Source organism: Paenibacillus sp. FSL R10-2736 (assembly GCF_038000245.1).
GTDB lineage: Bacteria > Bacillota > Bacilli > Paenibacillales > Paenibacillaceae > Paenibacillus_AQ > Paenibacillus_AQ phytohabitans.
In genome coordinates this window covers 57672-115342 of record NZ_JBBOBN010000002.1, presented here as the reverse complement: position 1 = coordinate 115342, position 57671 = coordinate 57672, and the positions used below count along the sequence as shown (strand labels likewise).

Annotated in this window: 51 protein-coding genes (2 of these 51 cut by a window edge); 33 read left to right on the top strand and 18 right to left on the bottom strand. The window is 54.9% G+C overall.

The window, feature by feature from the left end; genetic code table 11:
- Positions 1–793, bottom strand: the 5' portion of a protein-coding gene (locus NSQ73_RS28520) for an FUSC family protein (protein ID WP_171720784.1). The gene continues 308 nt to the left of window position 1, outside the view; only the first 793 of its 1101 coding nucleotides appear in the window; its start codon is at positions 791–793; the stop codon falls past the left edge of the window.
- Positions 794–1087: 294 nt separating this feature from the next.
- Between NSQ73_RS28520 and NSQ73_RS28515 the strand changes: the two genes are divergently transcribed.
- From NSQ73_RS28515 to NSQ73_RS28495, 5 genes are all read left to right on the top strand, one after another.
- Positions 1088–2212 (top strand): ABC transporter ATP-binding protein, encoded by a 1125-nt coding sequence (locus tag NSQ73_RS28515; protein WP_171720783.1) that lies wholly within the window; start codon positions 1088–1090, stop codon positions 2210–2212.
- The gene (locus NSQ73_RS28510) at positions 2202–3008 is read left to right on the top strand and encodes an ABC transporter permease (RefSeq protein WP_042140354.1); all 807 of its coding nucleotides are present in this window, start codon (positions 2202–2204) and stop codon (positions 3006–3008) included. Before NSQ73_RS28515 ends, NSQ73_RS28510 begins: the two co-directional genes overlap by 11 nt.
- Before the next feature lie 20 nt (positions 3009–3028).
- Positions 3029–3856: an ABC transporter permease gene (locus NSQ73_RS28505; RefSeq protein WP_039304962.1), complete on the top strand. Its 828-nt coding sequence runs from the start codon at positions 3029–3031 to the stop codon at positions 3854–3856.
- A complete protein-coding gene (locus tag NSQ73_RS28500) occupies positions 3853–4926 on the top strand; it encodes an ABC transporter substrate-binding protein (protein WP_171720782.1) in 1074 nt (357 codons plus the stop codon). Before NSQ73_RS28505 ends, NSQ73_RS28500 begins: the two co-directional genes overlap by 4 nt.
- Positions 4927–5129: 203 nt before the next feature.
- The gene (locus NSQ73_RS28495; RefSeq protein WP_340989546.1) at positions 5130–5372 is read left to right on the top strand and encodes a hypothetical protein; all 243 of its coding nucleotides are present in this window, start codon (positions 5130–5132) and stop codon (positions 5370–5372) included.
- A gap of 483 nt (positions 5373–5855) precedes the next feature.
- Here NSQ73_RS28495 and NSQ73_RS28490 read toward each other — a convergent pair whose 3' ends face one another.
- The 4 genes from NSQ73_RS28490 to NSQ73_RS28475 all read right to left on the bottom strand — a co-directional run bounded on the left by NSQ73_RS28490 (position 5856) and on the right by NSQ73_RS28475 (position 9079).
- The gene (locus NSQ73_RS28490; RefSeq protein ID WP_340989545.1) at positions 5856–6530 is read right to left on the bottom strand and encodes a hypothetical protein; all 675 of its coding nucleotides are present in this window, start codon (positions 6528–6530) and stop codon (positions 5856–5858) included.
- Between the two features lie 136 nt (positions 6531–6666).
- Entirely contained in the window at positions 6667–7491 is an 825-nt protein-coding gene (locus NSQ73_RS28485) for a class I SAM-dependent methyltransferase (RefSeq protein ID WP_340989544.1), read from the bottom strand.
- 53 nt (positions 7492–7544) lie between these two features.
- Positions 7545–8396 carry a 1,4-dihydroxy-6-naphthoate synthase gene (locus NSQ73_RS28480; protein WP_042140350.1) on the bottom strand — a complete coding sequence of 284 codons (852 nt, stop codon included), beginning with the start codon at positions 8394–8396 and terminating at the stop codon, positions 7545–7547.
- Positions 8396–9079 carry a futalosine hydrolase gene (locus tag NSQ73_RS28475; RefSeq protein ID WP_340949037.1) on the bottom strand — a complete coding sequence of 228 codons (684 nt, stop codon included), beginning with the start codon at positions 9077–9079 and terminating at the stop codon, positions 8396–8398. The genes NSQ73_RS28480 and NSQ73_RS28475 overlap by 1 nt, the downstream gene beginning before the upstream one ends.
- A gap of 1383 nt (positions 9080–10462) precedes the next feature.
- Between NSQ73_RS28475 and NSQ73_RS28470 the strand changes: the two genes are divergently transcribed.
- The 9 genes from NSQ73_RS28470 to NSQ73_RS28430 all read left to right on the top strand — a co-directional run bounded on the left by NSQ73_RS28470 (position 10463) and on the right by NSQ73_RS28430 (position 20229).
- A complete protein-coding gene (locus NSQ73_RS28470; protein ID WP_042140349.1) occupies positions 10463–10936 on the top strand; it encodes a MarR family winged helix-turn-helix transcriptional regulator in 474 nt (157 codons plus the stop codon).
- Positions 10937–11196: 260 nt separating this feature from the next.
- The gene (locus tag NSQ73_RS28465) at positions 11197–11598 is read left to right on the top strand and encodes a DoxX family protein (protein ID WP_340989543.1); all 402 of its coding nucleotides are present in this window, start codon (positions 11197–11199) and stop codon (positions 11596–11598) included.
- A 127-nt stretch (positions 11599–11725) separates the two neighbouring features.
- Positions 11726–12676 carry a ring-cleaving dioxygenase gene (locus NSQ73_RS28460; protein ID WP_340989541.1) on the top strand — a complete coding sequence of 317 codons (951 nt, stop codon included), beginning with the start codon at positions 11726–11728 and terminating at the stop codon, positions 12674–12676.
- 2 nt (positions 12677–12678) lie between these two features.
- Positions 12679–13296 (top strand): alpha/beta hydrolase, encoded by a 618-nt coding sequence (locus NSQ73_RS28455; RefSeq protein ID WP_340990703.1) that lies wholly within the window; start codon positions 12679–12681, stop codon positions 13294–13296.
- Between the two features lie 262 nt (positions 13297–13558).
- On the top strand, positions 13559–14788 hold the full coding sequence (locus NSQ73_RS28450) for a multidrug effflux MFS transporter (protein ID WP_042140346.1): 1230 nt from the start codon (positions 13559–13561) through the stop codon (positions 14786–14788).
- On the top strand, positions 14785–15651 hold the full coding sequence (locus tag NSQ73_RS28445; protein ID WP_340989539.1) for a DMT family transporter: 867 nt from the start codon (positions 14785–14787) through the stop codon (positions 15649–15651). The genes NSQ73_RS28450 and NSQ73_RS28445 overlap by 4 nt, the downstream gene beginning before the upstream one ends.
- 89 nt (positions 15652–15740) lie before the next feature.
- A complete protein-coding gene (locus NSQ73_RS28440) occupies positions 15741–16100 on the top strand; it encodes a FlxA-like family protein (RefSeq protein WP_340989537.1) in 360 nt (119 codons plus the stop codon).
- Between the two features lie 371 nt (positions 16101–16471).
- Positions 16472–19129: a bifunctional lysylphosphatidylglycerol flippase/synthetase MprF gene (gene mprF, locus NSQ73_RS28435; protein WP_340989536.1), complete on the top strand. Its 2658-nt coding sequence runs from the start codon at positions 16472–16474 to the stop codon at positions 19127–19129.
- Positions 19130–19365: 236 nt separating this feature from the next.
- Positions 19366–20229, top strand: coding sequence for a nitroreductase family protein (locus NSQ73_RS28430; protein WP_340989534.1), 864 nt, complete (start codon positions 19366–19368; stop codon positions 20227–20229).
- Here the strand turns inward: NSQ73_RS28430 and NSQ73_RS28425 are convergent.
- Both NSQ73_RS28425 and NSQ73_RS28420 read right to left on the bottom strand, forming a co-directional pair.
- The gene (locus NSQ73_RS28425; protein WP_340989532.1) at positions 20222–22051 is read right to left on the bottom strand and encodes an ATP-binding cassette domain-containing protein; all 1830 of its coding nucleotides are present in this window, start codon (positions 22049–22051) and stop codon (positions 20222–20224) included. The two genes, NSQ73_RS28430 and NSQ73_RS28425, sit on opposite strands and share 8 nt — an antisense overlap.
- On the bottom strand, positions 22048–22866 hold the full coding sequence (locus NSQ73_RS28420; protein WP_340989531.1) for an energy-coupling factor ABC transporter ATP-binding protein: 819 nt from the start codon (positions 22864–22866) through the stop codon (positions 22048–22050). Before NSQ73_RS28420 ends, NSQ73_RS28425 begins: the two co-directional genes overlap by 4 nt.
- A 118-nt stretch (positions 22867–22984) precedes the next feature.
- Between NSQ73_RS28420 and NSQ73_RS28415 the strand changes: the two genes are divergently transcribed.
- Both NSQ73_RS28415 and NSQ73_RS28410 read left to right on the top strand, forming a co-directional pair.
- Positions 22985–23593, top strand: coding sequence for a biotin transporter BioY (locus NSQ73_RS28415; protein WP_340989530.1), 609 nt, complete (start codon positions 22985–22987; stop codon positions 23591–23593).
- A 335-nt stretch (positions 23594–23928) separates the two neighbouring features.
- Positions 23929–24399, top strand: coding sequence for a hypothetical protein (locus tag NSQ73_RS28410; protein ID WP_340989529.1), 471 nt, complete (start codon positions 23929–23931; stop codon positions 24397–24399).
- A gap of 210 nt (positions 24400–24609) precedes the next feature.
- On the opposite strand, the gene NSQ73_RS28405 is transcribed toward NSQ73_RS28410, so the two are convergent.
- Positions 24610–26094 carry an alpha-amylase gene (locus NSQ73_RS28405; RefSeq protein ID WP_340989527.1) on the bottom strand — a complete coding sequence of 495 codons (1485 nt, stop codon included), beginning with the start codon at positions 26092–26094 and terminating at the stop codon, positions 24610–24612.
- Between the two features lie 99 nt (positions 26095–26193).
- A complete protein-coding gene (locus NSQ73_RS28400; protein WP_340989525.1) occupies positions 26194–27039 on the bottom strand; it encodes a DUF72 domain-containing protein in 846 nt (281 codons plus the stop codon).
- Between the two features lie 271 nt (positions 27040–27310).
- Here NSQ73_RS28400 and NSQ73_RS28395 point away from each other — a divergent pair, with 271 nt between their 5' ends.
- Entirely contained in the window at positions 27311–28165 is an 855-nt protein-coding gene (locus NSQ73_RS28395) for an MBL fold metallo-hydrolase (protein ID WP_340989524.1), read from the top strand.
- A gap of 305 nt (positions 28166–28470) precedes the next feature.
- On the opposite strand, the gene NSQ73_RS28390 is transcribed toward NSQ73_RS28395, so the two are convergent.
- The gene (locus tag NSQ73_RS28390) at positions 28471–30063 is read right to left on the bottom strand and encodes a histidine kinase N-terminal 7TM domain-containing diguanylate cyclase (RefSeq protein WP_340989523.1); all 1593 of its coding nucleotides are present in this window, start codon (positions 30061–30063) and stop codon (positions 28471–28473) included.
- 369 nt (positions 30064–30432) lie between these two features.
- On the opposite strand from NSQ73_RS28390, the gene NSQ73_RS28385 reads away from it, so the two are divergent.
- The 6 genes from NSQ73_RS28385 (at position 30433) to NSQ73_RS28360 (ending at position 37233) form a co-directional block, all read left to right on the top strand.
- Positions 30433–31215, top strand: a complete 783-nt coding sequence (locus NSQ73_RS28385; RefSeq protein ID WP_340989522.1) for an ABC transporter ATP-binding protein — start codon at positions 30433–30435, stop codon at positions 31213–31215.
- A 2-nt stretch (positions 31216–31217) separates the two neighbouring features.
- Entirely contained in the window at positions 31218–32030 is an 813-nt protein-coding gene (locus NSQ73_RS28380; RefSeq protein ID WP_042240520.1) for an ABC transporter permease, read from the top strand.
- On the top strand, positions 32030–32929 hold the full coding sequence (locus NSQ73_RS28375) for an ABC transporter permease (RefSeq protein WP_340989520.1): 900 nt from the start codon (positions 32030–32032) through the stop codon (positions 32927–32929). The genes NSQ73_RS28380 and NSQ73_RS28375 overlap by 1 nt, the downstream gene beginning before the upstream one ends.
- 175 nt (positions 32930–33104) lie before the next feature.
- A complete protein-coding gene (locus NSQ73_RS28370) occupies positions 33105–34208 on the top strand; it encodes an ABC transporter substrate-binding protein (RefSeq protein WP_171720755.1) in 1104 nt (367 codons plus the stop codon).
- A 147-nt stretch (positions 34209–34355) separates the two neighbouring features.
- Positions 34356–35819, top strand: a complete 1464-nt coding sequence (locus tag NSQ73_RS28365; protein WP_340989517.1) for a CoA-acylating methylmalonate-semialdehyde dehydrogenase — start codon at positions 34356–34358, stop codon at positions 35817–35819.
- Between the two features lie 46 nt (positions 35820–35865).
- On the top strand, positions 35866–37233 hold the full coding sequence (locus tag NSQ73_RS28360) for an aspartate aminotransferase family protein (RefSeq protein WP_340989515.1): 1368 nt from the start codon (positions 35866–35868) through the stop codon (positions 37231–37233).
- On the opposite strand, the gene NSQ73_RS28355 is transcribed toward NSQ73_RS28360, so the two are convergent.
- On the bottom strand, positions 37199–38887 hold the full coding sequence (locus NSQ73_RS28355) for a PucR family transcriptional regulator (protein ID WP_340989513.1): 1689 nt from the start codon (positions 38885–38887) through the stop codon (positions 37199–37201). The two genes, NSQ73_RS28360 and NSQ73_RS28355, sit on opposite strands and share 35 nt — an antisense overlap.
- A 334-nt stretch (positions 38888–39221) precedes the next feature.
- On the opposite strand from NSQ73_RS28355, the gene NSQ73_RS28350 reads away from it, so the two are divergent.
- Genes NSQ73_RS28350 through NSQ73_RS28335 form a run of 4 tightly spaced genes read left to right on the top strand, consistent with a single transcriptional unit; the run spans position 39222 to position 43597 of the window.
- Positions 39222–40610 (top strand): NAD(P)-dependent oxidoreductase, encoded by a 1389-nt coding sequence (locus tag NSQ73_RS28350; RefSeq protein WP_340989512.1) that lies wholly within the window; start codon positions 39222–39224, stop codon positions 40608–40610.
- Between the two features lie 27 nt (positions 40611–40637).
- On the top strand, positions 40638–41927 hold the full coding sequence (gene preA / locus NSQ73_RS28345) for an NAD-dependent dihydropyrimidine dehydrogenase subunit PreA (RefSeq protein ID WP_340989510.1): 1290 nt from the start codon (positions 40638–40640) through the stop codon (positions 41925–41927).
- A gap of 1 nt (position 41928) precedes the next feature.
- Positions 41929–43356, top strand: coding sequence for a dihydropyrimidinase (gene hydA / locus NSQ73_RS28340; protein ID WP_340989509.1), 1428 nt, complete (start codon positions 41929–41931; stop codon positions 43354–43356).
- Position 43357: 1 nt separating this feature from the next.
- Positions 43358–43597 (top strand): hypothetical protein, encoded by a 240-nt coding sequence (locus NSQ73_RS28335; RefSeq protein ID WP_042140327.1) that lies wholly within the window; start codon positions 43358–43360, stop codon positions 43595–43597.
- A 141-nt stretch (positions 43598–43738) separates the two neighbouring features.
- On the opposite strand, the gene NSQ73_RS28330 is transcribed toward NSQ73_RS28335, so the two are convergent.
- The 4 genes from NSQ73_RS28330 to NSQ73_RS28315 all read right to left on the bottom strand — a co-directional run bounded on the left by NSQ73_RS28330 (position 43739) and on the right by NSQ73_RS28315 (position 49483).
- Positions 43739–44236, bottom strand: coding sequence for a GNAT family N-acetyltransferase (locus NSQ73_RS28330; protein WP_340989507.1), 498 nt, complete (start codon positions 44234–44236; stop codon positions 43739–43741).
- Positions 44237–44345: 109 nt separating this feature from the next.
- Positions 44346–45020 carry a hypothetical protein gene (locus NSQ73_RS28325; RefSeq protein WP_340989505.1) on the bottom strand — a complete coding sequence of 225 codons (675 nt, stop codon included), beginning with the start codon at positions 45018–45020 and terminating at the stop codon, positions 44346–44348.
- A gap of 231 nt (positions 45021–45251) precedes the next feature.
- Positions 45252–46346, bottom strand: a complete 1095-nt coding sequence (locus NSQ73_RS28320) for a response regulator (protein WP_340948717.1) — start codon at positions 46344–46346, stop codon at positions 45252–45254.
- A gap of 11 nt (positions 46347–46357) precedes the next feature.
- Complete coding sequence (locus tag NSQ73_RS28315) at positions 46358–49483, bottom strand: ATP-binding protein (RefSeq protein WP_340989504.1); 3126 nt, start codon at positions 49481–49483, stop codon at positions 46358–46360.
- A gap of 220 nt (positions 49484–49703) precedes the next feature.
- Here NSQ73_RS28315 and NSQ73_RS28310 point away from each other — a divergent pair, with 220 nt between their 5' ends.
- Entirely contained in the window at positions 49704–50339 is a 636-nt protein-coding gene (locus NSQ73_RS28310; RefSeq protein ID WP_042140322.1) for a TVP38/TMEM64 family protein, read from the top strand.
- Here the strand turns inward: NSQ73_RS28310 and NSQ73_RS28305 are convergent.
- Together NSQ73_RS28305 and NSQ73_RS28300 are read right to left on the bottom strand one after the other, a co-directional pair.
- Positions 50325–51836: an aminotransferase class V-fold PLP-dependent enzyme gene (locus NSQ73_RS28305; protein WP_336102017.1), complete on the bottom strand. Its 1512-nt coding sequence runs from the start codon at positions 51834–51836 to the stop codon at positions 50325–50327. The genes NSQ73_RS28310 and NSQ73_RS28305 overlap by 15 nt on opposite strands.
- Positions 51837–52006: 170 nt before the next feature.
- Positions 52007–52483 (bottom strand): DsrE/DsrF/DrsH-like family protein, encoded by a 477-nt coding sequence (locus tag NSQ73_RS28300; RefSeq protein ID WP_042140320.1) that lies wholly within the window; start codon positions 52481–52483, stop codon positions 52007–52009.
- Positions 52484–52611: 128 nt separating this feature from the next.
- Here NSQ73_RS28300 and NSQ73_RS28295 point away from each other — a divergent pair, with 128 nt between their 5' ends.
- From NSQ73_RS28295 to NSQ73_RS28275, 5 genes are all read left to right on the top strand, one after another.
- Positions 52612–53340, top strand: a complete 729-nt coding sequence (locus NSQ73_RS28295) for a response regulator transcription factor (RefSeq protein WP_042140319.1) — start codon at positions 52612–52614, stop codon at positions 53338–53340.
- Positions 53330–54418: a sensor histidine kinase gene (locus NSQ73_RS28290; RefSeq protein ID WP_340989503.1), complete on the top strand. Its 1089-nt coding sequence runs from the start codon at positions 53330–53332 to the stop codon at positions 54416–54418. Before NSQ73_RS28295 ends, NSQ73_RS28290 begins: the two co-directional genes overlap by 11 nt.
- 72 nt (positions 54419–54490) lie before the next feature.
- Positions 54491–55369: an ABC transporter ATP-binding protein gene (locus NSQ73_RS28285; RefSeq protein ID WP_336102016.1), complete on the top strand. Its 879-nt coding sequence runs from the start codon at positions 54491–54493 to the stop codon at positions 55367–55369.
- On the top strand, positions 55366–56964 hold the full coding sequence (locus tag NSQ73_RS28280; protein WP_340989501.1) for a Tat pathway signal protein: 1599 nt from the start codon (positions 55366–55368) through the stop codon (positions 56962–56964). Before NSQ73_RS28285 ends, NSQ73_RS28280 begins: the two co-directional genes overlap by 4 nt.
- Before the next feature lie 34 nt (positions 56965–56998).
- Positions 56999–57223, top strand: coding sequence for a hypothetical protein (locus tag NSQ73_RS28275; protein WP_340989500.1), 225 nt, complete (start codon positions 56999–57001; stop codon positions 57221–57223).
- Positions 57224–57235: 12 nt separating this feature from the next.
- Here NSQ73_RS28275 and NSQ73_RS28270 read toward each other — a convergent pair whose 3' ends face one another.
- Positions 57236–57671, bottom strand: partial view of an AraC family transcriptional regulator gene (locus tag NSQ73_RS28270; protein ID WP_340989498.1) — the 3' portion only. The gene runs 449 nt beyond the window's last position; 436 of the gene's 885 nt are visible here — the last part of the coding sequence; the start codon falls outside the window, past its right edge — the gene reads right to left on this strand; the stop codon is at positions 57236–57238.

Below are 57671 nucleotides of genomic sequence, written 5' to 3'. Positions count from 1 at the left end.
TTACTACCTCTGTCATCCAGTCGGCTGCGGCATAGTGGGCAGGGAGCAGCGAGAGCTCTTCGGAAATTCCTTTGACGTAGGAATGCACCCTGCTGAGATGGGAGGTTGCCTGTGACAGCGTACCGAGCTCTTTGCGGCACTGGTAATGGGAGAGCGTGAAGTGCAGCTCTTTCTGCAGCTGCTTGCTCTTGCCCAGCAGTTCACCGGAAAGCTTAAGTGCGGTCAGCGCCTGCGTAGCATCCCGTCCCCCGGAAGTTAGACCGGTTAAGGCATCGGACAGTGTCAGGCTGCCCCTCAGTGCCAAGTCTTTGACCTTGACGAACCCCTTGGGCGGAACGATAATCATATTTATGATTAAGGCAATCAGTACACCGATTAAGGTCTCGGCGACTCTCCAGACGATATATTGGTCATGATAGAAGGTGAGCGCCAGGACGGAAGTGACGCCAACCTGTGAAACGGCCTGGATATTAATCCGGCAGGCGGTGGCTACGCCTATGCCGAGCAGCAGCATCAGCAGGATCGAGAGCGCTCCAACATCGAAGAAGCGGCCCACAACCAGGCTGGCGATTCCGCCTAGCACAATACCGAGCAGCCGGTACACCCCTTTTTCGAGGGAGGCTTTGACACTGCTCTGGGTGATAAGAATCGCCGCCAGCGGCGCAAAGTACAGATAACGGTCGCCATACAGGCTGTGTACCGCGAGCCAGGATAGTGATGCAGCAAGGGTAACACGTATCATATAAAGGGATAATCCGAACTTCTCAAGGCGGTCTTGTAACCCCTCGTTCATGGTAGTCATCTTCTTTCGCAAATGTAAGAAAAATTTTATGTTTTTCAGCCGTTTTCATTATAGCACCTCAAAACAGGCCCCGCCGGGTCCATTTTTTACGAACTTGTTAAGTTTCTGCGATGCATTTAATAATGTAAGCTATCGCATATATAGGATTATTCCTATATGCTATATATATTGAAGTCTGTCGAACATAGGGAGGAATTGTCGCTTATCCGCGCTGAGCATGCTGTTTCTGGATTGTCTCCCGCAAGAAGCGGGTAAAATAGGTTGTACTACATAAGGTAAGGGAGGTTGTTAGCTATAGCTACCCCGGAAGGCACTATTATTTCATTTGATCAGGTTATTAAGCAATATGACGACGAAGAGGCTGTACTCAAAGGCGTGAGCTTCGAAATTGAACGCGGTAAATTCTATACTCTGCTGGGCCCCTCGGGCTGCGGGAAAACGACCATTCTGCGACTCATCGCCGGCTTCGCCGAGCCGACTGAAGGTTCTATTTATCTGAACGGTAAAATCATCAACCACATTCCAGCCAACGAGCGGCAGGTGAATACGGTATTCCAGGACTATGCGCTGTTTCCGCACCTGAACGTATTCGAGAATGTGGCTTTCGGACTGCGGATTAAGAAGCTTAAGAAGGATGTCATTAATCAAAAGGTGCAGGAAGCGCTGCGCTTCGTCAACCTGGTCGGCTATGACCAGCGGGCCATTAATGAAATGTCCGGAGGACAAAGACAGCGGGTCGCAATTGCACGCGCGATTGTCAACGAGCCGCAGGTTCTGCTGCTGGACGAGCCGTTATCGGCACTGGACCTTAAGCTGCGCACGGAGATGCAGTATATTCTGCGGGAAATGCAGCAGCGGCTGGGCATCACCTTCATTTTCGTTACCCATGACCAGGAAGAGGCGCTGGCGATGTCCGACTGGATCTTCGTCATGAACGGCGGAAAGATTGAGCAGAGTGGTACGCCTAATGATATCTATGATGAACCGATCAACCGCTTCGTGGCGGATTTCATCGGCGAGTCGAATATCGTGCCGGGCGTAATGATTGAGGACTATGTGGTTGAATTTAACGGCCACCGGTTCGAGTGTGTCGATGCCGGCCTGAAGCCGAATGAAGCCGTGGAAATTGTGATCCGCCCTGAGGATCTGGAGATTGCCACCGTAGAAGCGGGCAAACTGAAGGTGCGCGTGGATTCCCAGCTGTTCCGCGGTGTGCATTATGAGATCAGCTGCTATGACGGTTCCGGCCACGAATGGCTGGTCCATTCCACCCGCAAGGCGGAGGTAGGCAGCGAAATCGGGCTGTATTTTGATCCGGAAGCGATCCATGTTATGCGTTTCGGCGAAACGGAGGAAGAGTTCGACAAACGTCTGGAGGCTTACGGCGAGGTGGAGAGCGATGAAGAGTAAGGGCAAGTCGTACTACCTCATCCCGTATTACCTGTGGATTGCGTTGTTTGTTATTGCACCGGTGCTGCTGGTTGTCTATTATTCCCTGTTCGATCTGGACGGGAAGCTGACGCTGGATAACTACGTCAATTTCTTCACACCGGTATATATGAGAATGATGCTGAATTCCTTCTGGTATGCTTTTCTGATCACACTGTTCTCGCTCTTGGTGGCGTACCCGGCAGCCTATCTGCTGACGCGTACGAAGCATAAGCAGCTGTGGCTGCTGCTGATTATTCTGCCGACATGGATCAATCTGCTGCTGAAGACGTATGCCTTCATCGGCATCTTCGGCACCTTCGGCCCGGTCAACAATTTCTTTGATCTGGTGGGGCTCGGGGAGCAGCAGATCCTATTCACCGGCTTCAGCTTTGTGTTTGTGTCCGTCTATATTTTCATTCCATTCATGATCCTGCCGATCTTCAGTGCATTGGATGAGATGAATCTGTCGCTGGTGGATGCTGCGCGTGATTTGGGCGCCTCCGGCTGGACGACGTTCCGGAGGGTAGTGTTCCCGCTCACGATCTCCGGGGTCCGCTCCGGCTGCATGGCGGTATTCATTCCCGCGCTGTCGCTGTTTATGATCACGCGTCTGATTGCCGGCAACCGGGTGATTACACTCGGCACCGCTATTGAGCAGCATTTCCTGGTCACACAGGATTGGGGCATGGGCTCCACGGTAGCGGTATTCCTGATCGCCATTATGGCGCTGTTCATGATACTTACGGGCAGCTCGCGGAAAGGAGGGCGCGCGTGAAGAGCAAGAATAGAAACAAAATCAAAAATAAAAACGGGATCGCGAATATCTATCTGGTGCTGGTCTTTCTGGTTCTGTATGCGCCGATTTTCTATCTGATGTATTACTCGTTCAACAGCGGCGGCACCATGCATGAATTCGAGGGTTTCACGCTGGATTATTACCGCGAAGTCGTGGCCGATACCCGGCTGATGATTATTATGATTAACACACTGGTCATTGCGTTGCTGTCCTCGGCGATTGCAACGCTGATTGCAATCATCGGGGCACTGGCGATTCAGCATGTCCGCAGCCGCCGGGCCAAGAATACGCTGCTCTCGCTGAATAATGTGCTGATTGTCAGCCCGGATGTCATTATCGGAGCCTCCTTCCTGATCCTGTTCACCATTGTCGGGATCAAGCTGGGCTTCACCTCCGTTCTGCTCTCGCATGTGGCATTCAGCATTCCGATTGCCGTTATCATGATCCTGCCGCATCTGCAGGAGATGAGTCCGACACTGACCGATGCCGCCCGGGATCTTGGGGCTACCCGCCGCGATGTGCTGACGAAGGTGATTCTGCCGATCATTAAGCCGGGGATCTTCAGCGGATTCTTCATGGCCCTGACCTATTCCCTGGATGATTTCGCGGTAACCTTCTTCGTAACAGGCAACGGATATTCCACCTTGTCGGTTGAGATCTATTCGAGGGCGCGCCAAGGGGTCTCATTGTCGATTAACGCACTGTCGACACTAATCTTCCTCTTCACCATCCTGCTGGTAATAGGCTACTACTACCTTAACCAGCGGAAGAGCCGCCCGGCTATGCATATTGCAGAACCGGTAGCAGAAGCGGGGGTGCCTAGATGAAACAGCTGGTAAATACGTTTCTGGCGATTCTGATCGTAGCATTCGGGCTGATGTTCCTGGCCTCCAGGCTGAACTCGGCCGAAGGCTATTCCGGCGGCAATACGCTGACGATCTACAACTGGGGCGACTACATCGATCCCGAGCTGCTGGAGCAGTTCCAGGAGGAAACGGGCATTACAGTGATCTACCAGACCTTTGACTCCAATGAGGCGATGCTGACCAAGGTTGAGCAGGGCGGTACGGTCTTCGATGTCGTGGTCCCTTCCGACTATGCCATTGCTAAGATGCGGGAAGAGAAGCTGCTGCTGCCGCTGGATCACAGTAAGCTTCCGAATCTGGCCAATATCGGTTCCAAATTCATGGATCTGTCCTTTGATCCCGGCAACCTGTATTCGGTGCCTTATTTCTGGGGGACGGTAGGTATCATCTACAACCCCGAGATGACGGAGGGCATCGATTTCAGCAGTTGGGATTCATTGTGGGATAAGCGGCTGGACAATAATATCTTCCTGGTCGATGGAGCACGCGAGGTGATGGGCATGGCGCTGAACAGTCTGCACTATTCCGTCAATGACAGGAATGAAGAGCATCTGCAGGAAGCGCTGACCAAGCTGAACCGGCTGTCGCCGAATGTGAAGGCGATCGTCGGCGACGAGATCAAGATGCTGCTGGCGAACGAAGAGGCGGCTGTCGGAATCGTCTGGTCCGGCGATGCTTCGGAGATTATGGATGAGAACGACAAGCTGGATTACGTGGTGCCGGAGGAAGGCTCGAACATCTGGTTCGACAACATGGTCATTCCGCGCGGAGCAGCCAATATCGAAGGGGCACATAAGTTCATCAACTTCATGCTCCGCCCGGATGTGGCGGCGCAGAATACGGAATATGTCGGCTACTCTACGCCGAACGTTCCCGCCCTGGAGCTGCTGCCGGAGGACATCTCCGGCGACGAGCGCTTCTACCCGCCCGCCGAGATCACAGACCGGCTGGAGGTCTACGATAACCTCGGCAAGCGGATGCTTGCCCATTATAACGAGCTGTTCCTGAAGTTTAAGATGAATAAGAAGTAGGTTGCCGGTCATTGAGTGCCCGCATGCGGAGGTTTCGCATGCGGGTGTTTTTTTGCTGGAGGGAGGGGCTAGAAGGATGGGGCTGGAGGGGGAAGTGAGAAGGAGGGAGAGAAGGGGAAGCTGGAGGGATAAGGTTAGAGGGATTGGGCTAGAAGGGGGAGGCTGGAAGGCTAAGGCTAGAGGGTGAAGCTGGGGGCTAGGGCTTGAGGGAGAGAAGGGTGAAGTTGGAGGGAGAGAAAGGGGGGGAGGCTAAGGCTAGAGGGATTGAAGAGAAAGAGTTAGCTGGAGGGCTGAGGCTAGAGGAAGGGGAGAAGGATGAAGCTGAAAGGCGAGGGTCAGAGGGGTTGCCTAGAAGGGCGAAGCTGAAGGTTAGGGTCAGAGCACAGGTGAGGGACATGACTAGTTGGAGAATTGCATGGCTCCCTCACCTGCTACTGAGTGAATAGGCAGTATTAGTTGGATTTTCTACACTTACTGGTGAACGAATGAACCCTGCGAATGCAGCAGTTGGATAAACAGCACTTAAATTATTACATTTCACCCCAAGTAGCTGAAATCACCCAAATTAGTTGCTGTTTTTCCACTTGCTTGCCCACGATCCTACGAAATCGATAAATTAAGATACCTTTTTCCACTTACTGTTACAGCAGTTGATTCGCGGTACTATAGCCTACAGCCAGCAGCGGGTTCAACGATCCACCTGAACGTTGCTGGCGGTTCTGGTTAAAGCTCAGCGTACTTTTCGGATACATGTTACTGGGCAAACGTCGAGCGGACAAAGTATAGCGGTGATCCACTTGATGTTGCAATGTTCATCTACGTCAGTCTACGGCCTCGCAACGGATCGCATTAATGCTGGTCCGCTGCCCGCAGCCGTTACATTAAATTTGGTCTGCTGCGGAACCGCAAGTAGATTGCTCCTTATGAGACTAATTAAAATATTCAAGCACACTGCGTTTCAGCTCATACCGTGCGGTCCGTTCCTGATTACTGGTGGGGACGGGAAGGAGCCAGCCTTTGTCAGCCAGATTGTGTAACGTCCGGACTGCGGTTCTGTAATCGACAGAGAAATGTTCCTTCACATCCTGCGGGCGGATGGGCCGGGCCAGCTGGATAATCAGCCGGATTACCTCCTGCTCCATTAGCTGTACACGTGACACAGGTGCCTCGGCAGGCTGATATCTGCCCAGTACGAGCCGCAGTAGGGTCATACAAAGCTCAGGGCGCTGCTCAACATCATCGTACGCGAATGAAATCACATGATAGCCCATGGCGTACAGGAACGTTTCCCGGTTAAGTTCGCCGCAGTATTTAGTCCGGTCCATATCGCGTACATGTGAGGCATAGCCTTTGATCTCGATGAGCAGCTTCACGTATCCCGGTAACCAGGCGAAATCTGCAAAATAAGATCTTCCCCGCCAGTCCATGACTTCATACTCCGGATGAAGTCCGCCAAAGTGGCCCCGCAGAGGCCACCAGATTTTCCTCAGGAACAGAACCTCGGCATGCCGGTGCCCCCGCTCCAATCGTGCCCGCCGTTCTCCCTCAGGCCTGCTGCCCAGATGTCCGTTGATAAACTGCAGATGTGCTTCTTCGAATATCATTACGCTCCAACCTCCCCGTGAAAATAGAAAACGCCCCGGCTCCCCCAATTGGGGAAAACCGGGACGTTCTTCGTCTCGCTGTTATTAAGTATAGTTTACAAGCTTGATTCTGACTAGAATATAGCAGGAAAAGTTTCTATTTCACGCCGATCCGCATCCGGTAGCTAATCAGCACCTGCAATGTCCGGCCTCGGAAGTAGTTCTTAACCTCTGCCGAGAACTCGGCAATATCTTGCTCAAGTGAGGCCGGGCTAAGCTTCAGAACCGATTGCATTCCGCCTTGGCTGAGGGCAAGGCCGATATAGCGCTCTGCATCGCAGGCTTCTGTGTTGTGAAAAACGATTTCTCGCGCGTAAGTGAAACATCCGCTGGCTTTGATCCGGCCGAGATGTCCTTCCTTGTCCCATTTACGGGCCTGTTCGGCATCGGGCTGAAGCCCGGCGAGCAGGTCATCCGAAGTGGCGATCAGCCCATTGTAACGGGCTTCAATAGCAGGGTTCAGTACCAGAGGCCAATCGCAGTCATAGGCAGCGAACACTCCGCCGGGACTCAGGCAGCGGGAGATTTCCTGAAGTGTGCTGGCCGGGTCCATCCAGTGGAATGACTGCGAGCAGGTGATGATGTCGACGCCCTCTGAGGCGAAGGGAAGCTGATTGGAGTAGCCTTGGATAAAAGATACGGATTCAGTCCCGCTGTGCAGGCGGTCCAGCTTCTCCTGCGCTTTGCCCAGCATATCCGGGTTAGGCTCCACTCCGGTTACGGAGTCGGCGGCGTCTTTCCACAGGAAGGTGGACAGACCGGTGCCGCAGCCTATATCAGCGACCACGGCCGGACGGCGGCCCAGGTAATTACTCAGCAGATCAATAACCAGCGGCGGCGCTTCGGGCCGGTAACGGTCGTATTCGTCCTGATATCCCAAGAAGCGGTCAATATTAGGCTTGCTGTTGCCTGCAGGAATCATAGGAATCAGCCTCCATATGAGTTTTGTTTGTTCCTTAATCTAATTAGTCCAAGCTAGCGCAACAGCTCCGGATCAATGACAGGCACGAGACCCTCGGCAGCGGCACGGGTCAGCAGGGCAGAGATTGCCGCGTAGCCGTCTTCGCCCAGGTTCATCGTGAACTCGTTGACATAAAGATCGATATGCGATTTGGCTACTTCCGGGGAGAGCTCCTGGGCGTGGCTCAGGACATATTCCTGGCAGTCCAGGGGATGATCCCAGGCATACTGCAAAGAGCTGCGGATCCAGCCGGTAATGGACTCGTGGTCCAGATCCCGGCGGGCGATGATCGCGCCGAGCGGAATAGGCAGGCCGGTGTCGCTTTCCCACCAGCTGCCGAGGTCAGTCAGCAGGTTAAGATTATAGGACGGGTAGGTGAAGCGGGCTTCATGAATGACCAGCCCGGCATCAATCGTGCCATTCTGTACAGCAGGCATGATTTCATCGAAGGGCATGACGACGATCTCGGCCGGGCCGTCCGGCACCTGCTGCGCAGCCCATAGCCGGAAGAGCAGATAGGCGGTGGAGCGCTCGCTTGGCACGGCTATTCTGCGGCCGGATAGCTGACGCGGATGTTTGATGGCACCTGCACCTTTGCGCGTCAGTACGAGCGGGCCGCAGCCCCGTCCAAGCGCACCGCCGCAAGGCAGCAGCTTGTACTTATCCAGCACCCAGGGAAGCGCGGCGTAGGAGATCTTAAGCACTTCCGGACCGGCGCCGTCTGCCGCGAGTCCGTTGGTGATATCGATATCGGCAAAGGTTACCTCCAGCTTGGGTGCATCCGGTACCAGCCCGTGCGCCCAGGCATGAAATACGAAGGTATCGTTGGGACATGGGGAAAAAGCAATATGAAGTTCGGTTGTCATTACAGCACCTCCAGTAGAATAGCCGCTGCCGCTGTGAGGGCGTCCAGGGCTTCTTTGATCTTCCACGCGGCCCGGTCGCGCGGGCCGACCGGGTTCGAGATCGCGCGCAGCTCCAGCGCTGCGATCCCCAGGGCCTTGGCGGCCACGGCGACTCCGTGGCCTTCCATCGCTTCCGCCGCCGCCTGCGGATGGCGCGCGGCAAGCTCCGCGGCCGTCCCGGCGGTGCCGGTCGCGGTCGATACGGTAAGCACGGTGCCCGTGCTTACCGCAAGCCCGGCCGCTGCCAGCGCGGCCGCAAGGGCCTGGACCGTGCCGCCCGGCGCAGGCACGGACACGCTGCCGAAGCCAAGCTCGGCAGCGCTGCGGAAGCCCTCCGGCGTCTCTGCGCCGAGGGCCGCGTCAAGCATCTCGCTGGCGACGACCAGCGAGCCTACGGGTGCACGGCCGGGGAAGCCGCCGCCGATCCCGGCGCTGATGACGCAGCCGTAGGAGCCGGCTGCCAGAGCGGCGGCGGTGCCCGCCGCAGCCGCAGCGGTGCCGGCGCCCGCTGCGATGACATGGAACCTGCGGCTGCCCTGCAGGCCGCGCAGGACGGCATCCCGCTCGGCTGCGACAGCGGTCACGATCAGCACGTTAGCGCCCGGCGGAATAAGCCGGGCAGCATTGCCGGACGCGTCCCGCATTGCTCCGTTCTGCACGCCTGAATCCCGCACCGCTGAATCCCGCACCGCTGCATCCTGCACGCCTGAATCCCGCACCGCTGAATCCCGCACCGCTGCATCCTGCACGCCTGAATCCCGCACTGCTGCATCCTGCACGCCTGAATCCCGCACCGCTCCATCCCGCACTGCTGTACCCCGTTCCGCAGAATCCCGCACTGCTAAATCCTGCTCAGCTGTACCCAGTTCAGCAGAATTCCCTTCCGCTATATCGCGGCCCCGGGCATCACATTCCGGTAGTTCCGTTGAATCCATCCAGGTGTTGCCTCCTTTATATGTAATGAACTGCTTCCTTACATTCGCACCCAAAAGGATACGCCGTTTTGGGAGTGAGGTCAAACCGAGTCCTTGCTGTAATCTTTCATTATCAAGTGAACCAAGCTGTATCTAGATTGATCTGAAGGAATTTCCGAAACAGATGTTTAATCCAACTGTAATTGAATCATCCTAAGCTCAATCCTGGTTGGATTCTATTCCCCATTGCACTATGTACAGCAGAATCCTGTGGAATCGGCGGCTTTGAGCAGGAATCTGGAAATCAATTGTATGAAATACAACAGACTTGGTTTTAGCGCACATTAACGTAAAATCTATTGTAGAAAGTGCAATCACCGAAAGATGTTACCTTCTGATAATTAATTTACCGATGGGACTTTTAAGTGTACGTGGCATGTGGGACAGACCATTGCGCCAGAGGGTTATCTGGGGAAGGCAATGCGGAGCGCATAGCGGATAATTGTATTTCGTGCAGTTAAAAGACGGCGAAAAGCCACATCAGCAAGGATAACTGTATTCCGTACAATTATAATTAGGAAAACTGCTCTTATACGGCATAGTAGCGTTTTATAAGTGTACAAAGTGCAATTAAAACTGCTCCTGCGCAGAAATAGGTCGTTTTAGTTGTACAAACTACAGTTAAAATTTGAGCGAGAGCCTCATTCTAGACAACCAGCAATTCGGAGATCAACCAAGACGTCTGGTGGGAGAACGAAAGCTATTAATCGAAAATTAATCCCCTAAGCCTCCCTCAGTACCTCGCTTTATACTTACATCAGCACTCCATCAGCACTCCATCAGTACTCCAACAGCACTCCACCAGCACTCCACCAGCACTCCACCAGCACTCCCCCAGCGCTCCCCAAGTTACTCCATCAATCCCTTCCCTCAGTAATCCCCCGTTAATCCCTGAATATTTTCACACAACTTCCTATATAGTCACCATATACTCTGGTATATAAAAAATCTTCTCCTAATCAGTTGACAATGAAATCGTCATGCTGTATATTTATCTTAACTTAAAGATAATTAACTTAAAGATAAACGCAAACACGACAGGAGGTGCACATAATGAGCGGCAATAATGACACAGCAGGTACAGCAGCTGACAGTACAATCGATCAGGAGCAGGCGGCATCACTGAAATTATTCGTTGTTCTGTCCAAGGCTTACAAGAGCCTGATGGATCAGGCGGTGAAGGATATGAAGAGCCATGGGCTGGCATCGGCGGAGTTCATGGTGCTGGAAGTCCTGTATCATAGAACGCGGATTCCACTGCAGCAGATTGGCGAGAAGATTCTGGTCACCAGCGGCAGCATCACCTACAACATCGATAAGCTGGAGAAGCGCGGACTACTGAAGCGCGTTCCATGCGAGGACGACCGACGTGTGACTTATGCCGAGATTACGGAAGCGGGGCGCGAGCTGTTCGATGATATTTTCCCCCGTCATGTCAGTTCCATACACAGCCTGATGGGCGGGCTGGACAGTGAAGAGAAGGCTCAGGCCACTCAACTGCTGAAGAAGCTGGGCAAGGGTGTATAGAAAACCGGAATAGCACAGCGGGTTTCTGAACAGCCGGCTGGAACTCGATAGCTGACTGTTAGCTTAGCTTTAGCAGCAAGATGAGCATTGAAGATCAGGCAGTCCATAAATTTAACAATGTAATAATGAATTGGTATTCAATGAAAATGCCAAGTCCCCGAATGGCGGGCAAATTATATATAGATCAGCAGGACCAAAAATTTTTATCTAATATCTTAACGTTAAGATAATTAAAATCCAGAGAATGGAGAGTGTTTAAAATGGTTAGTGTAGGTTTATTGTTGATGAGATTGGTAATTGGTGTAGCGTTTATCGGGCATGGTGCACAGAAGCTGTTCGGCTGGTTCGGCGGCTACGGCCCCAAAGGTACAGGCGGCTGGATGGAGTCGATCGGCATTAAGCCCGGCGTACGTATGGCGGTGCTGGCAGGACTGATGGAGCTGGTCGGAGGACTGCTGTTCACACTCGGTCTGTTGACTCCGGTAGCTGCTGTGCTGATTGCCGCAACCATGCTTGGCGCAATAATCAAAGTCCATGCTCCTAACGGGTTCTGGTCTACGGCTAACGGGATCGAGTTTCCATTAACGGTACTGGTGGTTGCGGTCGGGGTGGCTCTGGCGGGTCCGGGTTCGATTTCACTTGATGCACTTTTCTTTAAATAATAGCCGGTACGCCAGGCAGCCTGCTCCACAGACAGCGGGCGGCTGCCCAGGGCGGACGTCAAGATAGCATCCTCATTTTACGAAAAAACAGATTGTACAACACACCCAATTTCAGGAGGTAATAATCATGACTATGCAAACTGCAGGAATTCATCATATCACCGCTTTTGTAGGAGACGCTCAGCGCAATGCTGATTTCTATACCGGAATTCTCGGACTGCGCCTTGTCAAAAAAACCATCAACTTCGACGCACCCGACGTCTACCATCTCTACTTCGGCAATGAGCAGGGTGCACCGGGCACCATTATTACCTTCTTCCCCTGGTCTACCGGACGCAAGGGCAGAATTGGCGGCGGCCAGGTGGGCGTAACCACTTATGCTGTGCCGGCAGGCTCCATCGGGTTCTGGGAGCAGCGGCTGGCCGCTTATCAGATTCCGGTTACCAAGGTAAGCCGGATCGGCGAGTCTTATCTCTCCTTCGCGGACTTCGACGGTTTGCGGATTGAACTGGTAGAACGTGAAGAGGGTTCCTTGAGCACCTGGTCCTTCGCCGGAGTACCCGCAGAACATGCGATCAAAGGCTTCGGAGGTGCTGTTCTCTACAGCGCTGCCCCGGACAAAACAGCAGACACACTCTCCCGTACGCTGGGAATGGAGCAGATTGCTGAAGGTGACGGCTACATCCGGTACAGATCTGCCGGTGATATCGGGAATATCATCGATCTGAAGTCTACTCCGGTTCCGCAGGGGGCTGGCGGCACAGGTACCGTCCACCACATCGCCTGGCGCGCCAAAGATGATGCCGAGCAGCTGGAATGGGGCCGCCGCGTACAGAGCCACGGTTACCAGCCGACTCCGGTGCAGGACCGCCAGTACTTCAATGCCATCTACTTCCGTGAAGAAGGCGGAATCCTGTTCGAGATTGCGACCGATCCTCCCGGCTTTGCCCGTGATGAAGCGCCAGACGCGCTGGGACAGAAGCTGATGCTTCCGGCATGGTTTGAACCGCAGCGTGCGGCGATAGAAGATAATTTAAGCCCATTTGAAATCCGCGAAATCGGGGTGAATCAGAAATGAATATGACGCATGTATTCCATCAAGGTACGGATGTAACTCAGCCGACGCTGGTATTATTTCACGGCACAGGCGGCAACGAGCATGACCTGCTGCCGCTGGCCGGGCTGCTGGCTCCCGGCGCTTCGGTACTGGGCGTCCGCGGGAATGTACTCGAGAATGGCATGCCGCGCTTTTTCCGGCGGCTGGCTGAAGGAATATTCGATGAGGAGGATCTCATCTTCCGCACCCATGAGGTGAAGCAGTTCCTGGATGAGGCTGCAGCCAAGTACGGATTCGATGCCGGTAACCTTGTTGCAGTCGGTTACTCGAACGGTGCGAACATCGCCGGCAGCCTGCTCTTCCATTACGGAAGCATCTTCCGCGCGGCAGTGCTGCTGCATCCGATGGTGCCGCTGCGTGGCCTTGCAATCCCGTCGCTGCAGGGGGTTCCGGTCTTTATCGGGGCAGGAACCAATGATCCGATCATCCGCTCCGAAGAGACACGTGAGCTGGAATCCCTGCTGAGCGGCGCGGGAGCCGAAGTCACCTCTCACTGGGGCAATCAGGGACACCGCCTGAGCACAGCCGAAGCTGAAGCGGCCAGGGATTGGCTGGCCGGACTCACAGCTTCCGGAGAATGATGTAAGTATACAGACAACCGCCTGCGGTAGCTGCTGATCAGTGATATGATCGGCCGGCCGGCTCCTGCAGGCGGTTCTTTGCGATATATAGGTTATAGGTCCAAGATATATTTGCTCCCCCGTTCTATTCCCCGTTAATGCACAAAAGCATTGAACATTCAGGTTGTGATCGGGTAGTATGAAGAATAAAAAAACGGACCTGAGCAAAAACGGATTTGCCGTCTTTTAAAGAGGTACCATAAGAAAGGTTGCGTCACTATTTATGATTAAGCAAAACCATATTTCAAGCCTTGCGGAGGGCGGGCCTTCGAAGAAACAGCGGCTGCAGCTGGCAGTCATTCTGGGAGCCATCGCCACGATTGGCCCTCTGTCGATTGATATGTATCTGCCGGCTCTGCCTGCGCTTAGCACCCATTTCGCCACCAGTCCGGCCATGGTGCAGCTCAGCCTGACCTTCTTCCTGCTGGGGCTGGCCTCGGGCCAGCTGGTGGCCGGACCGCTCAGCGATGTGCATGGACGCCGTGTTCCGCTCTTTATCGGTATGGTGATTTATGCGGTTTCTTCACTGCTCTGTGCGTTCAGTCCTTCGATCGGCCTGCTGGTGTTTCTGCGTTTCATCCAGGGCCTGGCCGGATCAGTAGGCGTGGTCATCTCCCGTGCGGCGGTCCGCGATATGTACAGCGGCTCAGAATTAACGAAGTTCTTCTCGCTGCTGATGATTGTCAACGGGCTGGGGCCGATCTTCGCTCCTGTCATCGGGGGACAGCTGCTGAGAGTAACCACCTGGCAGGGTGTGTTTGTAGTTTTGTTTGTGTTCGGACTGCTCTTTGCGGCCATCATTCTGCTGCGCCTGCCGGAGACATTGCCCAAAGAACGCCGGATCAAAAGCGGGCTCAAAGGAACGCTGCTCACCTTCCGTATCCTGCTCGGCAATGCCAAGTTTATGGGCTATGCCCTCTCCCAGGGCTTTGTTACAGCAGCCATGTTCGCTTATATTTCCGGTTCTTCCTTCGTATTGCAGATTATTTACGGGGTATCCCCGCAAATGTACAGCCTGATCTTCGCTGTTAACGGGCTGGGCATTATTATCTCCGGGCAGATTGCCGGCCGGTTGTCCGCAAGAGTAGGGGAGCGCAAGCTGCTGATTAGCGGACTTCTGCTCTGTACTTTCGGCGGTGTCCTGCTGCTGGTTACCCTCCTTGCCGGAGGCGGACTGCTGCCGATTCTGGTCTGCCTGTTCGCCGTGGTCTCCAGTGTGGGTCTGGTGAGTACAACCAGCTTCTCGCTAGCCATGCAGGATCAGGGGGAAACGGCAGGGAGTGCCTCTGCACTCCTGGGTCTGCTTCCCTTGCTGCTGGGCAGCTGTGCGGCTCCGTTAGTCGGACTTGGCGGCAGTGACTCTGCTGTGCCGATGGCGCTGGTCATCGCGGGAGCAGGCATCCTGTCCATTTTATCTTACCTGCTGCTCTGTAAAAGGGCGGACAAGCCATGAGCCGCAAGGATCTCACCACCCTGCTGCTGCTTGCCTTCGCCTGGGGAGCCTCCTTCCTGTTCATGCGGATCGCCTCTCCTGAATTGGGGCCGGTCTTCACGACCGAGCTGCGTGTTACGCTTGCCGGAGCAGCCCTGCTGCTCTATGCATTTGTGACCCGGCGCAAGCTGGGTATCCTGAAGCACTGGAAGCAGTTCCTGCTGCTCGGTGCCATTAATGCCGCGCTTCCGTTCACCCTGATCTGCATGGCTGAGCTGCATCTGAGTGCTTCGCTGGCGGCAATCCTTAATGCCACGACCCCGATGTTTGCGGCCCTGGCCGCCTGGGGAACCCGGCAGGAGAAGCCGGGCCTGGCCAAGTCGGCCGGCCTGGTCATTGGTCTAATTGGCGTAGCTGTTCTGGTCGGCTGGAGTCCGGTACCGCTCACAAGTACAGTTCTCTTGTCAGTAGGGTACTCGCTCTGCGCCGCATTGTGTTATGCATTTGGAGGATTATATGCTTCACGTGTAGGCTCCGGCCTCACTCCGCTGGCGCTTGCTGCCGGACAACAGCTGGGTGCAAGCGTGGTGCTGCTGCCGCTGGCGGTTATTTTTGCCCCGGATCATCTGCCCTCGGCCGCTGCGGTATACTCCGTACTTGGTTTGTCGCTGATCTGTACCTCGGTGGCTTACCTGCTGTACTTCCGCCTGATCGCCAGCATCGGCCCGGTCAAGACCGTCAGCGTCACATTTCTCGTCCCTGTATTCGGCCTGATGTGGGGAGCCATCTTCCTGCATGAGCCGGTCTATGCCAATACCCTTGCCGGACTGGTTATCATCCTGCTGAGCGTAACACTGGTTAACCGGAAGCCGCGCAAGTCTTAGGACAACAGACATTCAGCAAACTTTCAGCGCATTTTAACGTTCTTCTGGGGTGAAGGGGCTATATTGAAGAGGTGAAAGGAGAGATAGGCATGAATATTTCATCCGTATCCGCATCAACGTCCACCTCGTATACGTCCTCCAGTGCAACGGACACAGCCGCGCTTGAGAAGCAGAAGGCAAAGCTGGAAGCTGATCTTGAGAAAGTAAGTTCAAGTAAAGACGACGAGAAGACCAAAGAAACCAAGACCAAACAGCTTGAGCAGCAGATCAAGCAGATCGAAGCGCAAATTGCCCAAAAGTCACAGAGCGCCAGCAGCTCCTCTTCGGCCGGAAGCGCAGCTGCACCACCGGAGAAGCCTGCTGACAGCAGCAAGCTGACGGCGGCGTCTGCACAGGAAATCGCGAACGCAACTACAGATAGCGAAGGAAGATTTGACATTCGGGTATAACTCGGGTGAACAGCGTGCCTGAGTAGAGAACCGCCATTGCCGTGGTGACTGGTTCTCTATTGCGGGATGACAACCCTTGTGCAGCAAGAAATAGGCATCCGGACTGATTGCAGTCAGGGTGCCTATTTTTTGTATCCCAGGATCAATCAACCTTCGGTTTTCCGCCGCTGCAACTCAAGCTATTCTCCGGTGACTGCGGACTCTGCAGTGATTTACACTTTGCCGGCTGTCTAACTCTGGTGAACATACAACCGTTATACGGGTCATCTGCTGCTGATATTGCTATAATAGGTTTTATGGAAAATGCTGAATGTTGTTTAGCCAAGGGTGAGTTCAGCAGTAAGGGCAGGTGAAGTCATGCATTCAAAGTCATGCATTCAATGAAACAAAGATTGGAACGCTTCAGATTCGTGAGGCTGCTTCTGTCCATCTACCGGATTAAGGCGGTAAGGGCGCTTGTTCCGCTGCTGATCATCGGTCTTGTCTATTGGGAAGGGCAGAATGAGCTGAAGCAGATTCATTTGGGGATGATCATTCATGAATTAAAAGCAGTCCCCGCGCCGGCCATTCTGCAGATGCTGGGCATTTCCCTGCTCTCCGTTGCGGTCATGAGCACTTATGATTATTTAATCCGCGGGCATTTCCGCTTGCAGACCAGCTACTTAAGCACCTTCCGCTATGCCTGGATCGCGAATACGTTCAATAACCTGATCGGCTTTGCCGGTCTGGCTGGCGCGGGCCTCCGGACGCTGCTCTACAAAAAAAGCGGTGTGCCCTCGTCCGTGCTGGCACCGGCTATCGTATTTCTGTCACCGCTGATGATTACCGGGCTGTCGCTGCTCTCCTGGTGCACCCTTACCGGAATCCTTCCGGCGGATGCCCTTCTGCATGAACATCGCTGGCTGGTATTCGCGGTGTGGGGAATGGCGCTTTATTTGCCCTTTTTTGTAATTCTCCAGCGTTCCTCACTATTCGCCAAGTGGATTAACCGGGGGCAGGGCAGGACATCCTGGCTGACGGTAGCGGCTTCTGTCGGAGCTTCCTTCCTGGAGTGGGCCTTTGCCGGACTGACCTTCTGGATGATTGCCGGTCAGCTGCTCGGCGGTGCTCCGTTTGTTACGGTCTTCAGTATTTATGTCGTTGCCGCCATTGCCGGCATTCTAAGTATGGCTCCCGGAGGCATCGGTGCCTTCGACCTGATTGCCCTGCTTGGACTTACCCAGCTGGGAATCCGGAGCGATCAGGCCATGGCTGTGCTCGTCATCTACAGACTATTCTATTACATTGTGCCCTGGCTGATCGGACTGGTGCTGGCGGCGCTGGAGATCGGGCTGCCGGGTAAGAAGGGGACTGAACGCAGCGGAGACAGAGTCGAAACTCCCGTTACCGTATGGCAGAGAATATGGGGCTGGCCCGGCCAATACACCTTCCTCAGCGACCTGGGGGTCTGGGCACTCGGCAAGCTGGTGCTGGCCAGCGGTCTGATTCTGCTGCTGTCCGCAGCTACACCTGAGCTGCTCTACCGGCTGCGGATCACAGAGGATCTCCTGTCCCTGCCGGTGATGCAGATTTCCCATCATCTGTCCGTGCTGATCGGCTTCATGCTAATTCTGCTGTCGCGGGGAATTTCCCTGCGTGTCCGTAGAGCGTATATCTGGACGAGTCTGCTGCTCCTCGGAGGGGCGGTATTTGCTTTTACGAAGGGGTTTGATTATGAAGAGGCGCTGTTCCTGCTGCTGGTAGGCCTGATCCTCTGGATCTCACGGACCCGGTTCTACCGGATTAGTGTACCGCTCAGTACCAGGAGCACCGTATGGTGGCTGGCTCTGACTTCAGTTATAGCACTCAGTTATTATGGGCTGGGGAGTTATTCGCATCACGGTTTCCTGAAGCATCTCCCGGCCGGAATCCGGCCGGAATGGCTGCGGCAGCACAGCAATGTGGCGGTTACAGCTATAGGCGGACTGATCTTCTCCTGGCTGCTGCTGACTATGCTTGTTGCTCTCCGGCCGCAGCGCAAGGCCGATGAGCTCTTCGCGGATAAGGATATGGCGCGGCTGGAGCAGTTTCTGGCGGAAGGCTGGGGCAATGCCTTAAGCCATATGCTGTTTCTGGGCGACAAAAGCTTCTACTGGGCCCGGGAGGGCAGAGTGTTATTCGCTTTTGCCAGAGTAAGGGACAAGCTGGTGGTACTGGGTGATCCGCTGGGTCCGGTGGGCCTGGTCAATGACGCAATCAGCGAGTTCCGCCAGGCGGCGGATTTGTATGGACTCGCCGTAGTGTTCTACCAGGCTACACCAGCCTACCTCCCGGTGTATCAGAGCCAAGGCTACCGGTTCTTCAAGCTGGGCGAGGAAGCCTTGGTGCCGCTTGAGAACTTCAAGGCCAGCGGCCCTCGCAATGCCGATCTGCCCAGTGTGGTAAGCCGGTTTGAACGTGAGGGCTATGTCTTTGAGATTGCCGAGCCCGCGCATTCTGCAGACCTGCTGCAGGAGCTCAGGGCGCTGTCGGAGGAATGGCTGGACGGGCGCCTGGAAAAAGGGTTTTCGCTGGGCTGGTTCAGCAAGCCGTATCTGCAGCTCGCTCCGCTGGCGCTGCTGCGCGGAGCTGACGGGCAACTCATGGCTTTTGCCTCCATTGCCCCGGGCTATGACGGACACAAGACCGTGTCCATTGATCTCATGCGCCACCGCAAGGATACCCCAAACAGGACTATGGATTACTTGTTCCTGTGTCTGCTGGAGTGGGCGAAGTCGCGGGGGTTCAGCAGCTTTAATCTGGGTCATGCCCCGCAGCCTGGTGCCGGCCGGAATACCGGAGCGCTGCGCGAGGAGAAGGTGGCCCGCCTGGTCTTTGAACGCGGCGGCCACTGGTACGGATTCCCCGGCCTGCGGCGGTATAAGGAGAAATTCGGGCCGCAGTGGGAGCCGCGGTATCTGGCGTATCCTGCATCGCTTACCCTCTACCTTTTAACCCTCGATCTGGTGAGACTGGTTTCCCGCCATCCGGGTCCGGAGGATAAGGAATAAGAGCTGGACGATTCTCCTGAAATGGGGGATACTAATTTTACCAGCAACCGGACCGCAGAACAGGCAACTATAGAGTATAGATCATTTTGGGAGGGCTCCTGTTCTTAGCGGAGCCCTCTTTTTTTGGCTTGAAGCTGTAACAGGGAGGCTGAGCCAGCCAGTAAGGAATGGGCAGTTCAGGTCAGGGCAAGACAAGGCAGGGCAGGGTTGCGGGATAATTTGAGGAGGCGGCTGTTATGGGGAATGCAGTAATGGAAATTATGGAGAAACGCAAGTCTGTGCGGACTTATGAGACCACACCAATTGATACAGCAGCCCATGCCTCCATTATGGAGTATCTGGATAAGGAAGAGAATTTGCGCGGTCCTTTTGGCGGGATATCAGGGATTGAATGGATCTGGGCCAAAGGCGGGGCGGGGGAAGGCAAGGGCATGAAGCTGGGCGCTTACGGGATCATTGTGAATCCGCAGGCTTATCTGGTAGGCTCCGTGCGTAACGGGAAGCTGGCACTGCTGGAGTTCGGATATACCTTCCAGAAGCTGATTCTTTTTGCGACCGGACTGGGTCTTGGAACTTGCTGGATTGGCGGAACCTTTAACCGCAAATCCTTTACCCGTGGGCTGGAGCTTGCCGAAGGGGAGATTATTCCCTGCATTACGCCGCTCGGCTACGCGCGGGAGAAGCAGCGGCTGCTGGATACCACGATGCGGTATGTGGTCAGAGCCGACAATAAGAAGCCTTGGCAGGAGCTCTTCTGTGACGGTGATTTCAGCAAACGGCTGACACCGGAAGCCGCCGGGAAGCTGGCCGTCCCCATCGAGATGGTCCGGATCGGCCCGTCAGCCTCCAACAAGCAGCCATGGAGACTTGTCTTGTCTCCAGACCGGCAGCAGCTGCATTTCTACTTGGAGCACACGCCTAATTATAGCGGCAATAAGCTCGGGTTCCAGATGCAGCGGATTGATATCGGCATTGCCGCCTGCAATTTCGAGCTGGCCTGCCGCGAGCTGGATATTGCAGGCACCTGGACCATTAACGATCCGGGAATAGAAGCCGGCAGTCCGAATACGGAATACATGCTCAGCTATACACTTAGCTGATCCGGGAAAGCCACCACAACAGGCCTGCTGCCGTCAGGATACATAGCGCAACCCATGTATCGCGCTTGTTCCAGGCCAGCTGATAGACAGGAGTCCGCTGCTTGGCGGGATCATACCCGCGCGATTCAACGGCTGTAGCCAGCTCGTCGCCCATGCCCAGGACAAGGATGATCAGGGGCACGATGATCAGGGCAATCTGCCGCGGGGACCAGCCTGCCAATCCGCGGGCCCGTCTGCCGCGCGAGCTCAGTGCCAGCTGCAGCTGTGTCAGCTTGCCGAGAATCCAGGGCACGAACTGCAGCGTCACGGACACAGCCAGCGACCAGTTGCGGGTCCGGATTCCAAGATGTCTCAGCGGAGCAATTCCCCATTCCAGCCCTTCACGCAGCGGAGCGCCGGTAGTGGTCTCCGTGAACAGGAATCCGAGGACGATCAGCAGCAGAAACCGCAGCACGCTGATCCCTCCGCGCTGAAGTCCCGCAGAACTGAAGCCGAGCGGACCCATACTGAAGCCGGGCGAGTTCCAGCTGAGCCCGGACAGCAGCCAGAGAAACAGGAACATGAGGAGGAACGGTCGGAAGAAGCGGAAGACCCTCCGCCAGGAAATTCCGGCCGAAACCGTGAGTCCGGCCAGCAGGCTTGCAGCCAGCAGCAGCGGGAGGAAGGTGTCCATCCCCAGCACGGTCAGTGATCCGATAATCATCCCCAGCCATTTGACCCGGGGATCCAGTCCCTGCCAGCGTAACCGGCCAGGGGCTTGTTTGATTGATGAGTGGTCAGATGTTGCGGGCTCCCCGTAAAGTCCCTGAGGAATCATTGAAGCCAGGGCCTCGCTTACCGGGCCTGGCGTAGCGGCAGATAGATCCGGTGCGTCTCCGCTTGCCGGGCCTGGTGTGGCGGCAGATAGACCTGGTGCGTCTCCGCTTGCCGGTGGAGATTCCGTCACGCTTCTTCTCCATTCGCTGGGCTCTTTGTGGGCGGCTGCAGGAACGCTGACAGACTGCGGAACGGGCAGAAGCTGCTTATCCAGTCCGGCGAGCAGCTCCTCCAGATTGTCCGGCAATGCTTCAAGCCAGCCGCGTTCTACAAGCCTGCGGCCTATCGAGGCATAAGCCGGAGGCGTAAGTCCGGCGGCTCGCAGCAGTCCGGGATCCGCTGTCAGTGCCGCAGCAGGGCCATCATAATGGACCGCGCCCTGCTTCATCACGATCACCCCGTCGGCAACCGGCAGAAAGCTGTCCAGATCATGCGTGCCGATGATCAGAGTCAGGCCGCTCTGCCGCAGCTCCTGCACCATTTCCAGCAGCGACTGTGCCGCCTGCGGGTCCAGTCCTGCGGTCGGCTCATCGAGAATGAGAAGCCCGGGCCGGGAGGCTATGGCTCCGGCAATACAGACCCGGCGCTTCTCGCCTCCGCTAAGCAGGAAAGGGGAACGTCCGGCGAACTCATCATAAGGCAGCCCGGTCCACGCGAGGGCGCTGCGGATGATGCCCGTCCGCTTCACCTTAGGCACACCGCGCTGCGTCAGGCCGTATTCGATATCCTTGTGTACGCTGTCCGCGAACAGCTGGGTCTCCGGCTGCTGAAATACCATAGACACGGTTTCCCCGGCCTTGCGGTCAGCAGGCTTCGTATCCTCATGAATGATATTGCCGGATGCCGGATGCTCCAGCCCGGCGAGCAGGCGCAGCAGAGTGGACTTGCCGCTTCCGTTAACTCCGCAGAGCACGGTCAGTGTGCCTGAGGGGATATTCAGGGAGATATCCTGCACGGCGTACTTGCCGTCGTAATGGAAGGAGAGATGCTCTGCCTGAATCCTCATAGCATTGCCTCCAGCTGCGGCTCGGTCAGCGGGAGCAGATGAAGCGGCCAGTTCTGTCTCTGCAGCAGTCTCCCGATGCGGACCACGGGCGATGGAACCCATCCGAGCGCATCCGGCAGGCCGGAGGCGTAGAACAGGGTGCGCGGATCACCGTCATAGAGCAGCCGGCCATCGCCCATAACGGCAATGCGCTGGCTCTCGGCCAGCTCCTCCATCCGCTGCGTGACCCAGAGCACGGTTGTGCCGCTCCTCCATAACTGCCGGGCCAGCTCTAGAATATCCTGCCTTCCCGCCGGGTCCAGCATGGAAGTGGCCTCATCGAAGATGATCATGCCTGCTTCCAGGGCAAGGCAGCAGCCGACAGCCAGGCGCTGGCGTTCTCCGCCGGATAGACTGGCGACATCTGCTTCCGCTTTGTGGGCCAGTCCTACCTGCTGCAGAATATCATGGATTCGCGTAACCATCAGAATCCGGTCCAGCCCGCGGTTCTCCAGCCCGAAAGCGATGTCCTCGAAGGGCGTAGAGCCCACCGTCTGTGCCTCGGGATTCTGAAATACAAGCTGGACCTGCTGCTTCACGTCCGCGCGGTTCTGAGGCGAGCGCAGATCCAGCCCGGCGACGGACAGACTGCCTCCTGACGGGGGAATCAGCCCGTTGAAGGTGCGGACCAGCGATGTTTTGCCGCAGCCGTTGGCTCCTGTGAGCGCAACCCATTCTCCCCGTCCAATATGGATACTAATCCCTTGCAGAACCGGGCGCCTGTGCTGGCCATCCCGTAAAGACAAGGTCAAATTATGCGCCCTGATCATCCTCATGCCCGCTTTCCTTACAGTTCTAGTCAACAATCGCTCCCCATTATAACAAAGATTTGAGGATTGATGTATCCGGAGGGGGATGATATAGTGATCCTAAAAAAAGGGGGTACTCCCGGCAATGAAGAAATGGACGACCCGCGGCCTGATATTCAGTGCACTATTCGCCGCAGTTATGATCGCTCTGAGTTATTTAAAGATCTCTCTGCCCTTTTCTACTGTACCTATTACAATGCAGACCCTGGCTGTCATGCTGGCCGGTTCTATTCTGGGGGCACGCTATGGTACGCTCACCGTACTGATCGTGATCGGACTTGCTGCTGCGGGCTTCCCGGTGATGGGCGGAAGCGGCGGACTCGCGGTGCTGGTTGGCCCGACCGCAGGCTATATATTCTCCTGGCCGTTCGTAGCCTGGCTGATTGGCTTCTTCGCCCAGCGTATTAAGCAGGATAAATATACTTTTGTGAAGTTGCTTGCGGCTAACTTTATATTTGGTGCGCTGCTTGTCTATCCTGGCGGCGTATGGTGGCTGGCCCACTCAACCGGTATGGACTCGCTGGCCAAGGCGTTAACTGCAGGTATGTGGCCGTTCATTCCGGGCGACCTGACCAAGGCAGTGCTGTGCTCTGCCGTAGTGACGGCTGTGTGGAAGGTGTATCCGATCGACCGTATTTTAAACAGTGATTCCGGCGTCTGGGCAGACGGGGAGAAGTCAACCGTCATTCGTTAGCTGGCTGTGGTTAGTTGAGGCTGCTAGTTGGCTGGCTGAGATGGCCAACGGCTGGGCTGAGGTTGGCGAACGGTTGGCTAAGGTGGCGAATGGCTGGCTAAGGTGGCTAATGGCTGGCTAAGGTGGCGAACGGCTGGCTGAGATGGCGAATGGCTGGCTGAGGTGGCGAATGGCTGGCTGAGGCTGGTGAACGGCTGGCTAATGGCTGGCTGCACGGAGCAAAGAGGCGATTTCGCTGCCGTATGGCAGGGAGTCGCCTCTTTTATTGTTATTTAGAAAATTATGATATCCATCTGTAGTGTATAGAACGTGCATGATGTCCTGGTTACGTTTCTTTGGAGCTTGGAGCCAATCCGGTTGAAGGACAAATTTGTTCTTGTATCAGGAACTCCACCGAATCCCCCGGAAGTCGGCAGCACGGTGAAATCAAAGGGAAAAATCCCTCTAATTCCGCTGAAGGTGGGCTGTATGATGAAATCAAAGGGAAAAATCCCTCTAATTCCGCTGAAAGTGGGCTGTATGGTGAAATTAAAGGGATAAATCCCTCTAATTCCGCTGAAAGTGGGCTGTATGGTGAAATTAAAGGGATAAATCCCTCTAATTCCGCTGAAAGTGGGCTGTATGGTGAAATTAAAGGGAAAAATCCCTCTAATTCCGCTGAAAGTGGGCTGTATGGTGAAATTAAAGGGAAAAATCCCTCTAATTCCGCTGAAAGTAGGCTGTATGCTGAAATTAAAGGGATAAATCCCTCTAATCATACCTGGACGTTGACCAAAGGAGGAAGTGAAGAGCAAAAGTGCCCCTGATTTCACCGCCTGTCCTCGTCCGTCAGCCTACCGCCCGCCCCGACTATCCTCGCCAGTTCACCGCCCGCCCCGCCTGTCCTCGCCCGCCCGCCGCCAGCCCGCCCCCGGCTGTCCTCGTCTGCCCGTCGCCCGCCCGCCGACTATCCTCGCCAGTCCACCGCCCGCTGTCCTCGTCAGCCCACCGCCCACCGCCTTACCGGACTCCAATGTTCACTCTTTCACGCAATCGTCCTCCGGCTCCGGATCAGGCAGAGCCCAGACCGAGACGCTTCCGCCATTCACCGGAAATACCGCCCAGCCGTCCTCTCCGATGGTGACAGTCTCCTGGCGGTTGCCGGTCAGATCCTCCCATACTTCCCCGCCGCGCGCTTCGCCGGCGAACATCCGCTTCTCTCCGTTGTCCCCGTTCGAGATCACTACGGCGCAGCCGGAGCCTTCGATCTCCGGAACGCCGCGCCGCACCCAGCCGATGGTGTTGGGATGGTCGAAGTAATCATCCTGGTCGCCGTAGGCCTTGTTGTAACGGGCACAGAGCAGAGGATCGATGGCGTCCTTCTTGCCCTCCACCGGCGCCGGGCCGCCGATACCGTAATAATCGCCGTAGAAGACAACGGGATATCCGTCCCTCCGCAGCAGAATCAGGGCATAGGCGCTCTGCTTGAACCAGTCGCCGACCCATGATTCCAGCGCCTCATGCGGCTGGGAGTCATGGTTGTCGACGAAGGTGACGGCATTGGCCGGATGCGTCTGGACCAGCGTATCGTCAAAGATATGCGTCAGATCGAAGTCCCTGCCCGCAAGCGCAGCCGAGTAGAGCTTATAATGCAGCGATACATCGAACAGATCGATCTGATAGTCAACGGTGTTCAGGAATTCACGGCAGGCCTCCAGATTGGAGTTCCAGAATTCGCCGACAATGTAGAAGTCTTCGCCGCGTTTCTTTTTCATTTCCGCCGCAAATTCTTTAATGAATTCATGGTTGATATGCTTAATGGCATCCAGGCGGTAGCCGCTGCACTGCAGGGTGTCGACCAGCCATTTGCCCCAGTTCAGCATTTCGTTCTTCACGTCTTCATTGCTGTAATCAATGTTGGCGAACATCAGATAGTCGTAATTGCCGAATTCGTCATCCACATTCTGATTCCAGCCTTTGTTCGTCCCATCAATCCGGAATACGCCGTTCCGGCTTGCCTTGGCATCGAAATCGGTGCCGTTGAAGTGGGTGTGGTTCCATTTGAAGCTGGAGTACTCATCCCCGCGCCCCGGAAAATCAAACTTGGTCCAGCCTTCAATCTCAAACGGCTGGGAGATATCCTTATTGCGGTCGTTAGGATCGACCTCAATGACCTCAAACACCTCTGTCTCATCTGCCCCGGCCTTATGGTTCATGACGAGATCCACGTAGACCGCGATGCCGTTCTTCAGACATTCGGCAATCGCGTCGACCAGTTCCTGCTTGGTTCCGTATTTCGTGCGTACGGCACCCTTTTGATCAAATTCGCCCAGATCGTATAGATCATAGACTCCATAACCGGTATCTTCCGGAGAGACCGCCTTGGTTACGGGAGGGACCCATACGGAATCAATTCCCGCCGCCTTCAGGTCAGGGGCCATTTGGGCAAGGCGTTTCCAGTGTTCTCCGTCTGCGGCAACATGCCATTCAAAAAATTGCATCATGGTATGGTTTCTCTTCATTCCTGGTTAGCCTCCTTAAGGGTTGTGAAACGAATGGAACAATTCTTGGGTCTGTTGCTTCAGCAAGGAGTAGAAGAGATTTATGTAGACCTCCGAACCTCAGGTGAATAAGTCCAGCTGGCGCGGGGCCAAACCGCCGTCAATCCCAAGCAGGGACTGCAGCTCCTGCGCATTGGGGGTAGCATCACCGGCGGAATTATTATTAAAGACTACGTAGATATCACGGCTGCTCTGCGTAAGTGTAAGCAGACGGTTCTTCCATTCCACCAGTTCTTCAGTGCTGTAACGGTACAGATAGCGCAGCTTGCGCCAATCGGGATGACTGCTCTGATTCCAGCCTCCGGTATTGCGGCCGTGCAGCCGTACATAGGTGATGTCTGGCGTAGTAGCGACCGGTACAATCGGGATCGAGCCTGAACCAGCCTGCGGCTCATCGGCTATGGTATGAATCCAGCCCTCCTGCTCCAGGAACTGCAGGGTTCTGCTGCGCAGCTCAGGACTGTACCAGGAATCGTTGCGGAACTCAATGGCGGAGGGCACATCCAGCATTCTTTCCTTAGCCTCACGCAGGAATTCCACATTATCCTTGGTGCAGTCGAACCAGGGCGGGAACTGGAACAGCGCCATGGCCAGCTTGCCTGCCGAACGCACAGGGGCAATGGAGGTATGGAAGGCGCGGTACATCTCCTCCGGCGTATCGTAATAATTTTTTTTATCACGGAGATGTCCGGTCATCCCCTGGTAAGCCTTCACAATGAACTTGAACTGCTCCGGCGTCTGGTTAACCCACTTCACATAATTCTTGACCGGCTGCACGGCATAGAAGGAACTGTCGATCTCCACAATGGAAAAATAAGCGCTATACGCAGGAAGCCGGTCGGCAGGTTTGATTTTGCCGTACAGCTCCTCGTGGTCTCCGAAGCCGGTAAGCCCGATCTTAATCATAGAACGCCCTCCTTGTATCAGTCTGCTCTATGCCAGTTTCAACACTGGCTATCTCTTATTAAACTGAAAACCCGTCAAGGCAAACAAGGGCATTTGATTAAAAGCTGAAACTCAGGCAACATGAAGATAGGATTTGGAACAGAATACCGTGAATGAAAAACTGCCAATGGTGCTGTTATCACCAAAAGAGGAAGAGGATATACTCCGGCAGAATGCCTTTTATTCTGCTTACCCTACCCTTTAAGGTATAGCAATAGAAAGGAAGTTGTGTATGGAACATAAGTTTCAGGAGCTAAGTCCGCATATTCTTATCATGCATGCGGAGCATGACACGGACCGCCCGATCCTGGCGGCCGTCTCCGGCTCACGCCGGACACTGCTGATGGATGCGGGGAATTCCCCCGCCCATGCGGAGCTGTTCCGGGAAGAGCTGGCAAGAAGGGGCTGGCGTCAGCCGGATCTGCTGGCCTTGACGCACTGGCATTGGGACCACACCTTCGGGATGACAGCCTGGAACGTCCCTGTGATTGCGCATGAAGGAACGGCGCGGGTACTTAACCGGCTCGCAGGGCTGAGCGGAAGTGATGAAGAGCTGGAAGGCCTTGTGCAGGAAGGGACAATCAGTGAGGAGAGTGTAGCGCATATCCGCCTGGAATATGGCTCCCCGCGGGTAATCACCGTGGATACGCCTGATATTATCTTTAACGGGAGTATTACTGTAGATCTGGGCGGAGTCACTTGTGAGCTAAGCCATGTGGGCGGTGATCATTCAGCCGATTCCTGCGTCCTGCATGTTATAGAAGATAAAGTTCTTTTCTTGGGAGATGCCCTGGGACCGTCCGTATATGGCGGGCCGCGCCGTTACAGCAGTACCGGTTTCCTCAAGCTGCTGGAGCTTATCTACGGCTATAAGGCGAACGTGCTTGTAGAATCACATGGAGTACCAATGACGGAACAGGAATTCCGTGCAGACCTGGTACCTTGGGAACGTCTTGCCCGGATTGTGGATGTCTTCGGGGATAACCGCGAGCGGGTGCTGCTGGAGCTGAAGACGTATCTTCAACTGGAAGAGCTGCCGCCGGGTTTATTGCGGAGTGTGGAATATTTCCTGGAAGGCGCAAGGTGATACTCCGCAGCCGAAGCCGAGACTAATCCAAAAAAGCAACCACCCGGTTCAGCTTCTCCAAGTCATGCGGATTAAGCTTCAATGTTGAAGACGGAACACCTGTACCGCAGTAAATAAACGGATAGTACGAATCTGTCGTTCATGATGGAGGATTTCAAACCCACATGCTGGGCCTCTAATATTTCTGTTAACTTATCCACGACATTACATCCCCTTTGGTACCCGATAAGAATTTTCCCGAAAACAACACTACCCCCGTGCTCAGGATTCTGTCCGGGCATGGGGGTAGTTGTATTGTTATGAAATTATACCGGCTTGAAATGCGTGATCGCAGAGCCACTGGACAGATGAACGGCATTGCGGCCGTTCCGCTTGGAGGTGTAGAGTGCATGATCGGCTTCGGAGAGCAGCTCCTCCAGCGATATATTACTGCGGAAGGCTTCCACTACGCCGAAGCTTGCCGTTACATTAATGGACCCTGACAGCGTGTAGAAAGCGCTGCGCTCGATATCCCCGCGGATTTGCTCCGAGATGACCGCCGCCTGCTTCAAGGGAGTATCCGGCAGACATAAGACGAATTCCTCGCCTCCATAACGTCCGAAGATATCCTCTTCCCGCACATGCCGGCTGCATACACCCACTACATGCTGCAATGCCATATCGCCATATTGGTGTCCGTACCGGTCATTGATGCTTTTGAAGAAATCGATATCCAGCAGGATGATCGAAAAGGGGGCGGAGCGTTCGGCCGCTTCCTCCAGCAAGCCCCGGCTCAGTTCCATGAAATGCGTCCGGTTATATATACCGGTAAGGCTGTCGATGGTGGCCAGCTGCAGGAGCTTCTCCTGGAGCAGTGTCCGTTCAGTGACATCGATCAGCATAATCATCCGTCCGGCCAGATGCCCGTCATGCTTCTGCACAGGGGAGGAGCGGATCTGGTAATAACGGACATCCTCCCCCATATTCCAGACGAGCTCCTGCTCATCGCTGTCCCCGGGATTGGAATTCATCACATAATCGACAGCTTCCTTGCCGGCGGGAAGGAACAGCTGGGCCAGCGGCCTGCCGATTGCGGAGGCATCGAGATCCTGCAGCATCTCGGCTGCGGCCCGGTTGTAATCGACAAGCTTGTCCGAGAGGTCCATGACCAGCACGCCGTCCCGCATGCTCTCGAACAGATTCTCGCGGGCAATGGGTGCGGCGGTAAGCATGCCCCGGGAGAGAATAGCCCATATATACAGGGTGGACGTTACACTCATAATTACAGGCACGGGGTCCATTCCATACGGAGTCGCATCCATCAGGTAGAGGAATGCGCCCAGTGCGGGCAGGAACTGCCCGATGAAAATAATCACCATCTGCCGGAGGTACACCCGCTTCATCCGGTTCCAGCGCCAGAGAATAAGGCACATGCCCGCCAGCATGCAGCCGAAGGTCAGACTGCCTTGCACAATATACCAGGGGCCCATGACGATATCGATCAGCGGTGTAGGGGCACCTTCCCGGAAATGCATGGATTGATAGAACAGGTGGTGGTACTCGTTGGTCCATACGAGCACGGTAGAGATTACGGGCACCGAATACAGGACGGTCAGCAGTTTTTTGGAAATCAGACGCTCCAGACCTACGAAGTGCATAATCATTAGCATGCTGGAGGGGGCGATATAGGGCAAACCGAGGTACTCCACCTTAACCCACAACGCGATTTCCTGCATGGTGCTGCCGGAGAGTTCCAGCGCGAACCCGAAGGTATATATCGCCGAAGCGGCTGAGCTTACAATGAAAGCTTTTAGACCGGAAAAATCTGTCTTCCTATAATAGGCAAACAGCGCCAGCAATGCGCTCAGCACACCTGAGATAGAGACGATGACTATATAGTTGGAAATCATGGATTCCATGGGTAGCGCCTCCATGTGTAGGAATAGGCTTTGAACATTGGCTAAAGGTCTCCTATAGAAGAGTAGATATAGTTAAATGATATCACACATCTGCATAGATAACAGTTGGCAGGAACCCGGCAACAGAGGGTGAGAATACATACTAACTTTATCGGCACAATTCCAGATTATTAACAATGCAAACGGGCTCCTGGACAAAATGACGGAATTTCTCAGCGTCCATTTTACGATTTGTCTAATGTGGGTCTGCAGAGCAAAGTGTAAGATGTTAGTTAATCGAACATGTAACAAGAAAAAGGCATTTTTTCACAACATATGTGTTATGTTATTTAACATATAATAGATTCAGGGATGAAGGGGGAGCTGGAAATGTCATTAGTAGCGACAAAAATTCCTGAAATACAGCTGGAGAGCGTCGAGATGCGTTATAAGACGGAAACGGCTGACGTGCTTGCGCTGCATCAGGTAAGCCTTGATATTGCCAAAGGAGAGTTCGTGTCCCTGCTGGGGCCTTCCGGATGCGGTAAAACCACACTGCTGAGACTGATGGCAGATCTTATAACACCAACAGCCGGAAATATTATGGTGGCCGGAAAGACGGCGAAGGAAGCGCGGCTGGCACAAAAGTATGGGATTGTTTTTCAGAGTCCGGTGCTGTATGACTGGCGGAAGGTCAAACATAATATTACGCTGCCGCTGGAGCTGATGGGCGTTAAGAAATCGGTCCGCGAGGATAAAGCGCTGGAACTGCTGGAGCTCGTGGGATTGCAGGGGTTTGCTGATAAATATCCCTGGCAGCTGAGCGGAGGGATGCAGCAGCGCGTAGCCATCGCCAGAGCACTCTCGATGGAGCCGGAAATTCTGCTCATGGATGAACCCTTCTCTGCGCTGGACGAATTTACCCGCGAACGCTTGAATGAAGAGCTTCTCTCCGTCTGGAGCAAGGTCCAGAGCACGATTGTATTCGTCACTCACAGCATCCCTGAATCCATCTTCCTGTCAGACAGAGTATTCGTGCTATCCCCGCATCCGGGAAGACTGTCTGCGATTGTTGATATTCCGCTGCCGCGCCCGCGGACGGCGGAGATGAGAAACAGTCCTGAGTTTTTTGAACTGATCGCCCGCATCCGCGACAGCTTTGAAGGGGTGTAGGCATGAAGCAGAACAGTGCGTTTATGCGGGAGCGCGTGCTGCCGCTGTTCGTCTGGATCTTTGGTTTGCTGGTGGTCTGGGAGGCTGTCTCATGGTGGCTGCTGAACGTAGCGAAGACGCCGCTGGCCCAGTCCAAGCTGCCTTATGTCCATGAAGTGGCGGCAACCCTCTGGAAGTATAGCGGGACGCTCCTGAAAGAGGGCGGAGCCACCTTCGGCAACGCAGGTGTCGGATTTCTGATCGGAGCGCTGGCCGGGGTCATTCTGGCAGTGCTGATGAGCCTGTCGAAGACAATAGAACAGCTTGCCTTCCCCTATGCCATTGCTTCGCAGATGATTCCAATCCTTGGCCTGGCGCCGATTATCTATGGTATTGTACGCGACGAGCAGGTGTCGCGGATTATTATATCCGGGTATATCACCTTTTTCCCGGTGGCACTTAATATGCTGCGCGGACTGCGCAGTGTGGATCTATCTGCACTGGAGCTGATGCATTCCTATGCCGCTAAGCCTTGGGCAGTCTATTGGAAGCTGCGTTTCCCCGCAGCGCTGCCTGGTCTGTTCAGCGGCCTGAAGATTGCTGCACCGCTGGCTGTAACGGGCGCTATTCTCGTTGAACTGATGGGTGCGCAGCATGGCATCGGTGTAATTATGCTCCGCAATCTCTACTATGGCCCTTCCCATACGTATATGTTCTGGTCCACCGTACTGGTCGGCGCCCTGCTCGGCATGGCAAGCTACTGGCTGATGAGCCTGGCCGAACGTCTGGTGGCGCCTTGGCAGCCGGAATTCCGTCCCAAAGGAGGGAGCCGCTGATGGCAAGCAATTCTGTAGGCGATATCCCATTCATTACTTCTGCCGGAGCGGAGGCGGGTCCTGCTCCAATCCCGGCATCTAACAACGGAATTTCATCAGAACCAGGGAAGCAAAAGAATCCCCGCCGTCCCTTGCGGCGGTTGAATCCCGGAATCATCCTTCCCCTCCTGGCCGGGTTGATATTCCTGGTGTTGTGGGAATATCAAGTGTTTCACCGAATCTTCGATTTGAAGAAATATCAGCTGCCGCTGCCCTCGGCCATAGCGGAAGCTATGCGGGACAACTTCAGCCTGCTGCTCTCTTACACCGGATATACCCTCACTGAAGCCGTCCTTGGCATGCTGATCGGTTCAGCCTGCGGCTTCCTCATTGCACTGGCCGCAACGGCCTGGCCCCGCTGGGGCGGGGGCAGCCTGACAATGGTTGCTGCGCTGAATGCCGTGCCGATCGTGGCGCTTGCCCCGATCATGAACCTGTGGTTCGGTGACGGCATCGGGTCGCGGGCCGCTATTGTTACTGCGACCACGATGGCGGCCATGGCCATCAATGCCTACAAGGGCATGGCGGCTGTTGATCCGCTGGCCCTTGATCTGATGCATTCCTATGCAGCGGGCAAACCGGCAGTATTCCGCTATCTGCGGATTCAGAACAGCCTGCCCTATGTATTCACCGCGCTGAAGATCAACGCTACGGCGAGTATGATCGGAGCCATTGTCGGGGAGTTCTTCTTCTCCTCGCGGGGACTCGGCTATCTGCTCTCCAACTCCATCAAGGTGGCCAAAATGCCGCTGGGCTGGTCCTGCATTGTGCTGGCAGCCATTGCCGGAGTCATCTTTTACCTGGTCGTTGAACGGCTGGAGAAGGTGTTCATCAAGTGGCATCCCTCCCAGCGCGCGTAACAACTGTAATGCCTGTAGCACCCTGTAACACCCTGTACCTGTTACATCCGGCTTCTGCGCTGACGGGATATAGAGAAGCTGTCAACGCATGACCGTATGCATAGAGCACCACGATGGCAACCATGCTGTGTTTGGCCGGATTACAAAACTCAATTTGGTAGGGGGAGTTGCTGAGATGAACGGTAAAAAAAGCAAATTTCGTGGCGGGTTAATGATGGCGGCGGTTATTATGATGATTTCACTGCTGGCAGGCTGCGGCGGCAACAACAATAATGCTCCTGCGGCAGAGGCGACAGCGGGCAATACGGCTGCGGCTTCACCGGAAGCGGCGGCAACTACAGAACCGGCGGCTGATCCGGTTACCGTGAAGCTGCAGCTCAAGTGGGTACCGCAGGCGCAGTTCGCTGGCTACTTCTTAGCCCAGGACAAAGGCTACTATGCCGAAGAAGGGCTGAATGTTGAGATTCTGCCCGGCGGTCCGGATATCGTGCCGGAGCAGCAGGTGGCCGGCGGTTCGGCGGATATCGGCGTAGATTGGGTAGCGAGTCTGCTGACCAGCCAGGAGCAGGAAATGCCGCTGGTGCAGATCGCCCAGATCTTCCAGAAGAGCGGTCTGGTGCTGGTATCCAAGAAGGATGCGGGTATCGCTACACCGGCTGACCTGAAGGGTAAGAAGGTCGGCAACTGGATGGGCGGTAACGAGTTCGAAATTCTGGCCCTCTTTGATAAATACAAACTGGATTCTAACAAGGATCTGAACTTCACCAAGCAGGGCTTCACCATGGACCAGTTCCTCGGCGGTGAGATTGATGCAGCTTCAGCTATGACCTACAACGAATATCAGGTGGTGCTGGAATCAGGGATCAAGGCAGAGGATTTGAATGTAATCGACATGAATGACGAGGGTGTGGCGATGCTCGAAGACAACCTGTTCGCCAACAAGGAGTGGCTGGATGCCAATAAGGAAACGGCAGCCAAATTCGTCCGTGCTTCCCTCAAGGGCTGGGCAGATGCGATTGCCGATCCTGAAGCGGCTGTTGACAGTGTAATGAAGCTTGCGGAAGAAGGCAGCACGTCCCGCGAGCATCAGCTGACGATGATGACTGAAGTTGCCAAGCTGATTCAGCCGGAGGGCTTCGATGCTTCCAAGATGGGTTATACGGATGCGGCGGCATTCCAGCAGACAGCTGATATTGCGCTCAAGTTCGGTGTCATCAAGACGGCATCTGATGTGAATGCAGCCTATACGAACGAAATTGTCGAGATGGCGGCAAAATAACCAAATTCCTTCCTATATATAGTGAGTTTAAGAATCAGCAGGGCATCATTCTTAAGTTCAGCTTATATAGCTATAATAGATGGCCGCCCGGGCACGGCGGTCATCTATTATAATAAACAGCCCAGAATATGGAAAGAGGTGCAGACTATGTCTCTGCTCGTGGGGCAGGCCGGTAAAGTGAAGAACTATGTGAATGGGGCTTGGGTGGAATCCTCATCCGGGCAGGAAGAGGAGGTATTCAATCCGGCAACGGGCGAAGTGATTGCTTATGTGCCGATCTCCAGCCGTGCTGAGCTGAACGTTGCCGTACAGGCAGCTTCAGAGGCCTATGCATCGTGGAAAAGAGTAGCCGTACCGCGCCGGGCGCGCTATTTCTTCCAGTACCAGCAGCTGCTGGTACAGCACTGGAATGAGCTGGCGGAGCTGATCACGCTGGAGAACGGCAAAAGCCTGGAGGAAGCACTGGGCGAGGTGCAGCGCGGCATCGAATGCGTGGAATTTGCCGCAGGCATTCCCACACTGATGATGGGCAGCCAGCTGCCGGATATCGCCACGGGCGTGGAATCCGGGATGTACCGCTACCCGCTGGGGGTAATCGGCGGCATCGCCCCCTTCAACTTCCCGATGATGGTGCCCTGCTGGATGTTTCCGCTGGCGATTGCCTGCGGCAATACTTTTGTGCTGAAGCCCTCCGAGCGTACACCGCTGCTGGTGAACCGGCTGGCGGAGCTGTTCGCAGAGGCGGGCTTCCCTCCGGGTGTGCTGAATGTCGTGCATGGAGCACATGAGGTGGTGAATGGTCTGCTGGAGCATGAAGAGGTGAAGGCAATTTCCTTCGTCGGCTCACAGCCGGTGGCGGAATATGTATATAAGCAGGGTACGGCGCACGGCAAGCGGGTACAGGCGCTGGCCGGAGCCAAGAATCATTCGATTGTGCTGCCCGATGCGGATCTGGACAATGCGGTGAAGAATATCATTTCCGCAGCCTTCGGCTCGGCTGGTGAGCGCTGTATGGCCTGCTCGGTGGTCGCGGTGCATGAGACAATCGCGGACGAACTGGTGAACCGTCTGAAGGAGGCGGCCGACGGGCTGAAGATCGGGGACGGCAAGGAAGACGGCGTGTTCCTGGGGCCGGTCATCCGGCAGTCGAACAAGGACCGGACGATTGCCTACATCGAGACAGGGCTTGCCGAGCAGGCGGAATTAGTGCGGGACGGCCGGAAGGACGCTGCAGCAGCAGGCGGCGGCTATTTCATCGGGCCGACGATCTTTGACCATGTGCAGACGGGCATGGCGATCTGGCGTGATGAAATCTTTGCGCCCCTGCTGTCTGTAGTGCGTGTTAAGGACCTGGCGGAGGCGATAGCCGTCACGAATGAGTCGCCTTTTGCCAATGGAGCCTGTATCTATACGGACAGCGCCAAGGCGATCCGCGAGTTCCGCGAAGAGATCGATGCAGGGATGCTGGGGGTTAATCTGGGCGTACCGGCCCCGATGGCATTCTTCCCGTTCTCGGGCTACAAGAAGTCGTTCTATGGCGATCTGCATGCCAATGGCCGTGACGGCGTTGAATTCTACACCCGCAAGAAAATGGTCACCGCGCGTTATTAGTTGATTCATTCAAATATCAAATGGGATTCCGAAAGGAGAGAGTGCCGTGCAGAGCCTGGGCAAAGAAAGCGAGCAGTTGCTCAAGAAGGATCAGCAGTATTTATGGCATAATATTACACCATACAGCGAGCAGAACCCGCCGATGATAGCCGCATCCGCAAGCGGTTCATGGGTTACCGATATCGATGGCAACAAATTTCTGGACGGAATGTCCGGGCTATGGTGTGTGAATGTCGGGTACGGGCGTAAGGAGCTGGCGGAAGCGGCCTACAATCAGCTGCTGACCCTGCCGTATTTCCCGCTGACACAGAGTCATATGCCGGCGATCGCCCTGGCGGAGAAGCTGAACGAATGGCTGGAGGACGATTATGTCATCTTCTTCTCCAACAGCGGCTCGGAAGCCAATGAAGCTGCCTTCAAAATCGCCCGCCAGTACCAGCAGCAGACCGGCCAGCATTACCGCCATAAATTCATTGCCCGCTACCGCGGATATCACGGAAGCTCGATGGGCTCCCTGTCGGCGACCGGCCAGGCGCAGCGCAAATACAAATATGAACCGCTGGGCGGCGGATTCCTGCATGTGGCTCCGCCTGACAGCTACCGCCGTCCTGAAGGCATGACGGAAGAAGCGCATAACCTCCAGTGTGCGCAGGCTATTGAGGACATGATCATCTGGGAGGGCGTGGAGTCGGTCGCGGCGGTGATTATGGAGCCGGTCATTACCGGCGGCGGCGTCATTGTGCCGCATCAGGTCTACCTGGACCGGGTGCAGGAGATTTGCAACACCCACGGCGTGCTGCTGATCATCGATGAGGTGATCTGCGGCTTCGGACGGTCCGGCCGTAAGTTCGGCCACCACAATTACGGAATCAAGCCGGATATTGTCACGATGGCCAAGGGGCTGACAAGCGCCTACCTGCCTTTGTCGGCCACGGCGGTACGCAAGGAGATCTATGAGGCCTTCAAGGATAACAGCGACGACTATGGGCATTTCCGCCATGTGAATACCTTCGGCGGCAATCCGGCTGCCTGTGCGCTTGCGCTGCGCAACCTGGAGATTCTGGAGCAGGAGAATCTGGTGGAGCGCGCCGCCATTCTGGGCTCAAGGCTGGCCGATGAATTCGCTAGTCTCCAGGATCACAAGCTGGTAGGTGACATCCGCAGCTTCGGGCTGGTGATAGGCATCGAGCTGGTTGCGGATAAAGCCACCAAACAGCCTGCTGACCTCAGCATCGTCAAGGGTATTATCGCGGAATGTAAATCCAAGGGGCTGATCATCGGCAAGAACGGGGATACGGTAGCGGGCTTCAATAATGTCCTCACGTTCGCTCCTCCTTTATCCTCCACCGATGAGGATATTCAGTTCATTATCGACACCTTCAAAGCTGTGCTGAACGGGAGCTGGGCAGACTGAACTTCTCCGGGTACAGGAACTGGTAAGCCCGCAGGGCCACCTGAATGGAGATCCGGTTCTCCGGAAGCATGAAGTCCTCGCCGAGCAGCTCGGTGATTTTGTCCAGCCGGTAGTAGAGGGATTGCCGTACAATGAACAGATTCCGCGCGGCAATCTGCTTCGAGCCGTCATGGTCGAGGTAGACGCGCAGTGTGAGCATCAGCTCGCTGCCCTTGGCCTCATCGTGGTCGATCAGCGGGCCGAGATAGCTGCGGATGAAATTCTCCAGCGTCTTGCCGTCGTTCAGGCTCAGCAGCAGCTGGAAGACGCCAAGCTCTTCATAGAACAGAATGGACTTCTGGTAACAAGAATAGAGAGACAGCGCTTGTACGGCTTCCTGGTATCCGGCATGGGCATGTTTCAGACCTCTGTGGGACTTGCTGACTCCGGTAACGAGCTGCAGGTCCTTCAGCTTCTCATCCGAGCGGATATGCTGCAGGGAATCGAGCGCCTGCTGCAGCCGCAGCTTGCCGGGCAGCTTGGACTGGATATCCAGCGCAATGACGGTCAGCCGGTTATTCTTCAGCGTAATCAGCGGGCGGAGGGAGTACTTCTCGAAGATCGAGCGCAGAATGAGCGAGAGATGGAAGGTGATCGATTCCCAGTCATTCTCCGAGCTGTTCCATTTGACGTCGCGGGGGTTCTCAATCTCGATCAGGCATACGCGGTACGGCAGCTCGTTAACCACGTTGAAGTCAGGTCCGACCAGCCCTTTGATCCGGTTATCATCCTGGCCCCGGCCGCTAACGAGCTCATCCACCCACAGATTCTCGGAGAAAAGCTTGCGTTCCTCCATATACCGCGTGCGCAGCAGCTCCTGGGCGATCGACAGGGAGGCGGAATCCAGCAGCAGGCAGTCGAATTCCTGCGGCTTGTGATTACAGACCATCAGGATATAGGCCCAGGTCTGGTCCAAGGCTCCGACTGGCTTCAGGGCAATGGTCTTATGGCCGTACTCACGGATATGCGGTGCGGCATCCGGTTGGACGCCCTCCATTTCTTCACTGAAGGCCTCGAAGAAACTCAGCAGCGGCTGCTGCTCCTCGGGCGGCAGGGCCGGGAAGAAGAGGGGTTTACCTTGAAGCTGCATATAGACAATCTGTGTGCGGGTGCTTTTGCATAGTAACTGCAATACCTTAAGGGTCCCCTGGGAGGTCAGCGTCAGACGGTGGAATTCGCGGGAGATGCTCTCCAGCTCCTGCAGCATGCGGTGATGGCGGTTGATGATGAGAGAATGCAGATCGAGTGTGATATCGACAAAACGCACAGTGCGGGTAAACTGTATCAGCGGGAAGTCGTGGTGGTTAGCCAGATCAATCATTTCCTGCGGAATCGAGCTGAAATACGCTCCAAGCTCAATGCACAAACAGGCGGCGTTCTTATCGATCAAATTCTGCATAAAAGATAAAGAAGCGGCTAAATCAGTGCTTGCACTCATCCCGGTGGTCAGAATCATCTCTTCTCCGTGAATCAGGCTGTCGAAGCTTGAGCTCTCCAGCACATGCACCCAGCGGACCGCCCGGTTCAGGCCGTTTCTTCCTCCAATCAGCTCGGCTTCCGCAAACAGCGGTCTCTTCAGCGCATCGCGGATCGTAAATACAAGTTCCCAATCCATAAGCTTCCCCCTCGTTGAACGTATGCCTTGCAGCCCGCCTGCGCGGCTTCTCCATTCTCAGCACATTCTCACAGGTAAAAAATAGACTTTTGAAATTAGACAATGTGTCTAATGTAACGAAAAATCGAATTGACTATAGTTTGAATATAGAATGTCAGGAAATATGACTCAATATTGAATATGAATCAGTGTTGATGTTGGCTTAGAGTTCATTTTACTACAATAATCCTGATAAGTAAGTAAAATATTAAGGCAATCATCGTAATAATGTTATATTATATAACACAAACCTGATTCGAAAGCGGAAGCTATCATACAGAAGGAGGGATAACCGATGGAGCAGGCTTCACCGTTAACGTTCACACCTGATATGTTCATGCGCAATTTTGCCGAGGCTGAGCCGGGACTTACCCGCAAAGGTGCAATCGAGGAATCCAACCGCTGTCTGTATTGTTATGATGCCCCTTGTATCAAGGCCTGTCCGACCAGCATTAATATCCCTTCCTTCATCAAAAGAATCGCCACTGATAACCTCAAGGGTTCGGCGCAGACGATTATGGATTCCAACCCGGTAGGTGCCAGCTGCGCCCGCGTATGCCCTACCGAAGAGCTGTGCGAAGGCGCCTGTGTCCTGAATGACGCTTCGGCGCCGATTCAGATTGGCCTGCTGCAGCGTTACGCTACTGACTGGGCGATCAGCAGCGGAGTTCAATTATTCAAGGCAGGTGTCCCCAACGGTAAAAAAGCCGCCGTGATCGGCGGCGGACCGGCAGGGCTGTCTGCAGCCAGAGAGCTGGCGCGGGAAGGCTTCCAGGTGGTGATCTATGAAGCGAAGCAGCTGGCAGGAGGCCTCGATACGCATGGGATCGTATCTTTCCGGCTGCCGCAGTCTATCTCCCTGTGGGAAGTAGAGCAGGTAGAGAAGCTGGGTGTAGAGATCCGCACCGGAATGAAGGTCGGAGTGGATATCTCTGTTGAAGAGCTGAAGGCCGGGTATGACGCTATTGTGCTGGCTGCAGGCATGGGCTATGTCCCTCCGCTGGGCATCGAGGGCGAGAAGCTGTCCGGTGTCTATGATGCGATAGAGCTGGTGGAAACCACGAAGACCGGGATTCCTACCCTGGAGCTGATGGGCCGGCGCGTTGCTGTCATTGGCGCAGGCAACACGGCGATCGATGCGGCTACCTGCTCTGTGCGGCTTGGCGCAGCGAACGTGAAGATGGTCTACCGCCGGACCCGTACGGAGATGACGGCCTATGACTTCGAATATGAATTCGCCAAGCAGGAAGGTGTGGAGTTCAGCTGGCTGACCCTGCCGAAGCGGATTGTCGGGGACGAGCTTGGCAATGTAACCGGGCTGGAATGTGTGCAGATGAAGCTGACGGGCGAAACCGGTCCGGACGGCCGCCTTGCTCCGATGCCGGTGGAGGGCTCCGAATTCATCCTGCCCGTGGACGCGGTCGTAGTGGCGATCGGGCAGAAGCGGCGGATAGATCTGATTGAAGCGCTGGGCCTGGAGCATCACCGGGGTGTAGTGAAGATTGACGGGGCAACCGGGCGTACCTCTGATCCGCAGATCTATGCTGCCGGTGATATCGTCTTCGGTTCCGGTGCAGGTGAAGCGATGGTCGTCTCCGCCGCCCAGCAGGGCAAGGATGCCGCCTATGCAATTGTGAAGCAAATGTCGGGCCATCAGGACAGTGTGGTTGGCTCTGCGGTATAGATTTCATAAGACAGGGAGGGAATATCAATGGCAGATCTCAGTATTGATTTTGCAGGAATCAAGTCACCGAATCCGTTCTGGCTGGCCTCTGCGCCGCCTACCAATACAGGTTATCAGGTGCAGCGTGCATTCGAAGCAGGCTGGGGCGGCGCGGTGTGGAAAACGCTGGGCGAGCCGGTCATTAACACCTCCTCGCGGTTTGCCGCCGTTCATTTTAACGGGCAGCGTGTAGCGGGCTTCAACAATATCGAGCTTATTACCGACCGTCCGCTGGAGGTTAACCTCAAGGAAATCTATGAGACGAAGAAGAGATTCCCGAATAATACGATTATCGCTTCGCTGATGGTCGAGCCCAAGCAGGAGAAGTGGCATGAAATCGTCAAGCGCGTCGAAGCGGTCGGTGTAGACGGCCTTGAGCTCAACTTCGGCTGTCCGCACGGGATGGCCGAGCGCGGAATGGGCGCAGCCTCCGGCCAGCAGCCCGATCTGGTACAGGCGCAGACCACCTGGGTCAAGGAAGTGGCGACAACACCGGTCATTGTGAAGCTGACGCCGAATATCACCGACATTACGGTCGTAGCCCGGCATGCCGTCAAAGGCGGCGCGGATGCGATCAGCCTGATCAATACGATCAACAGCCTGGCTGGAGTGGATATTCACAGCTGGAACACGATCCCGAATGTCGGCGGACAGGGTGCGCACGGCGGCTACTGCGGTCCGGCAGTGAAGCCGATTGCCCTCAGCATGGTGGCGGAATGTGCCCGTGACCGTGCGGTTGGTGTTCCGATTTCAGGAATCGGCGGCATCTCCACCTGGCAGGATGTCGTAGAGTTCATGCTGATGGGCTCCACCGGCATTCAGGTCTGTACGGCGGTTATGCATCATGGCTTCCGGATTGTGGAGGAGATGATCGACGGCCTGAATAATTACCTGGATGAGAAAGGGCTGGCTTCCGTCATGGAACTGATCGGCAAGTCGGTGCCCAAGTATTCCAACTGGGGCGATCTCGACCTCAACTATAAAGTGGTTGCGCGGATTAACGAGGATAACTGCATCAACTGCAATAAATGCCATATTGCCTGTGAGGACGCTTCGCATCAATGTATCGATATGCTAACGAATGCAGAGGGTAAGGCGATTCTGCAGGTGCGTGAGGAAGACTGTGTAGGCTGTAATTTATGTTCTATCGTCTGCCCGGCGGACGGTGCCATTGATATGGTTGCACTGGATAGCGGAGCGGCCCCGATGACCTGGAATCAGCGTAATCAGGTCATTAGCGGATTAAACGGTTCTTATTCGGAAGTGGAGGTGGGTTAAGATGAAGAAGATCATCAAGAACGGCGTTATCGTCACAGCAGCGGATACTTATACAGGGGATGTCCTGATTGAAGATGGGATCATCACCGGAATTGGCCTGAACCTTGAAGCGCCGGGAGCCGAGATTGTCGACGCTTCCGGCTGTTACGTATTTCCGGGGGGGATTGACCCGCATACGCACCTGGATATGCCTTTTGGCGGTACCGTCACTGCTGATGATTTCGAGACCGGCACGATGGCCGCCGCCTATGGCGGAACCACAACGGTTATCGACTTCTGCCTGACCACCAAGGGACAGCCGCTGCAGCAGGCGGTAGACACCTGGCATAACAAGTCGCAGGATAAAGCAGTCATTGACTACAGCTTCCACCTCATGGTGTCGGAGCTGAATGACAAGGTGCTTGGCGAGCTGCCGCAGATTATTGAGAAGGAAGGCATCACTTCGCTGAAGGTGTTCATGGCTTATAAGAACACGTTCCAGGCCGATGACGGTGTGCTGTACAAGACGCTGCAGGCGGCCAAGCATGAAGGCGCACTCGTTATGGTGCATGCCGAGAACGGCGATGTGATCGAGTATCTGGTCGACCAGGCGCTGGCTGCCGGCAACACCGATCCGATCTATCACGCACTGACCCGACCTCCCGAGCTGGAGGGCGAGGCCACCGGCCGGGCTGCATATTTAACCGGGCTGACGGATTCGCAGCTCTATGTAGTGCATGTGACCTGTGCCGAAGCCGCCTGGAAGATCGCAGAAGCCCGCAAGAAAGGGCTGCGCGTCTACGGTGAGACCTGCCCGCAGTATCTGGTGCTGGACCAGTCAGCGCTTGAGAAGCCGGACTTCGAGGGTGCGAAGTATGTCTGGTCTCCTCCGCTGCGCGAGCAGTGGAATCAGGACGTATTATGGGATGCGCTGTGGAGCGGCACGCTGCAGACGATAGGTTCTGATCAGTGCTCTTTTAACTTCAAGGGACAGAAGGATCTGGGGCTGGGTGATTTCTCGAAGATTCCGAACGGCGGGCCAACCATCGAAGACCGGTTCAGCGTACTCTACTCTGAAGGTGTGCAGAAGGGCCGCATTTCACTTAACAAGTTCGTGGATATTATCTCCACCTCCAGTGCCAAGCTGTTTGGCCTGTTCCCGCAAAAAGGCACAATCGCTGTAGGCAGTGACGCAGATATCGTCATCTTCGATCCGGCTGTAGAAAGAACGCTGTCCGCAGAAACCCATCATATGAATGTGGATTATAATGCTTTTGAAGGTATGCAGATTAAGGGGGAGCCGGTGTCTGTGCTTAGCCGCGGAGAATTCGTTATCCGCGACAAGGCGTTCGTCGGTACAGCCGGTGCGGGCAAATATTTGCACCGCAAGCGTTTCGAGGCGGAAGCGCCCCGTCCGGCCCAGGCGGAAATCAGCGGAGGAGTGATCTGAGATGTCGGCATTCGACGAGTTCGACCAAGAGCGGCAGGCGATTGACAGCCTCCTGCTGCAGGGATATACGGTTACCGGCATCTTCGAGGATCTGGACGGCGCGAAGGTCCGATTTATCCGCAGGGAGCCGGCCGGAGAACCGGTAGAGCTGCTGCTGCTTACAGCAGATGCGCGCAAGCATGTGACGACGCTGATCTTTGGCGGCAGCAAGCCGGCGGCGCCGATTGAAACCCATACGTAAATCAAGTATTACGGATGGAGGGCTGCGATCCTGGGATCGCGGCTTTTTGCCAATATTATCGTGGCGGTAGTTCCGGCATTCTAAATATAAAGACAGCCGGATCACTCCTGAACATGGGCTGACCGGCTGTCTTTGCTGTAATTATTCGTGTCTGTATTCATGCCGCAGGATAGACATGACCTGCAGCGATTCGAAGCCTTCCTCAGTCCGTATACACTCGCGTAAGGTGCCTTCCAGTTTAAAGCCGGCCCCCTCATAGACATGCTGTGCTCTGGAGTTATAATCTTTGACGTTCAGCCACAGCCGGTGAGTATCTGTACGGGTGAAGACCCAGTCGCTCAGCAGCTTCAGCGTCATTGTTCCATAGCCGCAGCTCTTGGTCTGAATGACAATCCGCTTGATACAGACCGTGAGGTTACGGTCTTGAATTCCCGTAAGGATCACGTACCCTGCCCGTTCCCCGGCGCGGTCCTGAACAATCAGGTGCATAATATCTTCGTCATCCAAAGCTGCTGTGTGCTGATCCCTGCTCCACTGGCCGATGAACCGGCGGTTTAGCTCAGCGCTTTCGGCGGCCAGGACAAAGTCGAGATCTTCCAGGGTTGTTGCCCGTAAATTTATAAGGTCTGAATGCAGCATAACAATCCACCTGCTTCCTGAGTATGTATACAGCTATAGTACAGGAAGGAGAGACGGCTGCCAATCTGCAGTGTATATGAAGCTGGATCTGGATTTGAGGGGGACTCCGCTACGCCAGACGGTTAGTTGACTCCGGGGATGAGAAGACAGATACGGACGGGGAGCGGGTAATTTCAACAGGGGCGGGAGTGATCTCGGTAACATCGGGCGAGTATAGATAAAAGCTGTTGCCTGCTTCGGAGGTTCGGATTCTGGTGAATTCATTAGCAAGGCTGATGGTCGAGGAGGATGCAAGTGTCTGTTCTCTGACCCGCAGCTTGAAGGTTACCAGCGTCTGGTCTACAGCCGGAATGCAGCTTAGTTTATTGGCCGCTTCGACCTGAATATCGATTCCGCGCATGGTGGTGTTCATTCCGAGATAGATGCTTCCGTCAACCGGGTTCTGGAAATTGAACTGAAAGATATTATTCACTTCATCGCCGGGAGTATAGTTTGCATCCGTATAGACAGACTGCTGCGTGTATTCGGCGTTGTCGAATACCTGACTGTCATATTGCACAATGAAGTTGAAATAGCTGTAGCCATGGTCATTGGGAGCGAAATCCCGCAAAAGGACCTGTACCGTTACTTCATCACCGGGTAAATAGGAGCTTTTATCCGTGGTAACTTCTACGGACATCGCAGGAGCCGTACTATCTACAGTAACCTCACGAATCATCGACATCATAAGCGGCAGCAATCGGGTAGTTTTGACAACTTTTTTGAATCCGGTCCATGTATTCATTCTTCAACCTCCGTAGCTCTAATCATGCATCCTGTGCCTGAATCAACCTGTGTAAGAACAATGGTAACAATTGTCACTGATAAAACGCTGATAAACGTCGAACTATGACATAAAATATCGAATCGATGAGCACAAAATATACATATTTGCGCTAAAAAGCAGCCCGGGCAGGAGGAAGGAAGCCGGAGCTGCTTTTTTAGTGTGCTTTAATCTTTGAACATGCTTCAGCACTTATTTACCCAGGCGCTGATAGACCTCCATGAACCATTCCGGCAGGTCATCACCCGTCTCGGCTTTGTAGGAGTCCCTGAATTGGGTGAATTTTCGCTGCGCTCTCAGAGGTTTGCCGATTTCATAATAAATGGAGATCAATTGCAGGGCATAACTCTCATCCAGCGGCTCCAGCTCGGCCAGGCGTACGGCGTAATCTTCAGCTTCATAATGACGTCCGGACTGTATCAGCTCCAGGGCAAGCTGCTCCAGCAGCTTAAGATAGATCCGGCGGTATTTGTCGCGGGAGGAATACACCCAGAGGCTGTCCAGCGATTGCAGCAGATCCCCTGTGTACTGGGCGGCAGCATCACGCATCTCCTCCGGCTGATTGTTCTGCAGTGCGAGCGTGGCTGCCTCCATGAACCTTTCGGTATCGCCTTCGATTCCCCTGGATTCCAGCCGGTAGTTTTCCCTGTCGAAGGTCAGCTCAATACTGTCCCCCAGCGCAGCCTTCTTTAGGGTTTTGCGGATCTGATAGACAGTGGTGTGCAGATATTGCTTGCCCTTCTCATAGTTCCATTGCGGAAACACATCATTCAGAATTACGCTTACGCTGCCCTGTCTGTGAATCCATAGATAGGCGAATAATTCCTCCGCCTTATGAGTGCTCCATTTCACGGCGCCCTGCGGACCGGTCAGCTCATAGCCGCCAAGAAGCCGGAAGGCCGTTTCCGCACTTCTTGTCCCGGTGGCGCCGGTCAGCATACGCTTCGAGAGTATCTTGTTCCACGTCTTGAGCAGGCGCGGGGGGTCTACGGGCTTCAGCAGATAATCCACCGCCGACAGCTCAAAGGCTTCAACGGCATAATTCCGGTACGCTGTTACGAATACGATATCCGTGTCCGGTGAGAAGGGCAGCAGCTTCTCGGCAAAAGCCAAGCCGGACAGCTCAGGCATCTGGATGTCCAGAAATAGAATGTCGGGCTTATGTTCTACGGCAGCTGTAAAAGCTTCGCGCGGATTATCATACACAAGAACAGAGGAAATGCCGTCGCACTGAAGCAGCAGCTCGCGCATCTGCTCCAGCGCCGGCCATTCGTCATCAATAACCATTACAGATATACTCAGGAGACCTCATCCTTCCATGGAATTGTTATAAGTACCTCGATGCCCCCGTTGCTCCCGCGTGTAATGACAAGCGGATAGCCGAACTGTGTCAGCAGCCGGCGGTTGATATTCCGCAGGCCGATTCCGGTGCCTTCTCCATGTGGAGAACGGTAGCCCTCGTTCATCCAGGAGGAGAGCTGCTCATCGCTCATTCCCTTACCGTTATCGGTGACGGTGATTAGGATGGCATTACCCTCCTGTCTGGTGGAGAGGATTACGGTCCCTCCATCAATCTTCTCCATCAGTCCGTGGCGGACGGCATTCTCCACGATCGGCTGCACAATCAGCGGCGGCAATGAAAATTCACTGACTTCAATATTATATTGGGCATTAAGCCGCTTCCCGAAACGGGCCTGCTCCAGTGACAGATAAGCCTCAATCAGTTCAAGCTCCTTCTCAAACGGAATCGCCGTTTCCTGATTGCTGAAATCGAAGCTGCCGCGCAGAAAATGGCTCAAATCGTACAGCAAATGCCGGGTTTTCTCATTGTCGCGTGTGCTCATCCAGATGATCGTATTAATGGCATTGTAGAGAAAATGCGGTTTGATCTGCGCGCGCAGCATAGCGATCTCCGAACTTAGCCGGTCGGATACCGATCGTCTCAGCTGAACCAGGGTATTGACGCGTCCCTTGAGATCGCTCCAGGCATAAGGCTTATGGATGAAGTCGTTAGCCCCGGCACGGAAGGCCGCTTCATTGAAGTGAAGCTGCTGTCCGGCTGTGGCCATCAGGATCGGCAGATCCAGAGGCGTGTAAGTCTGGCGGATGCTCCTGCACAGCTCAAGGCCCGACATTCCCGGCATCATGACATCGATGATGCAGAGGTCGAAATCACGGTCCTCTGCAAGCAGGGCCAGTGCGTCCTTGCCGCTGCCCATACTGGAGATCGTATAATTCTCCAGCGACAGCAGATTGGTCAGCGCCTTCAGATTGGCATAATCGTCATCCACAATCAGAATGCGTGGAGCATAGGGGCCAGCCTGTCCGGTGGAGTGCGTTACCGGAGTGGTTCTGTACTTCCATTCCTCATCCACAGCTTCCGGAGGCGCCTGCACCGGCGTGAGCAGCAGTTGGCGGTCTTCCGGCTCCTCCGTAACGGCTGCGTCAGCCTGCCTGGCGGGGAGTGTGAAGGTGAAGCTGCTTCCGCGGCCAAGCGTGGAGGACACGGTGATCCTTCCCCCATGCAATTCCACAAGCTTGCGGGTAATGGCCAGCCCCAGCCCCAGTCCGCCAGTCTCCAGCGAATCGGCTTCGTTAACCTGCTCATAATCACGGAAGATGCTCTCCAGCTGTTCCCGGGGAATGCCCCGGCCGGTATCGGTGACCGTTACCGATATGGAATCATCCAGCTGAACGGCCTCAATAATCACGCTGCCGCGATCGGTGAATTTCAGCGCATTGTCCATCAGGTTGTAGAGGATCTGCATCAGCCGCTGCTCATCGGCCTGGACCAGGAACGCACCCGGCGGAATGCGGTTCTTGATGCGGATCTCGCCGTTCTTATTCAGAAACTGGAAGACTTCAATTACAATTTCTGCAACGCCCTGAATATCCACAGCACCCCAGTGCAGGGTGATGCGCTGCCGCTTGATCTGTTCATAATCAAGGATATCCCTGACGAGGAAGGCAAGCCGTCTTCCGGTTCCGAGGATCAGCCGCATATCCTCACGCTGTGAAGGGGTAAGCGGCCCGCCGGCGCCCTCATACATAGACAGTGAGATATTGATGATAGCATTCAGCGGTGTACGCAGTTCGATCGAAGTCTTGAGCAGGAACTCATCCTTGTCCCGGTCCTTGCGTTCGAGCTGAAGGGAGAGCTGCTTGATCGTCTGATAAGCATACGCATGGCGTGCAGACAGGAAGAGGCCCTCGGCAAGGATGAAGATCGGGCCGGATACCGGCGGAATGGCATAAAGTCCCGTGCCCAGGAACAGATTGCCCGCCAGGGAGAAGGTGAACATAATCGCCGCAATCACACCGATCAGCAAATAATAGGAGCCGATCTCACGCCGCCAGGTTGCCTTGGCCATAACATAGAAGGTATAGCAGACCGAAATGAAGCTGAAGACCAGCAGTATACTTGCGATCCGTGAGTAAATAAGGATCGTACTCATCAGTACAATAATGCAGAAGCCGAGCGAATATACGAAGGTGATCCGCCGGAAGAGCCGGGAATAGAGTGCGGGAAACAGGGAATAAGTATAGCTGGATACGAAGTAGAACCCGATTACGCCGGACATGACCTGTAATTTGCTGAAGGCTTCATAGGAAATGGAAGGAAGGTATTGGAACAACAGCTTCTCGCTGTGCGTCAGCATATAAAGAGCGATGGTGAAGCAATACATAGCCAGCTGCAGGGAAGAGTTGTCCTCTTTGCGCTGGAATCCCTGTCCCAGAAAGTAGAAGCTGATAAAAGCAAAACCGGCCACCAGCAAAATATCGTAGGTACTGTTCCGCTGGTCTATGGCCCCTATGGATGAAGGTGTGCCGATCCGGATGGATTCGGCAATGCCGCCGTTCGCATAGGTGAAGTTGGAGGTATGAATAAGGATTTCAGCCTGATTGTCCTTGGCACTGAAAGTAAAGGAATACGGGGTGTTGCGCGGTTCCGTGCTCTGAAGGGATACCCCCGGAAGTCCGCTTTCTCCCAGCAGCTCGCCATTCACGAATACCTGGCTGGCATTACGGATATTGTTCACCTTAAGGGCAAAGGCAGGAACCTCCGGCGGAAGCTGAAGGAGCAGGCGGTAGGTGGCATATCCGTAACGGGAGAACCCGGTAGTCTCAGTGCCCGGACCCCAGGCTCCGGGTACAGCCATATAAGCCGAAGCCTTCGCGGTACCGGAGAGTGTGTCTTGCGGGTCCAGCAGCTGTTGCCAATAGAACTCCCATTCACCGTCCAGCGGGAAGACAGAGGAATCATCAAAGGTACATGCGGACAAATCTATATAACCGTTCTGCCGGCTGGAGCATTTGGAAGAAGAGGTGCCCAGGAGCGGCACCAGTGCGGATGCGGCAAGCAGGCAGATGCACAGCAGGGCGAGCGCTCTTTTGGCCAGCAGACTATAATCAAATGGTTTCATGAAGACCTCACTTCGGGCTGGCTGTTGGTTCGACAAGATAAGAGTATATCCAGGTTAACGCCGACTCTGTTACTAGTTGATTTCATCATATCTCCGGCAGCTTACGCTTGTCTAGTCAGTTGACGTTTTGGCGTCAGGCGGACAGAAGTATTGTATAATTGAAACTCAATGCTATGTATAACGGCAACTATTCCAGAATGTAATGAGGAGAGCTGAGGAAATGTTCTTTTTAGATATAATGTCATGGCTGACCGAGGAGCGGCTGCGGACTCTGCTGGAGCAGTACCGCTCGCTCGGGCCGCTGCCAGGAGTTGGACTTACCTTCATGAAATCATTCGTGCCGCCGCTGCCGACCATTGCGATTGTGGGGCTTAACGGGGCGGTATACGGGTTATGGCTCGGATTCCTGTATTCCTGGATCGGTCTTGTAGCCGGCTGTGTAACTACCTTCCTGATTATCCGTAAAATCGGCAGCCACCGCTACCTGCGCAAATGGGCGGAGCGGCCCAAGGTCGCCAAAAGCATGACCTGGGTCCGCCAGAGCGGGTTCAGCTATGTTTTTCTGCTCAGTCTGTTTCCGGTAGGGCCATTCGTAGTCATTAATATGGCTGCCGGGCTTGCCGCCATGCGTCTTCGTTCCTATCTGATTGCCCTATGCGCCGGCAAAGCCATTATGGTCTTCGCGGTCTCCTACATCGGCAATGATGTGGACCGGTTCATTCGTCATCCGGGAGAGATTGTCTACGTGCTGCTGTTTATCGGAGTGTCGCTCTGGGGGGTTAAGGCGATTGAGTCCAGATTCGCCCGGCTGGCCCGGGAACGGGAATCAAGCAGCAAACCGCTACAGAGAGAATAATTCGCGGATCTCGCCCCCGGGCTCTCCTGTATCCCCGGTGTGAAGCCAGCTGTTGGTGGCAGAATTATAGCGGTAATCGCTGCTCCATTCGCCGATGCGGCTGACGATGGAACGGACGGCGAAGGCCATATGCTCCACCTCCCGGTCCGTCATGACCGGGTGCAGGGACAGGCGGACCCAGCCCGGCTTCAGTGACTGGTCGCCGGCGTGGATCGCCTGGATGAACGCCTGCGAATCCGCAGGGTCCAGCCCGAGCAGCTGATGGCCGTACGGGCCGGCGCAGGAGCAGCCTCCGCGCGCTTGAATGCCGAAGCGGTCATTCAGCAGGCGGACGGCGAGGTTGTAGTGGATCTCCTTCAGCGTGAAGGAGATAATCCCGTGGCGCTCAGTCTGCGCGCCTGCCAGTACGGAGCAGCCAGGGATCTGCGCAAGCTCCGCGAGCAGCTTCCGGCATAGCTCCTGCTCCCGGACCACCATATATTGTCCGGGTCCGTTCATCTGATCCTTCAGTCTGATGCACAGCGCTGTGCGGATAGCCTGCAGGGAACCGGGGGTGCCTCCGTCCTCGCGTACCTCCACGTCAGCAATATAGCGGCGCCCGCCCCAGCGGTTGACCCATACCACGGTGCCTCCGCCGGGTTCATCCGGCACGCTGCCGGTGCTAAGTGCGGCGTCAAAGAGCAGCACTCCGCCGGTTCCGGGGCCGCCGAGGAATTTGTGCGGAGAGAAGAAGATGGCATCCAGCTTCTCCTGCGGAGATACGGGATGCATGTCGATCCGTTCGTAAGGTGCGCTCGCGGCAAAATCGACAAAGCAAACCCCGTCATGCCGGTGCATGACGGCGGCCAGCTGATGGTAGGGTGTCTGGATGCCGGTGACATTGGAGCAGGCGGTGAAGGAGCCGATTTTGAAGCGGCGGTTCCGGTAGCGCAGCAGGAGCTCCTCTAACTGCTTAAGGTCAACCTGCCCGCCCGGCCCGGATGGAACGGTGACCACATCGCCGATGCCCTCCTGCCAGGGCAGCAGATTGGAATGATGCTCCATATGACTCACGAAGATAACCGGGCGTTCCTCCGGCGGACAGACGTAGTTCTGCTGCAGCCATTCCGGCAGCTTAAGGCCCATGATCCGCTGCAGCTTGTTCACCGCTCCGGTAGTGCCGTTGCCGCAGAAGAGCAGCGCATCTCCGGGACCGGCATTCACATGCTGCCGGATGATCTGCCGGGCTTCATTATAAGCCAGGGTCATCGTTAGCCCTGTGGTATTGGAATCAGTATGCGGATTGCTGACATAGGGGCCGAAGCTCTCCTGTATTCTGCGCTCGATCGGCTCGTACAGCCGCCCGCTGGCTGTCCAGTCAGCATACAGCAGCGGCTGGCGGCCGTACGGGGTAGTAATCATATGACGGTTTCCTATGATATGCTCGCGAAAAGCCGCGAAATGCTCCTGCAGTGATGACGGCGCATCTGCTGCACCGGCGTGGCGGATACTCAGCACGGATAATCCCTCCAGACAATGAATCTGTTGTCGCGGATACGGAAGGGGACCGTCCTTGGAGGGATGGCGGTACCGTCCTGATAGAAGGACGGCAAATCCGTTTCCGCTTGCCCTCAGTATATGCCCGCGCCCGGAATTAGGTTAAAGCCCATGCCGGACCACAATACTGCTTAGATAAAAAGCTGAATATCGCTCTCCAGTGCGTCCTTCAAGTATGCCGCAGCGTCGATAATCTCCACCTCCGGCAGCAGCTCCTCCGGCTTGAAGCCCATAATTTCCACCGAGAGCTTGCAGGCATAGAACTTGATGTTCTTTTTGCGCGCCCCCTTCAGGAAATGAATCAGCTTCGGCGCCCCCTGATCCTCAATCATCTCCTCCAGCATCAGCTTGCCTAGGCCGCTGAAGTTCATCCGCGAGAGCGGCAGCTGCTCCGGCCCTTTGGGCGTGATAACATCCATCAGCTTCTCGTAGATACTCTTGTCCTCCAGCGTCATTGTCTCCGGGTCCCGGATGAGGAACAGCCCCCAGAATGAGAAGAACATCGTAACCTCCACCTCAATATCCCTTGCGGCATTCGCCAGAATCAGCCCCGCCATGGCTTTGTCATATTCTCCGCTGAACATCAGCAGATTTAATTTTTTACCCATTCGTTAACCCTCCATCAGTATCCATAGAATGTCATTAGTATGGTTGTACGGAGGTAAAGTATGCCTGCCCGGCGAATACAGCATACAGGTGAGGATTTTCAATATTTTGGATAAAGGCAGGGATAAGGTTGCAGGATGAACACATTTTGCTGGTAGACGACGAAAAAGGGATTCTGACGATGCTTGAGCTGCTGCTCCATAAAGAGGGATTCAGGCATATTTCAACAGCAGCTTCTGGGCAGGAAGCTATGGCGCTGGTCGAAGGCGCTTCCTTCGATCTCATTGTGCTGGATGTGATGCTCCCGGATACAGACGGATTCGGGCTGTGTCAGCAGATCCGCAGGTATACAACGGTTCCGGTGTTATTCCTGACTGCACGCTCGGGCGATTATGATAAATTAATGGGCCTTGGCATCGGAGGAGATGACTACATTACAAAGCCGTTCAACCCGATGGAGGTTGTGGCGAGAATCCGGGCGCAGTTGCGCCGGAAGAATCAGTACGGTGCTCCGGCGGCGCCGGCAGCGCAGGTTATGGACTTCGGTGTGTTTGCTGTGGATAAAAGCGCTGCTGTACTGACCGTACATGGAGTGGATACCCCTTGTCCGGCGAAAGAATACGAACTGCTGGTTTTTCTGTGCGAGCATCCCAATCAGGTGTTCACCGCGCTTCAGTTATATGAACAGGTCTGGGGACAGGCGCTGACAGGAGATGAGAAGACCGTGGTGATTCATATTTCCAGACTTAGAAAAAGACTTGGAGAAGATCCGGCAGATCCCAAATACATAGTGAATTTACGCGGCATCGGCTACAAATTCGTTCCCGCCAGGAAGGCGGCGGCTATTCATGAAGATTAATCTGCGCCAGAGTCTTCGTCTTGTCTTATATCTCATGCTGAGTCTGCCTCTGCTTGCTCTGGTTATAAGTGGCGTTCTAGTCCTTCTAACGGAGCAGATTCTGCCGCACGAGGGGCCAGAACAGGATCTCGCGGTATTGATCAGTTTGCCTGCCATCCTGTTCTGGTTCATGATCGTTGCCGGCTGGACATTAGGGAAGCCGCTGTATTACATTATCCGCAGAATTGACCTTCTGGCAGGTGGAGTATACATCGATCGGGCGGGTGACCGGAAGATCTATACCCGGAGATCGGAGAAGCTGAAGCGGCCGTACCGCTTGTTCAAAGAGCTGATTGTCCAGCTGCAGACATTATCTGGCATACTGGAGAACAGCAAGCAAGAGAGGAGACATCTGGACGAGATGAGGATGGAGTGGGTCGCCGGGATCTCCCATGATCTCAAGACCCCGCTTACTTATATTAAAGGTTATTCTTCGATGATGCTGTCTCCCCAATATGATTGGACGAAGGAAGAAACCATTAAATTTCTGACGGAAATTGAACAAAAGGCCAATCACATGCAGGAGCTTATTGGTGATTTGAATTTATCCTTCAGGCTGGATGAGCAACAGACTCCACTGCAGCGGGAACGGACGGATTTGGTTGAATTCGTGCGGCGGATTGTGGCAGATGTGACTAATGATCCCCGTGCTGCCCGATATAACCTGACCCTCGAAACCGCAGAGTCCCATATTGAAGCGGAGCTGGACCCGCGGCTTCTTGGGCGGGCGCTGCATAACTTAATCCTCAATGCCATTCTTCATAATCCTCCGGATACCCGTATTAAGATTCTCATTAGGCAGGATGTCCGGCTGGAGATTGTTATTGCAGATGATGGAGCAGGGATGAGCGAGGAGAACGTCAGCCGTTTGTTCGATAAATATTACCGCGGTACCTCCACTGATATCCTGTCGGAAGGAACCGGATTAGGTATGGCGATTGCGCGTCAGCTGGTGCTGGCACACGCAGGAGACATCAGCGTGACAAGCCGTCTTAACGAAGGAACCTCGGTCTGCGTAACGCTGCCGCTGCATAGTTAGGCTGATATTTGTCTGCCGTTTACTCCGATTTTACTTTGGAACCCTACAATAAGAGCAACAGGGGGAATGAGTATGCTGGAGATAGAACAGGTTAGCAAGCAGTACAAGAAGGGGGTCTGGGCACTGCGGGAGATTAGCCTTCAGCTCAGGCCGGGAATTATAGGTTTGCTGGGGCCTAATGGGGCGGGTAAATCAACACTGATGAGGATTCTGGCGACCGTCTCACAACCAACAGCCGGGAAGATCACCTGGAACGGGGCAGATATTCAGAAGAAGCCAGATGAACTTCGCCGAGTCTTGGGATATTTGCCCCAAGACTTTGGCGTATATCCCCATCTGAATCCGCTGGAGTTCCTGGAATACGCAGCCGCATTGAAAGGTCTGGGCGGCCGTCTGATGAGAAGGCGGATTATGGATATTCTGGAGCTGCTAAATCTCCAGCATACCTTGAAGCGCCCAATAGGCAGCTTCTCCGGAGGGATGCGCCAGCGGATCGGCATTGCCCAGGCGCTGCTGAATGATCCAAGCCTGCTGATTATTGACGAACCGACCACAGGTCTGGACCCGGAAGAGCGGATGCGGTTTCGCAGCCTGCTCACAGACTTGTCCGGGGGGCGGATTATAATTCTTTCAACCCATGTAATTTCCGATGTCGAAGCTGTTGCCGGTCAGATTGCCATCCTATCCCGTGGGCAGCTTATGGCCTATTCTGATCCGGCTGTACTTTTAGGCAAGGTGCAAGGGAAGGTATGGTCCGTCCTCATCCCGGATGAAGAATATCAGGTAGGACGTAACGGCTGGCTGATCAGCGGTACGATCCGGCAGGAGAACGGGATGCTGGTGCGCATGGTCTCGGAGGCGCGGCCGCTTCCACAGGCGGTGGAAGCAGCTCCAAGTCTTGAAGAAGCCTACCTGTATGCCAGAGCCATACAGGAGGAGGGTGTAAAGTGAGGATCATCCGGACTATTTCCTATATTGCGCGGGCGGATTTTCTCGAAAGGATCAGACAATACGCATTTCTGGTCATCCTCGGCCTAACCCTGCTGGCGGCTTACTTCTTTGTCCCTGCGGCAGAGGCTGCTTATGTCACTCTGGATCTGGACGGGTACCGGGGGATTTATAATTCAGCCTGGATCGGCGGCTCCCTAGCCATCTCCACCACACTGCTGCTGTCTCTGCTGGGTTTCTATTTGGTTAAGAACAGCATTGAACGGGATGAGACCACCGGAGTCGGACAGATTATAGCTTCCTCCTCCGTGAAGAAGCTATATTATTTGTTCGGCAAATGGATCAGTAACTTCGCTGTTCTGTCCGCTATCACCGTAGCTGTCATGGCAGCCTCGGTAATTATGCAATGGGTCCGGGGAGAGGAACGGGTGATCGAATGGTGGCCGCTTGTATCTCCATTTCTGTTCCTGACGCTGCCATTCATGTCTGTTGTGGCTGCTCTGGCTGTAGGGTTCGAGACAACCCGTATCCTTAAGGGGACGCTGGGTAATGTTCTCTACTTCGTTTTATATCTGCTCTTTACTGCTGGATCGGGTGTTATGCCATTCGGGCCGGAGCTTATTATTTCAGCGATGCAGAAGGACCTGATGGCGATCAGTCCGCAATCCTCCGGCTCCTATGGGATGGGAATTCTCTTTCCGGAGAAGCCGCTCCGTCTGTTCGAATGGCAAGGTGTGGACTGGACGTGGCCGCTGCTGTCGCAGCAACTGTCGATTGTGCTAGCGGCCTTTGTGCTGATTGCTGCAGCGTCTATGCTGTTTCATGGATTCAGGGAGACTGGTCACGCTATAAGAAAGCCTAAGAGGGCTGGAACGGGGCTCGCGGATGCGGATAACACAGTGTTTGATTTGCAAAAGGAAATTGGGCACCCCGTTTCCGGGGTGTATGTATCCATGCTGCCGCCTGTAGTCATCAGGGAGTCCTTCCTGACCTTAATCCATGCAGAATGGCGCTTAATGATGAAGGACGCCGCTACACTACGCTGGCTTGTCATTGCCTCCGTGCTGTTCATCCTGGGACTCGCGGTTCCGATTTCCGTCTCAGCCGAGTGGAAGATCTGGCCTGCCGTCTGGATCTGGCCGCTGAGGCTCTGGTCCGGACTGGGGAGCCGGGACGCACGCTGCGGGACGCAATACCTTGTAGCTTCGAGCCCGCGTTACGCTACCCGTCAGTTATCGGCGATGTGGATTTCAGGAGTTATGCTTACCTGCATCACGGGAGGAGGTCTGCTCCTGCGAATGCTCCTCGAGGGAGATTGTAAACATATCCTCTATTGGACTGCAGCGGCATTTCTGATTCCCAGTCTGGCCCTCGCATGCGGGGTGTTGACCGGGACAGGCCGTACCTTTGAGCTGGTATACCTGATCATCTGGTACCTCGGTCCGTTCAGCAGAATGCCTTATCTTAACTTTTTGGGCACAAGGAATTCAGAGACTTCTGCGGGTAATCTGCTCATTACGAATATGGTCTATCTATTAATCAGCATGGGCTTGTTAACGGCTGCTTACCTGTCAAGAAGACGGCTGGACCAAGATTAATCACTATTAATCATGAAAAATGGAGGAAATCCACATGAAATCAACATCATTTTCCAGACACATGACCAGAATGGCGTTAATCGGACTAGGTATCGGTCTGGTAATGTTCATACTTACCCAATCCGGAGTGTTTGAGATTCCGATTGTAGTCGGCACAACCTCATACGAGGGAATGGCCTCTTCTCTTCTGCTGCTCACCGGCTTTCCAGTCCTGCTGAGCCTGCTCGGTTTGATCCTTTACGGGGGGCGGAAAAGGTAACACTTTCAAGGGTCAGCTGAAGAACAGGCGGCTGTAGTTCAGGCTGCCGTTCCCTGAACGGAAGGCACCCGGTGTCTGCCCGGTAAGTTTATGGAATACCTTAATGAAGTAACTGCCAGAGGAATAGCCGACCTGACCCGCAATGGCTTCGATGCTGCAGTCTGTTGTTCTCAGCAGCTCCACGGCATGTTCAATGCGGACCCGGTTCAAATAGTCATTGGGGGTAACACCCACTGCCTTGCTGAAGGTCCGCAGCAGATGGAATTTCGAGAGGCCCAGCTTCCCGGCAAGCTGCTCCTGGCCGATCATGGAGCTGTAATTCTCCTCGATGAACCGGACGCATTCGCGGATGGCCGGCGGCCATCCGGCCGCGTCGCGCGGGCCGCCGGAGGTATGCCTGCCGAGCTCCATCATGAATTGATGCAGCAGCGAGGAAGCCGAGTAAGGA

Bases quoted from the DNA above. Each gene is read 5' to 3' on its own strand.
- NSQ73_RS28510 (WP_042140354.1), top strand. From the start codon at position 2,202: ATGAAGAGTAAGGGCAAGTCGTACTACCTCATCCCGTATTACCTGTGG.
- NSQ73_RS28500 (WP_171720782.1), top strand. From the start codon at position 3,853: ATGAAACAGCTGGTAAATACGTTTCTGGCGATTCTGATCGTAGCATTC.
- NSQ73_RS28490 (WP_340989545.1), bottom strand. From the start codon at position 6,530: ATGATATTCGAAGAAGCACATCTGCAGTTTATCAACGGACATCTGGGC.
- NSQ73_RS28485 (WP_340989544.1), bottom strand. From the start codon at position 7,491: ATGATTCCTGCAGGCAACAGCAAGCCTAATATTGACCGCTTCTTGGGA.
- NSQ73_RS28480 (WP_042140350.1), bottom strand. From the start codon at position 8,396: ATGACAACCGAACTTCATATTGCTTTTTCCCCATGTCCCAACGATACC.
- NSQ73_RS28475 (WP_340949037.1), bottom strand. From the start codon at position 9,079: ATGCGGGACGCGTCCGGCAATGCTGCCCGGCTTATTCCGCCGGGCGCT.
- NSQ73_RS28470 (WP_042140349.1), top strand. From the start codon at position 10,463: ATGAGCGGCAATAATGACACAGCAGGTACAGCAGCTGACAGTACAATC.
- NSQ73_RS28465 (WP_340989543.1), top strand. From the start codon at position 11,197: ATGGTTAGTGTAGGTTTATTGTTGATGAGATTGGTAATTGGTGTAGCG.
- NSQ73_RS28460 (WP_340989541.1), top strand. From the start codon at position 11,726: ATGACTATGCAAACTGCAGGAATTCATCATATCACCGCTTTTGTAGGA.
- NSQ73_RS28455 (WP_340990703.1), top strand. From the start codon at position 12,679: ATGACGCATGTATTCCATCAAGGTACGGATGTAACTCAGCCGACGCTG.
- NSQ73_RS28450 (WP_042140346.1), top strand. From the start codon at position 13,559: ATGATTAAGCAAAACCATATTTCAAGCCTTGCGGAGGGCGGGCCTTCG.
- NSQ73_RS28445 (WP_340989539.1), top strand. From the start codon at position 14,785: ATGAGCCGCAAGGATCTCACCACCCTGCTGCTGCTTGCCTTCGCCTGG.
- NSQ73_RS28440 (WP_340989537.1), top strand. From the start codon at position 15,741: ATGAATATTTCATCCGTATCCGCATCAACGTCCACCTCGTATACGTCC.
- mprF (WP_340989536.1), top strand. From the start codon at position 16,472: ATGCATTCAATGAAACAAAGATTGGAACGCTTCAGATTCGTGAGGCTG.
- NSQ73_RS28430 (WP_340989534.1), top strand. From the start codon at position 19,366: ATGGGGAATGCAGTAATGGAAATTATGGAGAAACGCAAGTCTGTGCGG.
- NSQ73_RS28425 (WP_340989532.1), bottom strand. From the start codon at position 22,051: ATGAGGATTCAGGCAGAGCATCTCTCCTTCCATTACGACGGCAAGTAC.
- NSQ73_RS28420 (WP_340989531.1), bottom strand. From the start codon at position 22,866: ATGAGGATGATCAGGGCGCATAATTTGACCTTGTCTTTACGGGATGGC.
- NSQ73_RS28415 (WP_340989530.1), top strand. From the start codon at position 22,985: ATGAAGAAATGGACGACCCGCGGCCTGATATTCAGTGCACTATTCGCC.
- NSQ73_RS28405 (WP_340989527.1), bottom strand. From the start codon at position 26,094: ATGAAGAGAAACCATACCATGATGCAATTTTTTGAATGGCATGTTGCC.
- NSQ73_RS28400 (WP_340989525.1), bottom strand. From the start codon at position 27,039: ATGATTAAGATCGGGCTTACCGGCTTCGGAGACCACGAGGAGCTGTAC.
- NSQ73_RS28395 (WP_340989524.1), top strand. From the start codon at position 27,311: ATGGAACATAAGTTTCAGGAGCTAAGTCCGCATATTCTTATCATGCAT.
- NSQ73_RS28390 (WP_340989523.1), bottom strand. From the start codon at position 30,063: ATGGAATCCATGATTTCCAACTATATAGTCATCGTCTCTATCTCAGGT.
- NSQ73_RS28385 (WP_340989522.1), top strand. From the start codon at position 30,433: ATGTCATTAGTAGCGACAAAAATTCCTGAAATACAGCTGGAGAGCGTC.
- NSQ73_RS28380 (WP_042240520.1), top strand. From the start codon at position 31,218: ATGAAGCAGAACAGTGCGTTTATGCGGGAGCGCGTGCTGCCGCTGTTC.
- NSQ73_RS28375 (WP_340989520.1), top strand. From the start codon at position 32,030: ATGGCAAGCAATTCTGTAGGCGATATCCCATTCATTACTTCTGCCGGA.
- NSQ73_RS28370 (WP_171720755.1), top strand. From the start codon at position 33,105: ATGAACGGTAAAAAAAGCAAATTTCGTGGCGGGTTAATGATGGCGGCG.
- NSQ73_RS28365 (WP_340989517.1), top strand. From the start codon at position 34,356: ATGTCTCTGCTCGTGGGGCAGGCCGGTAAAGTGAAGAACTATGTGAAT.
- NSQ73_RS28355 (WP_340989513.1), bottom strand. From the start codon at position 38,887: ATGGATTGGGAACTTGTATTTACGATCCGCGATGCGCTGAAGAGACCG.
- NSQ73_RS28350 (WP_340989512.1), top strand. From the start codon at position 39,222: ATGGAGCAGGCTTCACCGTTAACGTTCACACCTGATATGTTCATGCGC.
- preA (WP_340989510.1), top strand. From the start codon at position 40,638: ATGGCAGATCTCAGTATTGATTTTGCAGGAATCAAGTCACCGAATCCG.
- hydA (WP_340989509.1), top strand. From the start codon at position 41,929: ATGAAGAAGATCATCAAGAACGGCGTTATCGTCACAGCAGCGGATACT.
- NSQ73_RS28335 (WP_042140327.1), top strand. From the start codon at position 43,358: ATGTCGGCATTCGACGAGTTCGACCAAGAGCGGCAGGCGATTGACAGC.
- NSQ73_RS28330 (WP_340989507.1), bottom strand. From the start codon at position 44,236: ATGCTGCATTCAGACCTTATAAATTTACGGGCAACAACCCTGGAAGAT.
- NSQ73_RS28325 (WP_340989505.1), bottom strand. From the start codon at position 45,020: ATGAATACATGGACCGGATTCAAAAAAGTTGTCAAAACTACCCGATTG.
- NSQ73_RS28320 (WP_340948717.1), bottom strand. From the start codon at position 46,346: ATGGTTATTGATGACGAATGGCCGGCGCTGGAGCAGATGCGCGAGCTG.
- NSQ73_RS28315 (WP_340989504.1), bottom strand. From the start codon at position 49,483: ATGAAACCATTTGATTATAGTCTGCTGGCCAAAAGAGCGCTCGCCCTG.
- NSQ73_RS28310 (WP_042140322.1), top strand. From the start codon at position 49,704: ATGTTCTTTTTAGATATAATGTCATGGCTGACCGAGGAGCGGCTGCGG.
- NSQ73_RS28300 (WP_042140320.1), bottom strand. From the start codon at position 52,483: ATGGGTAAAAAATTAAATCTGCTGATGTTCAGCGGAGAATATGACAAA.
- NSQ73_RS28290 (WP_340989503.1), top strand. From the start codon at position 53,330: ATGAAGATTAATCTGCGCCAGAGTCTTCGTCTTGTCTTATATCTCATG.
- NSQ73_RS28285 (WP_336102016.1), top strand. From the start codon at position 54,491: ATGCTGGAGATAGAACAGGTTAGCAAGCAGTACAAGAAGGGGGTCTGG.
- NSQ73_RS28275 (WP_340989500.1), top strand. From the start codon at position 56,999: ATGAAATCAACATCATTTTCCAGACACATGACCAGAATGGCGTTAATC.